We start from the raw sequence: 56,800 nt of genomic DNA, 5'->3' as shown, positions 1-56,800 counted from the left end.
TAATCGACGTGGCCGATCCATCGGGCAGGCGAACCGAGGCTACGACGCCGTTCTTCAGGTCCCCGTTCACCGGGGTTGCGGACAGAACCGGTACGATCAGGAAAGCCTCGTGCTCGTGTTCGCCTTCGTCCCCCAGCAGAAACAAGGTGGTGACGATGGCGATCATGACAACACCACCCGCCAGACCCAGCCCCCATGTCCTGAGAAAGGCGTAGATCGTTACGGCGCGGTGCGGGCCGAAAATCGCAGAAAGAATGCTCAGCATGACAAGTCCGTCAAAAAAGCCCCAGCCGTTCCGACCGGGGCTGATTGTCTGTTACAGACGAGGATCATCCTCGTCTTCATCATCCGCCCCGCCTTTGGGCAGGTTGAAGAAACTGTCGGCGTCGATGATAGGCTCGTCGTCTTTGTCATCCGACCGATCATCGGACAGCGAGAAGGTTTCCAGACCTTCGATCGCGGTCGGGATTTTCGGCGCAGCGTCCATTTCCAGCGACTGCTCGGTCGAAACCAGCTTGCGACGCTCGTCATCGCTCATCACGCCGCCTTCGGCCGCTTTCTTGGCAGCTGCCTTCTGCACGATCGCATCCAGTTCGGACTGTTTGCACAGGCCCAACGCAACCGGGTCGATCGGCTGCATGTTCGAGATGTTCCAGTGGGTGCGCTCGCGGATCGACTGGATGGTCGGCTTGGTGGTGCCAACCAGCTTGGCGATCTGGCCGTCGCTGAGTTCGGGGTGGAACTTGACCAGCCACAGGATCGAGTTCGGACGGTCCTGACGCTTGGACAGCGGGGTATAACGCGGGCCACGGCGCTTTTCTTCGCCGGATGCCGCCGGGTTGAACTTGAGCTTCAGCTTGTGCAGGTGGTTGTTCTGCGCGGCGTCGATCTCATCCTGGGTCAGCTGGTTGTTTGCGATTGGGTCAAAGCCCTTTACGCCTGCGGCCACATCGCCATCGGCGATACCCTGCACTTCCAGTTCGTGCATTCCTACGAAATCCGCGATCTGCTTGAAGCTGATCGTGGTGTTGTCCACCAGCCATACGGCGGTTGCCTTGGCCATAAGCGGTTTTGCCATCAGCCCGTCTCCTATACATACATCTTTCCCGTCGCCGGAATTCGGCGGCCCCTTGGTCTTGGGGCAGGTTTCCGTTGTCGGGGAACTTGGCCCGTATATAGTCGCCACGCAGCAAGAAGGGAAGAGGCGAATGCGCTGGGTCGTATTGTGGGTCTTCAGCGCGATGACAGCGCTGGCCGAAGGTGAAAAAGCAGGTGAGTTCGAATATTACGTCCTGTCGCTTAGCTGGTCGCCCAATTGGTGCGCCCGTGAAGGGGACGCGCGCGGGTCAGACCAATGTGACGACCGGCACGACCACGGATGGATCCTGCACGGGCTCTGGCCGCAATTTCATCAGGGCTGGCCATCCTTCTGCCGCTCGCCCGAGGCGCCGCCAACACGCCGCATGACGCGGGAAATGGAAGATATTCAGGGTAGTGCGGGCCTTGCATGGCATCAGTGGAAGAAACACGGCACCTGTTCGGGGCTATCTGCGCCCGACTATTTCGCCCTGTCCCGGCGTGCCTATGATGCTGTCGAACGCCCGCAGGTCTTCCGCAAACTGGACGCATCCGTCAAACTGCCGGCTTCGGTGGTCGAGGATGCGTTTTTGAAAGCCAATCCAGAGCTGGAGCGCGATATGATCACGGTCACCTGCAAACAGGGCTATATCGAAGAGGTCCGCCTATGCCTGTCGCGCGACCTTGATCCGGTGCCATGCGGCCGCGATGTGATCCGCGACTGCACTGCCAAGGACGCGCTGTTCGATCCGATTCGTTAAAGCTTTTTGTTCTGGCAGTCCCGCGCATAGTCCAGCGCCTTGGCGGTGCCTTTCAGATCAATCGCCATCACCACCTCGCCTGCGGGATTGTAAACCGTCATCGTCTTGTTCTGGGCAATCGCGGTGACGAAATTCCGGTCGGTAAAAAACACCGTCGCACCGGGCACTTTGCGTTCATTGAACCCGATAGCGGTTGCGTCAAAGCTCTTGCCGTCCAGTTCGAACCGGATGGGATAGCTTTTCCCCTGTTCAATATTGCCCCAGGCCTTGTTGTAAACGGCAAAATACCCGCGATTGTCCAACGCGTCATAGCCCAGCCGCACGACCGAGAGGTCCTGATAGACCGTCTGGATCAGGCACCCGTTCCCAAGCGCGGGGTCCATCATAATGTTCCAGCCTTCGACGAAGCCCTTGTCGACCAGTTCCTGCGACAGGGCAGCGGTTGCGGTGAAGGCGGCGAAGGTAAAGGCGAGAAGGCGGGTCAAGTTAAGCACTCCCAACTAAAAAATGTGGTTGGCTGTATCTAACTGTAACTCGGTTTCAGGCAAACAGTATTCTCTGAAACCTAGTCCAGATGCTTCAGCAGTCTCAAAGTACGACAGTTTTGCGCGGCAACTATGCTACAGTGATTGCGTTCAAGAATGTGAGAAACGCTATGACTGCCAACAAAGCGCAGGCGGATTACTGGAGTTCAGCTCCGGGACTTCAGTGGATCAGGTTCGAAGAAGAACTGGACGCTGTTTTTGAAGCGGTGGACCAAGAACTCATCCGGCGAGCGGGTGATATCCATGATGCGGATGTACTTGATGTTGGTTGCGGAACCGGCGCCACGAGCCGTGCTTTTGCGAAAAAGCTGACCCCAAATGGAACACTGACGGCGCTGGATATTTCCAAACCGCTCTTGGAGCACGCTCAAAAGAAAGCTGGAAAACTTACTGTAAAATCAAAGTATTTTTTGATGGACGCGCAACAAGGTGCGATCCCAAGCGCGCCATTTGATCTTGTGATTTCGCGCTTTGGCGTCATGTTCTTTTCCGATCCGAACGCTGCGTTTGCCAATATACGAAAGCACATGCGGGCGCGGGGGCGTTTGATTGTAGCGGCTTGGGCTCCAATGGCAATAAACCCTTGGTTCGATGCTCCGTGCAAAGCGGCAGTTTCACGTTTGGGTCCACCTGATCCTGCTGATCCCAACGCACCGGGACCGCTGGGTTTTCAGGATATCGATTACGTTGTCGATGTGTTGAAAAAAGCAGGATTCAGAAATGTGACAGGAGAAGTTTCGGCGATCACACTAAAACATCAAGGACCGCTCAAAAAAGTTGCTGACTTGGCTTCCAACATAGGACCAGCAGCGCGAATTCTAAAAAAGTATTGTGGAACGGATGCGGATGTCGCGGCAATACAAGAAGCCGTTATGGAAAAATTCAGGGTATTCGAGAAGCCGGAGGGCGTGGGTATTCCCGCAAAGTTAAACTTTTTTGAAGCAGTTAACCCTGGATAAGCTTACAAAAGACAGCCAGGAGACAGACACGTACATTTGGTGTAACACCCCACGTCAGTCTACAATTCCTTACGCGCCCTGAGCGCCGCCGTGATCGTCCCGTCATCCAGATAATCCAACTCTCCGCCGATGGGCACGCCTTGCGCCAGTGAGGTCAGGCGCACCTGGCCTTCCAGCTGATCCGCGATGTAATGGGCGGTGGTCTGGCCGTCGACGGTGGCGTTCAGGGCAAGGATCACTTCGGTGATCCCTTCGGCCAGGACCCGATCCCTGAGGCGGGGAATGCGCAGCTCGTCCGGGCCGACCCCGTCCAGTGCAGACAGCGTGCCACCCAGCACGTGATAGCGGCCCTTGAAGACCCCTGACCGCTCCATCGCCCAGAGGTCGGCGACGTCTTCGACCACGCAGAGTTCGCCGGTCGCTCGGGCCTCGCTATTGCATATGTCACAGATATCCGTGGTGCCCACATTGCCGCAATTCAGGCATTCGCGGGCGGTGACGGCCACTTGCTGCATGGCGTCTGACAGGGGCGTCAGCAGCAGAGCGCGTTTGCGGATCAGGTGCAGCACCGCGCGGCGGGCCGAGCGCGGGCCCAGCCCCGGCAGTTTGGCCATCAGATCGATCAGATTGTCGATTTCGCTGTTCGTTCCCATGGCCTGTCCTGCTTTGCACCGGAGGAAGCCTCCGGCGGGAGTATTTGGGAAAAGATGAAGCTCAGAACGGTAGCTTGATGTCTTTGGGCAGGCCCATGCTTTCGGTCAGCTTGCCCATCTCTTCCTGTGAACGTTCGGCAGCTTTGGCCTGAGCGTCTTTGATGGCGGCCAGGATCAGGTCTTCGACCACTTCCTTGTCGTCGCCGTTGAAGATGGACGGGTCGATGTCCAGCCCCTTGAGTTCACCCTTGGCTGTGGCCGTTGCCTTGACCAGCCCTGCACCGGATTCGCCGACAACCATCATGTTGTTCAGCTCTTCCTGCATTTCGGTCATCTTGGTTTGCAGGTCTTGTGCGGATTTCATCATCTTTGCCATGTCGCCCAGTCCGCCAAGCCCGCCGAGTCCTTTCAGCATCAGTCGTCTCCTGTGTTTCTGTTTGGTTCTAAATACGGACCGCAGGCAGGCGGCACAAGAGGTCTCCCGCCTGTCCAGATCAGAGCGTCGCCGGCCGATCATTTATGCGCCCGCATTCCCTCCCTCAGTTTCATCGTGAAAGGGGGTGAGTATGCCGGTTTCCTGAAACTTGGACCCACGGGCCTGGGGCTAATCCTCTTCGAAGGGGTCCCATTCATCTTCGACTTCGGGAAGGGCCTCGGTCTCAACCTTGGCGGCACGCTGTTCAGGTGTTTCGATCCGAATGATCTTTGCCTTGGGGAATTGCGTCAGCACGGCCTGAACCAGCGGGTGCTCTTCGGCCTCGGCTTTCAGGGCTATTTCGGCCCGGTCCCGCACTTCCGCGATGGTCGCCGCATCCCCGTCCGAGACAATGGAGACGGCCCACCGATTGCCAGTCCAGCGTTGCAGGGCAGAGCCCAATCGCGACGCCAGATCCGACGGTGCCTGAGGCGTCGGGGTGAATTCGATCCGGCCGGGCTGGTACGACACAAGGCGCATGCCGCTTTCCACCTCGACAAGCAGTTTCACATCGCGGTTTGTGCGGATCAGTTCCACCACATGTCCGAAGGTTGGATAGCGGGCCAGGGCCGTCTGGGCATCCTGCGCCAGCGCGGCAACCGGTGCGCCACCCGCGCCGCGCGGGGGCGATGCATAGGCAGGCGGCGGGGTCGCGTTGGATTGCGTTGCCACCGGGGCCTGCCGGGACATTGACATGCCCCCGCCCGGCCCGCCGGGTGGCGAAGGTGGGGCGTCTTGCAGCCGTTTGATCAGTTCTTCGGGGCTGGGCAAATCGGCGACATGTGTCAGTCGGATAACAGCCATTTCGGCGGCCATCATCGCGTTGGGCGCCGCAGAGACTTCCTCCAGCGCCTTCAGCAGCATCTGCCACATCCGGGTCAGAACCCGCATCGGCAAAGCCTCGGCCATGTGCTGGCCCCGTGTGCGTTCGTCGGGGGAAACCGTCGGGTCTTCGGCCGCGTCGGGTGTGATCTTTACGACGGACACCCAATGCGTGATTTCGGCCAGATCGCGCAGCACAGCCAGAGGGTCTGCGCCTTCCGCATATTGCCCGCTCAGTTCAGTAAGCGCTCCTGCCGCGTCACCGCGCAGGATCATGTCCATCAGGTCCAGAACACGACCTCGATCCGCTAGACCCAGCATCGCACGGACCTGATCTGCCGTCGTCTCACCGGCCCCGTGCGAGATTGCCTGATCGAGCAATGAGGTCGCGTCGCGGGCCGACCCTTCTGCAGCGCGGGTGATCAGCGCCAGTGCGTCGTCGGCAATCTGCGCGCCCTCGGCCCCGGCGATCTTGCGCAGCAGACCGATCATGTCTTCGGGCTCAATCCGGCGCAGGTCAAAGCGTTGACACCGCGACAGAACCGTGACTGGCACTTTGCGAATCTCGGTGGTCGCGAAGATGAACTTCACATGTGCGGGCGGTTCCTCGAGCGTCTTGAGCAGCGCGTTGAATGCGCTGGTCGAGAGCATGTGAACCTCGTCGATGATGTAGATCTTGTAGCGCGCGCTGGCTGCGCGATAGCGGACACTGTCGATGATCTCGCGGATATCGTTGACGCCGGTACGGCTGGCGGCATCCATTTCCATCACATCGACATGGCGGCCTTCCATGATCGCGATGCAATGCTCGCACTGACCGCAAGGCTCTGTTGTCGGCCCTCCGGTTCCATCCGGTCCGATACAGTTCATGCCCTTGGCGATGATCCGTGCCGTGGTGGTTTTACCCGTTCCGCGAATGCCGGTCATGACAAAGGCCTGCGCAATCCGGTCGGCTTCAAAAGCGTTTTTCAGGGTGCGCACCATGGCATCCTGACCCACCAGGTCGGCAAAGGTTTCCGGGCGGTATTTGCGGGCGAGAACCTGATAGGCGGGGCTGGGCGTGTCTGTCATGTCTACTCGCTCGGATTCGGTGCTTCGGCACAGCGTAGTGGCGGCGGCAGTCCGCGTCCACTGTGGGGCGTGATGATTTTTTGTTTCAGAAACGGGCTGGTTTCCAACTAAACTGGTCCAGCGGATTTAATGGCTCATTTCTTAAAGAGTACCTTGGGGGAGGACGCACTTCATGTCGCAGCTGGTCATTTTTGCTCTGCAGGTCGGAGGCGGAACGCTTGCCCTTACTTCAATGCCAGGGCGTGGCGGGGATTACGCCACCGATCTGGATACGATTGCGGCGTGGAAACCGGGCCTTGTGATTTCAATGACGACGGATGTCGAAATGCTTCAGGATGGCGCGCAGCACTTTGGCAGTGACATCCAAAGCCGGGCCAGCCGGTGGGTTCACCTGCCGATCGAAGATTTTGGAGCGCCAACGCAAGCGGTTCGGAAGGCCTGGCCAGAGGTCAGCGCCACCGCCCGACACGCACTGTCGGGCGGTGGCCGGGTCCTTGTACACTGCCGTGGGGGGTGCGGCAGGTCCGGGATGATTATTCTGCGACTGATGGTTGAATGCGGTGAACGCGCCAGCGACGCACTGGACCGCTTGCGGGCCGTGCGCCCCTGCGCTGTCGAAACCGATGCGCAGCTGGCCTGGGCGTCCCGGATCACCCCGGCACAGGTGGAAGTGGGATCAAGCTGAAAGCTGCTGTGGCGCGTAGCCGGTTTTTTGGGGGCGGATCGTTGAAACCTCGATCATGGCGCAAGGCAGGTTCGCGATGGTGCCCGAGGGCAGCGTGCTGAATGTAGGTCCAAAGATCAAATCAGCATAGGCATCCAGATCCCGAGTTGCCGTGTCAGGGTGTGTTCCACAGAAAATGCGAACGCTGTCGGATCGCGCTCTGATCGTTGCCATGCACCCTTCTGCGCAATGTGACAGCGCGCTGCTGCCTTCAAATTCGAAATCCTCGCTGGTGACCGAAACCGCCTGCGCCATGGCTTCCGAAATCGAGCGGGCCAGTCGCGCCAAAGCCGGGCAGGTTTTCCCTGTCCGCTGGCACACCGTTGCGCTGTATTCGTGTGATTTTGTCTTCCAGATCATCCTGCGCCCTCCGCGCGTGGTGGGCTGGAATATTGGGGCAGGTGGGACAGCATTTCGCCGTCAGGACCTGCCCGGACACCCCGCCCGAGTTTCGGTTTCAGTTCCGATGGCAGGTCTCCTGACTTGCGGGTCATTGCTCTGCCGACCTTCCCAGCCCATAGGCCAGTGGTATTTCGGCATTGCTTACCGCTTACAGTTGCGGGGGCAGTCGCGGACTTGGTTGATGTCTGTGTGACCAGACAAACCGCACCGTGTTCCCTTTTCATCCCGACCTCTTGTAGGGGCCGGAAACCATCACACAACCGCTAGCGTCTGATCGCGTTCCGAGTCAAGCCGATCTTTAGGCCGGACGTTTGGTCATGCTGGATGCGGATTATGTTCCGGCCTAGTGTCGTCGGCATTGAAGGCAGGCAAACCGATTGTTTCAGTGAAAGCCGGGATCATGTTGGATACGGAACAGACGGTGTTGATCGAAGATTTCAGCTTTCCGTCAGGGTCCGTGACCTTGTCGGCGCGGTTGTACCGGCCTGTGGGTGAGCCGGAAACCGTTGTTGTGCTGAACAGTGCTACAGGTGTGCCGCGTGACTATTATCGCCATTTTGCGCGATGGCTGGCTACCAAGCGGGGGATGGCTTGCCTGACCTATGACTATCGGGACTACGGGCTTTCGTTGGTCGGCCGCCTGAAAGACGCGCGTGCTACAATGGCGGATTGGGCATTGATCGATATGCCGGCGGCACGGGCCGAGATGCGCAGGCGGTTTCCAAAGGCGCAGCACTGGACCATCGGCCATTCGGTCGGTGCGATGCTGGGGCCGGTGCAGCCGGATATCAACCAGATTGACCGTATGATCTGTGTGTGTTCGGGGCTGGTGACTTTGAAAGATCACCCATGGCCCTATCGGGGGCTGGCGGGGCTGTTCTGGTATGGCCATGCACCGCTGATGGTGCGGGCGCTTGGCTATCTGCCTGGCAAAGCAATCGGGTTTGGCTCGGACCTGCCCGCCTCGGTCTACTGGCAATGGCGCAAATGGTGCACAGCTCCTCTTAGCTACGTTCCCGAGATCGGGCAGAATTTGCCTGATGCGCATTGGGGCAGTTCTGGAACAGCTGTGGATCTGTTCACGTTCGAAGACGACCAGATGGTTCCGCCCGAGGCGGTTTGGCGCCTTGCCGATCTGTATGGCCCCGGGGCCAGACGCCACCTTCTGAAGCCTGCCGAATTTGGGCTGCCGGAGATTGGTCACATAGGCGCATTTGCCCGGCGCAATGCAGCGGTCTGGCCGCGCCTGATCGCCTGATCAGACGCGACGCAGGTTTTCCATAACACCTTGCAGCTATGGCCGTTTGCGAAGCTTCTTGTCCTGCATGACACCGCGGACCATCTTGCCGAACGCCTTGTCCCGCGCCCGCGATTGCGCAACGGTTTCCGAGTTTCGCTGATCTTCGCGCCGCAGCTTGCGCCAACGGTCCAGCCGCGCCGGATCAAGAACGCCCTTGCCTATTGCGTTCTGCACGGCACAGCCGGGCTCGGTCTCGTGCTGACAATCCGAAAAGCGGCAGCTTTGGCCAAGCTCTGTGATGTCCGAGAACACGTTGTCGATTCCGTCCTGAGCGTCCAACAAACGCAATGCGCGCATTCCCGGCGTGTCGATCAGCCAGCCACCGTTACCCATCCGGTGCAACGCGCGCACCGTTGTCGTGTGCCTGCCCCGTGCGTCGTCTTCGCGAATTCCAGACGTGGCGAGGTTTTGATCCGTCATGGCGTTGCTGAGCGTCGTTTTACCCACGCCCGACGACCCGACCAGCGCGCCGGTCTGGCCTTTGGGGCACCATGCCAGAACCTTTTCGATATCTGCCGGGTCTAGCGCATTGATCGCCAGTACCGACAAAAAAGGGTCCAGAGATTGCACTTGTCCCGAGAAACTGCCGGGGTCATCCGACTGGTCAACTTTCGTCAGGACAACGACCGGATAACATCCGGCCTGATGTGCCAGCGCCAGATAACGTTCCAGCCGGGGCAGGTTGAAATCGGCGTTGCACGAGCTGACGATGAACAACACATCGACATTGGCTGCTATCAGTTGTGTTGCGGCACCTGTACCGGCAGCCCTGCGTTGCAGCAGGCTGCGCCGGTCCAGAATGTGACGCACGCGGTTTTCGGCGTCGGCAAGGACCCAATCCCCAACGGCATATGAACCGGTCGGATTATCCGGTGTCAGCAAAGGGATATCACCATCCGGGCTCAGCCCGATCAGACGGTCCCGATGTACCGATGCGATACGAAAGGGCGTGTCAGAAGGAAAAACCGCATGCTGCGCGGCAAAGTAAGAGGACCATCCCAGGTCCGAAAGCGTATAAGACATTTATCTGCCTGTTTTCAGAAACAGCAATGCCAACGGATGGCAAGCGCGCATCCGCAGGTCGTGTGTTCAGGCAGTCCGGTGATTCCGGTAAATCAGAACCAGTCTGCCCGAAGGGTTTTCACTACAATCATAAAGCCCTCCTGTGGCTGTGGTTCACGAAGTGAGAGGTTGGACATCGACCCAAGCGGGGCTCGTTGTGGCTGCTTCCTTCCGGACCTGACCAGGTTGGCGAGGCGCTCGCCCGCGCCAACCTCTCGAGTCCGGATATAGGGAAGGCATCGGGAAAAGACAACCCGTCAGAGCGTCAGGCGAATGCGTTCAAATCCCCTGCCATCCGAGCCCAGCAGCACGGGATCGAACCTGCGTAACTCATCCAGATATTTCAGGGCGCCCGGACCTGTTCGAAGAATTGTCGCCACGCCCCGCTGCGGCATCAGCGAGAACGGGTAGGGCTGCTTGGCGATCGGATCGGGCGGAAGGTGCTGTGACAGGTAATCCCGCACAAGGTCCTTGATGCTCAACGGTGGCAGGCTGATCAGCTCTGTCGTTGTCGCATGCGGAAAATGCCCGCCTCCGCTGGCGCGGTAATTGTTCAGCGCCATAACGAATATCTGCTCCGGTCGAACGGGATGGCCTGCATATGTCAGATCACTGATCCGCCTGTGGTCTGGATGGATCATTTTCCCCTGCGCATCGTATCGCGGCGGCTGTGTGGGGTCGATCTGATAAGACAGTCCAAACACGATGTCGAAATTGTACCCGGCCCGTTCAGGGTTGATCAGTTCGGGTTCGGAACCAGACTTTAACTGGTTGAATACGCTGGCTGACATCTCCAACCAGTCCAGCAGATGCGCACCGCTGATCCGGATTGCACGCAGCTCGTTTGGAAACACGTGCAGGTCCGCGACATGGCGTAGACATAGCTCTCCGGCGGGTACCTCGGTGTAATGGCGCGGGCCTGAGCGCCCGCCGGATTTGGCAGGCGAAACAACCGACAAAACCGGCAGATCCGCCAGGTTGGTTCCCTGCAAAAGCGGGCGCAGTGCGGCGGCTTGCGCTGCAGCTACAAGGGTCAGCCCGCGATCCGGCGCACAGCAACTGAAATAGCTGTGCAATGTATCCGGGATATGTGCCACTGGTGCCGCAACGGATTGACGGGTCATACGATGCGCCACCTCACACAGGACCGCAATTTCACTGTCATCCCCGACGGCTGTGCCGTTGCTGATAACCGGACGCAGTTCGACGCGGCTATCCCGGATTTGCACTTTGCCGTCCGGCCCGGCGGTCACGGCCAAATCGATAACCCCCAGGTAAGAGCCCGCTGATCCCGGCATGACAACGGGCGTCCCATGTACCAGCCCCGTCAGGTGATCGACCATCGGGGTATTGGCGTGACCCTCTCCTGGAAGTGTCAGGTGAGTGTGCCCGGCCACAATGGCATCGATGCCTTTGATCGCGGCTAAGGGTAGCACGGCGTTTTCCATCCCCGCCACCGGTCCGCTGCCCCCAAGGCCGGAATGAGCAAGCGCCACGATGATATCACACCCCTCGTCGCGCAATGTCTGCGTCAGGGACTTTGCCGCAAGCAGGATATCTTCGACGACGATATCGTCATCCAGATTATGTGCCTCCCAACAGGCCGTTTGCGGCGGAAGAACCGAGAAGATGCCGATGCGAACAGGAATGTCTTTACCGTTCAAAGACACAGTGCGGTTCAGAACGATATGCCGCTGCCAGGGCTGAGGTCCGCGCGTGCGATACAGGTTGCTGCAAATAACCGGGCAGGGGGCTTGCGTCAGGATGTTGTCCAATGTCGCCAGCCCGAACCCGAAATCATGGTTGCCCAGCCCGATCGCGTCATAATCCAGGGCTTCGAACGCCGTCATCATCGGATGGGCAGTGCCACTTTTTGCTGCCCAATCGCCCATTGGGGTTCCCTGCAACGAATCCCCGTTGTCAAACATCAGCACCAGCGCGTCCTTGGCCTCTTGCCGGGCTGCGCGGATCAGGCTGGCGGTGCGTGTCAATCCAATCGTCTGGTCTGGCGTGTCAGTGTAATAGTCAAAACCGGTCAGGTTCATATGCAGGTCGGTTGTGGCCAGAATGCGAATTTTCCCACTGTCACCAATGGGCTGTACCTGCGTCGAGGAGGGGATCTTCACTTTGAGTATTCTGCTATTGAATGTGTGTATTGATTAAATCCATCAAAATTCACTCTAGATGATTTTTCCGAGGCCACCATGCGGCTTTTCAGCGGCAGGGTGGTGGATTTTCTATCCCTGAATAGCCATTGCAACACAGGTCGAGACGTGGCAGCCCTGTGCGCAAGACCAAAAGGAAATCCAATGAAAAACGCAGAGCAGGTAACCTTCGGGGGTTCGGGCCTTGATCGGGCGGCGCAGTATCGCGGAGATGCGGACAAGCTGGCCAAGGCGATGCACAACCCGGCCGCCCGCTGTGTCTTGCTGTGGCGTGGAAAACTGCTGGTACAGGGTGAGGGGCTGGACCAGCTTGCCATGATCCCGATGACGCATCCGCTGATCAGCAGTGGTCCCGGTGGCGTCATTGAATCCCCGGTGTTTTTGGGTCTGAGCGCTGACAGCGCCCCCGTGTTTGCCGTTGATATTTCCGCATGGGCAGCCGAGGGGCTGGATCTGACCAGTCTGGGCGCCTTCGTGGACAAGTCCGAACAACAACACCCGGATTTACCGCAAGGCCACGTGTTTGCCGAACTGCGCCGGATCATGACACGGCTGTCGGCACGCGACGCGGAACTGGCGGCAACGTCAAAGGCAATAATCGGCTGGCATGAAACACATCGCTATTGCGCCCGATGCGGTGCCGCCAGCGAGGTGTCGCAGGGGGGATGGCAGCGCAGCTGCCCGTCCTGTGGCGGGCAGCACTTTCCACGCACCGATCCGGTTGTGATCATGTTGATCACGCATGGTGACAGCGTGCTGATGGGCCGGTCTCCTGGCTGGCCTGACGGGATGTTCTCCTTGCTGGCGGGATTTGTTGAGCCCGGCGAAACGCTTGAGGCAGCAGTGCGCCGCGAAGTGATGGAAGAGGCGGGCGTGCCGGTGGGTGCGGTTTCGTACCTGTCCAGTCAGCCCTGGCCGTTTCCGGCCTCATTGATGTTTGGGTGTGCAGGTGAGGCACTGTCGCGCGACATCGTGATCGACCCGGTCGAAATAGAAGAGGCGATGTGGGTCAGCAAATCCGAAATGATGCAGGCCTTTGCAGGCGATCATCCTAGGTTATTGCCAGCGCGCAAGGGGGCTATAGCTCATTTTCTTCTACAGAACTGGCTTGCAGATACTCTGGACTGAGGAAACATTGGCTCAGCAATTACGACAGCAAAGGTCATTATGCAGTTTTCAGCGCGCGAAGATATCGAGGCCCCCATCCAATCGGTATTCGACATGGTGTCGGATTTCGAACGGTTCGAGCGTATGGCAATGCGCCGCGGCATCGATGTGCGCCGTTTGGGCGGTGGCGCAGCGGTGACTGCCGGAACCGAGTGGAATACGGAGTTCAAACTGCGCGGAAAGCCGCGTCAGATGTCAGTGGTTATGACTGATTTCGACAGGCCTTCGCAAATGCGATTTGACGCTGCCAGCAAGGGCATTACCGGGTTCACGACCGTGGATTTTCTGGCCCTGTCCCCGCGCCGGACACGCCTGAGCATCGAGATGTCCCTGGCCGCCAAGTCCCTGCCGGCACGGTTGCTGTTGCAATCCATGAAGCTGGGACAGTCGAGGTTTCGCAAACAGTTCCAGGTGCGTCTCAGCGAATTCGCACGCGAGTTGGAGCAGAGGCACCTGCATGGCGGCTGAGACACAAGATCGCACTGCAGGTGTGAAGGGATCGGACCACCTGAGTTTCAAACCCGCATCCGAAAGCGATGCCGAAGGGGTCGCTGGCGTTCTTCACGATCTGGTCTTGGCTGGCAAGCGGCGCAAAGCCCACGATTTCGATTTTGCCCTAAGGCACTATATTCGCCACCCGGATCAATTACGATGTACAATCGCCACGGACCCGAAAGGTCACGTGCTCGGGTTCCAATCCCTGAAATATGCGGTCGAAAACAACCCCTACGGCGTGTCAGTGGGGTGGGGCGTGATTGGAACCCATATCCGACCATCAGCCGCCCGGCTCGGGATCGGGCGCGCACTTTTCGCGCACACTCTGGACGCGGCCCTAGCGCAGGGTCTCCCTGCTATCGATGCAACAATTGGCGCAGGCAATACTGAAGGTCTGGCCTATTACGAAGCCATGGGTTTCCGGACGTACCGCACACAAGATGGGTCTGTGTCAAAGGTCTACCGGATTAACCGCTAGAGAGCGACGATTCCAGGCGCAGCGGCGCGAAGAGTGAACAGGCCACCGGCATTGCCAAACAGCTTCGAAAAAACGGGCAACAACGAAACAAGCCCAAAGGAATGCCATGGCGAACCGTGATTATCCGCGCGGATGTGCTGCCGGATAGACGCCCAGAACCTCGACATTGGTCGTGAAATGCTCAAGCTCGTCCATGGCCAGCTGCACGTTGCGGTCTTCGGGATGCCCGACAATATCCGCGTAAAACTGCGTCGCGGTAAAGGAGCCGTCGACCATATAGCTTTCCAGCTTGGTCATGTTGATCCCATTGGTGGCAAACCCGCCCATCGCTTTGTAAAGCGCGGCGGGGATGTTGCGGACCTGAAACACAAAGCTGGTGATCATCCCATGATCGCCCCGGCGGGACAAATCCGTTTCGCGCGACATGACAAGAAAGCGGGTCGTGTTGTCGTCATTATCCTCGATATGGCGGGCCAGAACGTTCAGGTTATAGATCTCAGCGGCCAGCTCGCTGGCCAGCGCGGCTGAATGCGGATTGCCTTCCTCAGCCACTTCGCGGGCGGCGCGGGCGTTATCGGGGCTGACGCGGCCGCGAATGCCGTGTTCCTTCAGAAAGCCCGCGCATTGCGGCAGCAGTACCAGATGCGAATGCGCCTCGGTGATGTCTTCCAGTTTTGCACCCGGCACGGCAAGAAGGTTGATATGAACCCGGACAAAGGCCTCATCGATGATATGCAGCCCGCTGTGGGGTAACAGCCGGTGAATATCGGCCACCCGTCCATAGGTCGTGTTCTCGACCGGAAGCATTGCCAGATCCGCAGCACCCGAGCGGACCGATTCGATCACATCCTCGAAAGTGCGGCAGGGCAGGGCTTCCATATCGGGCCGAGCGTTGCGGCAGGCCTCGTGACTGTAGGCGCCAGGTTCCCCCTGAAAGGCAATGCGATTGGTCATTTGGTCGATTCCATGCAACAAGTTCGCGATTTGGTCGTTTCGTCGCGGTGTCTATACCTTGCCTCTCGCAAGGGGAAGCCTTAGACAGCTGCCCAGACAGCTGAAATGGACTCGCGATCAATGTTCGACACGATGACAGTAACCAAGGCCGCCGCAGGCCTGTTCGGCACATTCCTGGTGCTGCTTCTGGCCAAGTGGGGGGCAGATGTCCTCTATTCTTCCGGTGGCCATGGCTCGGCTGAGGCCGCCTACATTATCGAAACCGAAAGCTCGGGCGAAAGCGCCGACGGTGAAGAAGTGGTCTTTGAAGACCTGCTGGCCGCCGCAGACATCGAGAGCGGCGCAAAAGTGTTCCGCAAATGCACCGCGTGCCACAAGCTGGAAGACGGCGCAAACGGCACCGGCCCCTACCTGTACGGTGTGGTTAATCGCCCGGTCGCCTCGGCCAACGGTTTCACCGGGTACTCGGCCGGTATGCAGGCGCATGGCGGCAACTGGACACCCGAAGCGCTGGATGCCTTCCTGACCAAGCCCGGCAATTATATCTCGGGCACATCGATGAGCTTTGCCGGCCTGAAAAAGCCGCAGGATCGCGCCGACGTGATTGCCTATCTGCAGACAATCGGCAACTGATTGCCTGAGCGATCAGAACCATTCAAAGCCGCTGCCGCAACGCAGCGGCTTTTTTGTCTGAAGAAACCTTCACAAAGTGCTCACGCATTCTAAACTTGTATCTGCACGTGCTGGCACTTTAGCTAGCGGTTACGACATTGACGGTGACAATGACCGAGAGGATGAGCCACATGAAATCCCTGATGCCTGCTGCACGTGATCTCGAGGTAAGGCCATGGGTTGGCATATTGGGGCTCTGTGCCGCGCTGATTGCTCCGCATACAGCCCAGGCGCTGGATGAGGGTGTCACCCGCAGCCACGGGTATTCGTATTTCGGAAATCTGGATTACCCGGCGGACTATGCGCATCTGAATTATGTGAATCCCGACGCCCCCAAAGGCGGCGAGCTTTCGCTGGCAGCTTCGGGAACGTTCGATTCCCTCAACCCCTATTCGCGAAAGGGGCGTGCCGGTGCGCTGACCACATTGCAATATGACCGTCTGTTTGAAAGTGCCGAAGACAGTGTCGGGCAGTATTACGGCGTAGTTGCGGAAAGTCTGGAATATGACGAAGGGCGCAATTACGTCATTTTCCATTTGCGCCCCGAAGCAACTTTTTGGGATGGCACGCCTGTCACGGCGGAAGATGTTGTCTACAGCCACCGTTTGTTCATCGAACAGGGCCTGCCATCTTACGCGCAGGCCGTTGGCCGTATGGTGACAGGAGCCGAGGCGTTGGATGACCATACCGTAAAATTTACATTCAATCCCGAAGTCACTCGCCGCAGCCTGATCGAAACCGTCGGCTCAACTCCTGTTTTCTCAAAAGCATGGTTCGAGGCAGATGAGACACGGCGCCTGGATGAACCACGGCTGGAAGTGGCGGTGGGCTCTGGCCCCTACAAGCTCGACAGCTACGACATCAATCGCCGCATCGTTTACAAACGCCGGGACGATTATTGGGGCAAGGACCTGCCTTTCAATGTCGGACGCAACAACTTCGATACAATTCGGGTCGAGTATTTCGCCGATCAGACGGCAGCGTTCGAAGGTTTCAAGGCGGGTGAATATACATTTCGGATTGAAAGTGATCCCAAGCTTTGGGCGACCGGGTATGATTTCCCGAAGCTGGATGAAGGCACCGTTATTCGGGATGAGATCGCAGATGGCAGCCCGCCGACACCTTCGGGCTTTGTCTTCAACCTTGGAAAACCGCAATTCGCCGACAAGAATGTCCGCAAGGGCCTGGCCTTGGCCTTCAATTTCGAATGGACGAACGAGTCATTGTTGTTCGGCCTGAACACGCCGCGGAATTCTTTCACGCAAGGAACCCCGATCGAGGCGCAAGGCCTGCCCGAAGGGGCTGAGCTGGCGTTCCTGCAGGCGTTGGGCGACGTCGTTCCCGAAGATGTCCTGACGGAACCCGCTGTAGTGGCGCACGAATCAAACCCTGCACGCCTGAATGACCGACAAAACCTGCGCAAAGCTGCCAGGTTATTGGACGAGGCAGGCTGGACCGTCGGCGAAGGCAATATCCGCCGCAATACCGAAGGGCAGACTTTGAAGGTGAATATTCCATATCCTTCAAACCTGCCGACCTCGACCGCAACGATGATCGAAACCTATGTCCAAAACCTGCAATCCATCGGGGTGGATGCCTCGACCGAGAAAGTTGACCCGGCGCAATACACGTTGCGCAGCCGCGAGCGGGATTATGACATGGTCTATTCCACGCGCTACGGGTCGTTTTTGTCTACCGGGGGCGGTCTGAGCCAGATGTACGGATCGGAAGAAGCGGCTTTTAGCCTGTTCAATCCGGCAGGTCTGGCCAGCCCCTTGGTCGACGCGATCATCGAGGCGTCCTTTGAAACTGACAATCAGGCCGATCAGGACACGGCGTTAATGGCTTTGGATCGCGCCTTGCGGTACGAGTTTTTCGTAATCCCCGTGGGGTACATCGCAGAATACTGGACAGCATATTACGATATGTACGAATACCCGGAAAACCTGCCGCCCTATTCGCTGGGTTATCTGGATTTGTGGTGGATCAATCCGGAAAAACAGGCTGCGTTGAAAGCGAAAGGCGCGCTGCGATAACATGGGCGCCTATATACTAAGACGCTTATTGCTGATCATTCCGACCCTTCTGGGTATCATGATCGTCAACTTCACGCTGGTCCAGTTCGTACCTGGCGGGCCGGTCGAACAGATCATCGCGCAAATCGAGGGTCAGGGTGACGTGTTCGCCGGGTTCGCCGGTGGGGGCGATGCCGGAGCGGGTTCCGAACCGGCGGGCGGTGTCTTCGACGACAAATATGTCGGCGCACGCGGCCTTCCGCCCGAGTTTATTGCCGAACTTGAAAAAGAATTCGGCTTCGACAAGCCCCCGCTTGAACGGTTCGTGATCATGATGGGCAACTATCTGACGTTTGATTTCGGCGAGAGTTATTTCCGCTCGATCAGTGTGATCGACCTGGTGCTGGAAAAGATGCCGGTCTCGATCTCGCTGGGGCTGTGGTCGACCCTGATTGCCTATCTGGTCTCGATCCCGCTGGGTATTCGAAAGGCGGTCAAGGATGGATCGCAATTCGATACCTGGACAAGCGGGGCGATTATTGTGGCCTATGCCATTCCGGGCTTTCTGTTTGCGATCCTGCTGCTGGTGCTTTTTGCTGGCGGGTCATACTGGCAAATCTTCCCGCTGCGCGGCCTGACGTCGGACAATTGGGATAGCCTGAGTTTCTTTGGCAAGATGACGGATTATTTCTGGCACATAGCACTGCCGACGATTGCGCTGACAATCTCGGCCTTTGCGACACTGACCCTGCTGACCAAGAACTCGTTTCTGGATGAGATCAAGAAACAATATGTCATGACCGCCCGTGCCAAAGGGCTGAGCGAGCGCAAGGTTCTCTATGGTCATGTCTTCCGCAACGCGATGCTGATCGTGATTGCAGGGTTCCCGGCCGTGTTCATCGGGGTGTTTTTTGGCGGGTCGATCATCATCGAGACGATCTTCTCGCTGGATGGTCTGGGCCGATTGGGGTTCGAGGCCGCCGTGGCCCGCGATTACCCGGTGATCTTCGGCACGCTGTTCATCTTCGGTCTGATGGGGCTGGTCGTTGGCATCATCAGCGACCTGATGTATGTGCTGGTCGACCCGCGCATCGATTTCGAAAAGCGGGAGGGGTAAATGGCTTTGTCCCCGCTAAACCAGCGCCGCTGGAGCAACTTCCGCCGCAACAGACGGGCCTTCTGGTCGCTGATCATCTTCGCGGTATTGTTCGGCCTGTCGTTGTTTGCCGAGTTCATCGCCAACGACAAACCCATCCTTGTAAAGTATCGGGGAGAGTACTTTACGCCGGTTTTCAACTTCTATGCCGAAACCGAATTTGGCGGTGATTTCCAGACCGAAGCGATCTATCGCGACCCCGAGGTTCAGTGCCTGATCGACAGCGGTGGATTGGAAGACTGTTTCGATGATCCCGAAGGCATCATCGAACAGATCGACGCCGGTACATTCCAGGCCGAGGGTTTTGAACGCGGCTGGTCGCTCTGGCCGTTGATCCCTTATTCCTTCAATACCTCGGTGGACCGGCCCGGCGCGGCGCCCCTGCCGCCCAACGGCCAGAACCTGCTGGGTACCGATGATACCAAGCGCGATGTGCTGGCCCGCGTGATTTACGGCTTTCGCCTTTCGATCCTGTTCACGCTGCTTGTGACGGGCGCGGCAAGCCTTATCGGGATTTTCGCGGGCGCCATCCAAGGGTTCTTTGGTGGGTGGCTGGACCTGATCTTTCAGCGGATCATCGAGATCTGGTCCGCAACCCCGTCGCTTTATGTCATCATCATCATGTTTGCGGTGCTGGGGCGAAGTTTCTGGTTGCTGGTCGCGCTGATGATCCTGTTCAGCTGGACCGGGCTGGTTGGCGTGGTGCGCGCCGAGTTCCTGCGGGCGCGGAACCTTGAATATGTGCGCGCCGCGCGGGCGCTGGGCGTGGGCAACATGACGATCATGTTCCGCCATATGCTGCCCAATGCGATGGTGGCCACGCTGACCTTCATGCCGTTCATCGTCACCGGAACCATCGGCGGGCTGGCTTCGCTGGATTATCTGGGCTTTGGCCTGCCATCCTCGGCCCCCTCGCTGGGAGAGCTGACCTTGCAGGCCAAACAGAACCTGCAGGCCCCATGGCTGGCCTTCACCGCCTTCTTCACCTTTGCCATCATGCTGTCGCTGCTGGTCTTCATCTTTGAAGGCGTGCGGGATGCGTTCGATCCCAGAAAGACCTTCTCATGAGCTTGCTGGATGTGAAAAACCTCAAGGTCTCGTTCCGTCAGGATGGGCAGGTCAACGCGGCCGTCAAAGGCGTGTCCTTCACTGTGGACCGCGGGGAAACCGTCGCGCTGGTGGGCGAATCCGGATCGGGCAAATCGGTCACCGCGCTCAGCACCGTATCTTTGCTTGGCGACAGCGCGTTGGTCGAAGGCTCGGTCACCTATGATGGGCAAGAGATGATTGGCGCCTCGGAACAGCATCTGATGGATGTGCGGGGCAATGACATCAGCTTTATCTTTCAGGAGCCGATGACCTCGCTGAACCCGTTGCACACGATCCAGAAACAGATGGCTGAATCGCTGGCCCTGCATCAGGGTGTAGCGGGCGATGTGGCGCGGGACAGGATTGTCGAATTGCTGACCAAGGTCGGTATCCGCGACCCTCAAGACCGGCTGGACAGCTATCCGCATCAGTTGTCGGGCGGTCAGCGGCAGCGGGTGATGATCGCCATGGCCCTTGCCAACAAGCCGGACATCCTGATCGCGGATGAGCCGACAACGGCACTGGATGTGACCATTCAGGCGCAGATCCTCGAACTGCTGGCTGAATTGCAGAAATCGGAAAACATGGGGATGCTGTTTATCACCCATGATCTGGGCATCGTGCGCCGCATTGCTGACCGGGTCTGTGTGATGAAAGACGGCGAGATTGTCGAAACCGGCGTGACGACCGAGATTTTCGAAAACCCGCAGCACCCCTATACCCGCAAACTTCTGGCGGCAGAACCGTCGGGTCAGCCTGAACCCGTTGCCACGGATGCGGAAGAGGTCGCACGCACCGACCACCTCAAGGTCTGGTTCCCGATCCAGCGCGGGTTTCTGAAGCGTACGGTTGGATATGTGAAAGCGGTGAACGACGCGACCCTCAGTGTGCGCGCGGGTGAGACGTTGGGGATTGTTGGTGAAAGCGGGTCGGGCAAGACCACACTGGCACTGGCCATGATGCGGCTGATCGCGTCCGAGGGTGGCATCACCTTTCGCGATCAGGACGTGCGCAAATGGTCCACGCGGGAACTGCGGCGGTTGCGCAAGGACATGCAGATTGTGTTTCAGGACCCGTTTGGCAGCCTCAGCCCACGAATGACCTGCCAGCAGATCATTGCAGAAGGTCTGGCCATTCACAACGTCGACCCGGACCGCGCACCGCGTGAACTTGTGGCCGAGGTGATGACCGAAGTGGGGCTTGATCCGGCGACGATGGATCGATACCCGCACGAGTTTTCCGGCGGTCAGCGTCAGCGCATCGCCATTGCCCGCGCGATGGTTCTGCGGCCCAAACTGCTGGTTCTGGACGAGCCGACCAGCGCGCTGGATATGACCGTTCAGGTTCAGATCGTCGATCTGCTGCGCAATCTGCAACAGAAATACGGGCTGGCCTATCTGTTCATCAGCCATGACCTGAAAGTGGTCCGTGCCATGTCGCACAACGTGATCGTCATGCGAAACGGCGATGTGGTCGAAATGGGCGCGGCAGAGGATTTGTTCGAAAACGCCCAGACCGACTATACCCGCGAATTGATCGCAGCGGCGGGCTGAGAACAGCCCGCCCGGTGTCGCGAGTCAGGCGCTGGCTTTTTCTCGCGCCGATGACTGGGGCACAGGCCCGCGCAGTTCTTCATAGTGATCAAAGCTCAGCTTGACCCACCCAGTTCCACGTGTGGCACTGGCAAGGGTGCGGTGCAGCTCGTCCTCGGCAACGGCGGGCAACTGGGCGTTGAATATCTCCCAGCCCGTTGCATTCGGGTTGCCCTCAAATCCCAGAACCTGCCCCTGAAGGGTGCTGATCGTTGGTACGAGATCGCCCACAAAGGCCGAGGGTAAGTGTATCTCGGCGCTCAGGATCGGTTGCAGGACCACAGGTTTGGCTTGCGGCAATGCCTCGCGCACGGCGTTCTTGCCTGCGGTCCGGAAGGCATAATCCGAACTGTCCACATTGTGGTGTTTGCCATCGCTCAGGGTCACTTTGACATCAACTACGGGAAAGCCTTCGGGGCCTTGTTCCAATGCGTCCTTGGCTCCGTGTTCCACAGACGGGATGTAGTTCTTGGGAACGGCGCCGCCCTTGACCACCTCATCGAACTGGAACCCCGATCCGCGCGGCAATGGCGCGACCGATATTACCACATCCGCGAATTGCCCCGCGCCGCCGGATTGCTTGCGATGGCGATGGCGATGCTCAACCGTTGCGCGGATGGTTTCGCGATAGGCGGTTTCCACCTGTTCCGCCTCGATCTCGATCCCGAAATCCTCTGCCAGCTTGGCGGTCACGCGGCGCATATGTTGCGGACCTTGCGAGCCCAGAATCGAATGGCCGCTCATCTCATCCTGTTGCAGATGCAGGCCCGGATCGATTTCGGCCAGACGGCTCAGGGCGTTTGACAGGCGCACATCGTCCCGCTCATGCGCGGGCGAGACGACTTGACGATGCGCAACCGGATGAGAAGACGCCCATTCCGGCAACTCTGTCGCGGAGGAACTGTCATAAATGTATCCGGGGTTGAGGTGATCGGATTTGACCGCCAGTCCGATCTGCCCGGCCTCCAGCGCGGCGATCTGGGTCTTGGCGTCCAGTGTTGTCAGGTTGCCGACCGTTTCACCGCCCAACGCCTCATGGGCTTTTACCCCGTCCCCAAGGCCGCGCAGAACGATGATCTTTCCGATATGCTTTTTGACATCCGCAAAGCCCGCGATGGCACGGGCGTTTTCGGCGGCCTCGTCTCGTCCGGCGGCGATATCAAACTCGGGGGCCTCATGACGCAGCGCTTTCATCAGGCGCGTCAGCCCGTTGCCGTGGCTTGCGGCGCCCAGACAGGCTGGGATCAACTGATGATTCTGCAAAACCTGCGCGGCCAGCTCATAAACCTCATCGCTTGGGGGCTGTTTGTCTTCAATCAACTGTTCCAGCAGGTGGTCATCGAAATCGGAAAGTGTCTCAAGCAACTCGGTCCGGGCTTCCTGCTCGCGATCCTCGACAGATTTGGGCAGCTCTATCAGGGCCGACGGCTGGCCCTCCTGATATTTCCACGCCCGTTCCGAGATCAGATCGACCGCGCCGATGATCGTGTCCCCCTCACGGATCGGAACCTGACGCAGGGCGATGTGGTGCGTGCAGTAGGTTTGCAGCGCCGCGATGATGTCGCGGATGCGGCCATTGGGGTTGTCCATGCGGTTGATGAAAAGAAAACAGGGAATGCCTGCCTCTTCCACCAGCCGAAGATACGGCGCACACAGCACGGCGGCATTTGGATCGGGCGGTACCACGATAACGGCAGCATCCGAGATCGCCATGGCTGGGCCGACATACGCGAGGGAATCGCCACCCCCATCCACGTCGATCGCGCACCAGGGCTCGTCCAGGTAAGAAAAACCGTGCAAGTGCACGGTTCCGGAAACATCGAATGTGGTCGGGCGCCCGTCGAGGCGGCTGATGGCCTCGACCAGGGTAGATTTGCCCGACTGGCTGGGCCCGAGGACGGTGAATACGCGCATGAGTGTTGTCCCTCTTTCAGGTTGCAGAATGGCTGCACGAAAAGGGCCGTCCGACGCAGTCGCGTCAGCTAGGACTGTCTGTAATTTGCCCGCCTCAGGCCGCAGGGCGAAACATCACCCCACAGCTTGAGTGTGGAAAAAACCGCAGGCGTGCGTCAAGCCCCCGATGTGTTTTGTACTCAACGGGCTGAATGTTGCCCGAAAAAAAGGTCAGATCGCCGAGCTGTGCCCGGCTTTGCTGAGGTCGTATGCGTCGAAGCTGCGGGCAACCATCCGGGTCAGCGCCCTCGCCTCGGGGGGGATGAACAGCCCTTCCTCGCTGATTTGCAGCAGCCCGTCGAATGAGGCGTTGGCGGCACGATACATCTCATTCAGCGCTGCGGCCGAGATATCGTGATCGCGCAGGATTTCAGCCGAATCGATCCGGAAATCGCACATCAGCGCTTCGATCAGACGGGCGCGCAGAATATCCTGACCTTTGAACAGGTGCCCGCGGGATGTCGAAAACTGCCCGTTGCGGATGGCTTTTGTATGGGCGGATGTGGCCGGGGCGTTCTGCGCATAGCCTTGTGGAAAGCGCGAGATCGAGCTGGCCCCGACACCGATCAACACATCGGCCTGATCGTCGGTATAACCCTGGAAGTTCCGCTTCAGACGACCCGTGCGCAGGGCCTGGGTCAGCCCGTCATCCTGCGTGGCAAAATGGTCGATGCCAATCTCGGCGTAGTTGTCCCACAGGAACAGGCGGCGGGCGGTGTCGAACAGTTCCAGCCGTTGTTCGGGCGTTGGCAGTGCGTCCGACGGGATCAGCTGCTGCCGTTTGGCCATCCACGGCACATGGGCGTACCCATAAAGCGCCACGCGGTCCGGGCTGAGCGACAGAAGCTTCTGCACGCTTTCCGTCATCCGGGCCTTCGTCTGGTGTGGCAGCCCGTAAAGGATATCCGCGTTCAGGCTGGCAATGCCACGTGCGCGGATCATGTCGATCGCGTCGCGCGTGGTATCGTAGCTTTGAATGCGGCCAATGGTTTTCTGGATTTCATCGTCGAAATCCTGCACTCCAATCGAGGCGCGGTTCATGCCTGCCTCTGCCAGCGCATCCAGACGCGCCTCGTCAATCTCGTTCGGATCGATTTCAACCGAAAATTCGGCATCCGGCCCCATGGGGACGATCCCCAGAATGTGCTGTGCCAGATCGCGCATCAGCTGGGCGTTCAGCAACGTTGGCGTACCGCCGCCCCAGTGCAGGCGCGACAGCACCACGCCCGCGGGCAGGCGCGCCGCCAGCAGGTCCAGCTCGGCTTTCAGAACATCCACATATGCAATCACCGGATTGTCGGTTTGTGTGCCTTGCGTCCTGCAGGCGCAGAACCAGCACAGCCTGCGGCAGAACGGGACGTGGATATAAAGGGATATGGCGCTGCCGGGCTCGATTCCCGAAATCCAGTCGCCAAACATGTCCGCCCCCACGTCATTGTTGAAATGGGGCGCTGTGGGATAGCTTGTGTAACGCGGTACTTTCGCGTCAAAAAGTCCAAGCTTTGCCAATTGTGGTTTCACTATCATGACGATACCCTTAGGGGGCAGGCGACTTAGGTGCTTTGACGGAGATCAAGTGGAAACGCAGATGACAATAAAAGCACAGTTCGATCATTCAAATTGCGCAGACTGCCCGATACGACATCGCGCGGTCTGCGCCCGCTGTGACGCTGACGAGCTGGAAGCGCTTGATGCCATTAAGTATTACCGCAGTTTCGAAGCGGGTCAGACCATCATCTGGTCGGGCGACCAGATGAATTTTGTCGGTTCAGTCGTCGCGGGAATCGCGTCGCTGACACAAACGATGGAAGACGGGCGCACCCAGATGGTTGGTCTTCTCTTGCCCAGCGATTTCGTCGGTCGCCCGGGGCGCGACATTGCGCCTTACGATGTGCAGGCGACAACGGATGTCGTGATGTGCTGTTTCCGCAAGAAACCATTTGAAGAGCTGATGAACGAAACGCCACACATCGCGCATCGCCTGCTACAGATGACGTTGGACGAGCTTGATGCTGCCCGTGAATGGATGCTGGTTCTGGGTCGCAAGACAGCGCGCGAAAAAATCGCCAGCCTGATATCGATCATTGCCCGCCGGGATGCGTCCATTGGTCAAAAGGGCCTGTCGGGACCGATCGTGTTCGATCTGCCCCTGACCCGAGAGGCCATGGCGGATTATCTGGGACTTACGCTTGAGACGGTCAGCCGCCAGATCTCAGCTCTGAAAAAGGACGGTTTGATCTTGCTGGAAGGCAAACGTCACGTGACCATCCCCGATCTTGGCCGGCTCATGGAAGAAGCAGGCGACGATTCCGATGGCGGGTTTCTGGTCTGACCGGTCTTTCGCTCGGCAGAACTCGCTTACCGCGACCATCCGGTCGGTTCACGAACTAACATAGGAGTGTGGCATGGGGTTCAGCAGTCTGTTGGCAATGCTGTTCATTGGCGCAATCGCCGGATGGCTGTCGGGAAAGATCATGGAGGGCCGTGGGTTCGGCCTGATCGGCAACATTATCGTCGGCATCGTCGGTGCGTTCCTATCGGGCATGATCTTTCCGGCGCTAGGATTTTCTGTTGGCGGGGGCCTGTTGTCGTCGATCCTTTTCGCAACAATTGGGGCCGTGATCCTGTTGTTCCTGATCGGCCTCATTCGTCGGGGGTGAAAAAAGCCGCCTGTCGAGGCGGCTTTTTGCTTGTTTAGGTCAGTGCGCCAGGAACACCGGAACCGAGGATTGTTCCAGCATGTTCCGGGTCGCCCCGCCCAGAATGGCTTCGCGAAAGCGGGAGTGGCCATAAGCGCCCATCACAATCATGTCCGATTCGGTATCCGTCGCGTGGCGATTAAGGATATCCGAGACGCGGGTCATGGTCTTGCTGAGCACATCGATCTCGCATTTGACACCATGACGGGCCAGCATCTGGGACAGCATCCCACCCGGGTCCGACCGGTCTGGCCCATGCTGTGGTGGGTCAATAACCACAATACGGACGATCTCGGCCCGTTTGAGGAAGGGCAGGGCCCGCCGGATGGCGCACATGGCCTCGACGCTTTCGTTCCAGGCGATCATGATGTTGCCCGGCGCTTTCAACGGCGCGCCGCTGTCGGGAACCACAAGAACAGGGCAATGTCCTTCGAACATGGCCGCTTCGATAATGGGCTCGGCCTCGGCCCCCCGACCTTCACCATACGGATGTGGCAGGATCACAAGGTCGGAAAACCGGGCCCGGTGCGCGACGTGGCGCCCGATATCGGCAATTTGTGCAACGCCGTGTTCGGCGGACCAACGCACGCCGGATTTGCCGAGATAGTCATTGGCAAAGGCCAGCAAATCCTGTGCCTCGGCATTGGCCCGGTTCAGCGTTTCCTGAACGATCAAAGCATTGGCACCCGCATAATAGTAACCTGTCTGACTGCGATCGACGCCCAGACACAGGACTTCGGCATGGGCATCCTGAGCCTCGGCCAGGGCCACAATCTGCGCCAAAGCAGCCTGTGCAGTCTGCGTTTCGGTCATGACTGTGAGAAGAGATTTGTACGCCATTTTGACCTCATGGTTCGGGCAATTGGTCTCATGTGACCTGTTAGCCCTTTTCTATTACCATGCGTGTCATAGAAAACGCTGGACTGTCTTGATACAGATCAAAGCAATGAAGGTGGCCGTGCTTCAGAACGGCAGCCAGTCAAATGGGTTTCGCGCGTCATAAGAATCAAAAGCGCGCGGGGCATGGCAAAGGGACGCAATATGTCGAATTACATCAAGCTGATCGTGCTTGGTCTGATCGCGCTGTTTGCAGCGATCGGAACCAATTATGCACGCGATTTGGCGTATCAGGTACATGCGCTGCTGGTGATGCTCATCGCCGGTGGCCTGTTCATCTGGACGCTTCGAAACACAGACGAGCCAGATATTCAGATCGACCGCTCGGGCGAATACATGGATGGCGTGATCCGCTATGGCGTGATCGCAACTGCCTTTTGGGGCGTGATCGGGTTCCTCGCCGGGACGTTTATCGCGTTTCAGCTGGCGTTTCCGGTACTGAACTTCGAATGGGCGCAGGGTTATCTGAATTTTGGTCGTCTGCGTCCGTTGCACACTTCGGCGGTCATTTTTGCATTTGGCGGTAACGCATTGATCGCAACCTCGTTCTATGTGGTTCAGCGTACCAGCGCAGCGCGGCTTTGGGGCGGCAACCTCGCGTGGTTCGTGTTCTGGGGCTACCAGCTGTTCATCGTTCTGGCCGCAACCGGCTATGTGCTGGGCGGAACGCAGTCCAAGGAATATGCCGAACCTGAATGGTATGTCGATCTGTGGCTGACCATTGTTTGGGTCGCCTATCTGGCGGTCTACCTGGGTACGATCATCAAGCGGAAAGAACCCCACATCTATGTGGCCAACTGGTTCTACCTGGCCTTTATCGTCACCGTTGCCATGCTGCATCTGGTCAACAACATGACCATCCCGGTCAGCATCTGGGGTTCGAAATCGGTCATCGTCTGGTCAGGCGTGCAGGATGCTATGATCCAGTGGTGGTATGGCCACAACGCTGTGGGCTTCTTCCTGACCGCGGGTTTCCTTGGCATGATGTACTATTTCATCCCGAAACAGGCCGAGCGTCCGGTGTTTTCGTACAAGCTGTCGATCATCCACTTCTGGGCGCTGATCTTCCTGTATATCTGGGCCGGCCCACACCATCTGCACTATACTGCGCTGCCTGACTGGGCGTCGACGCTGGGCATGGTGTTCTCGGTGATCCTGTGGATGCCGTCGTGGGGTGGTATGATCAACGGTCTGATGACCCTGTCGGGTGCCTGGGACAAGCTGCGCACCGATCCAATCATCCGCATGATGGTCATCTCGGTCGGCTTCTACGGCATGTCCACCTTTGAAGGTCCGATGATGTCGATCCGTGCTGTGAACAGCCTCAGCCACTACACCGACTGGACCATTGGTCACGTGCATTCGGGCGCGCTGGGCTGGAACGGCATGATCACCTTTGGCGCGCTGTACTTCCTGGTGCCCGTGCTTTGGAAGCGCGAGCGTCTGTACTCGCTGCAGATGGTCAGCTGGCACTTCTGGCTCGCCACGATCGGCATCGTGCTTTACGCCGCGTCGATGTGGGTCACCGGTATCATGGAAGGCCTGATGTGGCGTGAAGTGGATGCAAACGGCTTCCTGGTGAACTCGTTCGCTGACACCGTGGCCGCCAAGTTCCCGATGTATGTGGTACGTGCTCTGGGTGGCGTTCTGTTCGTCGCTGGCGCCGTGATCATGTGCTACAACCTGTGGATGACTGTGCGGAAAGCGCCGGCCAAAGAGGCCAGCCTGACCGTCGCGGTCCCTGCTGAATAGAGGGAGGGCCGGAGCAATGGCAATTCTCGACAAACATAAGATCCTCGAGACCAACGCGACCCTCCTGCTGATCTTCAGCTTTCTGGTCGTGACCATCGGTGGCCTGGTGCAGATCACCCCGCTGTTCTATCTTGAGAACACCATCGAGAAGGTGGAGGGCATGCGCCCTTACACCCCTCTCGAAATGGCAGGGCGTGAGATTTACATCCGCGAAGGCTGCTATGTCTGCCACAGCCAGATGATCCGCCCGATGCGGGACGAGGTCGAACGTTATGGCCACTACTCGCTGGCGGCTGAATCGATGTATGACCACCCGTTCCAGTGGGGATCAAAGCGTACCGGACCTGATCTGGCGCGTGTCGGTGGCCGCTATTCGGATCAGTGGCAGATGGACCACCTGCGCGACCCTCAGTCTGTGGTGCCTGAATCGGTGATGCCCAAATACGGCTTCCTCGAACATCGCAAGATCGACGGCAAGTATATCGGTGACATCATGGCGACCAATGCGGTTGTCGGCACCCCTTATACCGACGAGATGCTGGAAAACGCGGTTGCCGATTTCAGCGCGCAGGCCGACCCGGACAGTGACTACGACGGTCTGCTGGAGCGGTACGGTGACAAGGTCAACGTACGCAACTTCGATGGTCAGCCTGAACTGACCGAAGCCGACGCGCTGATCGCCTATCTGCAAATGCTGGGTACGCTGGTCGATTTCTCGACCTTTACCCCGGATGCAAGCCGTTAACAGGAGGGTGGGATGGAAGAATACACACTTCTTCGACAGTTCGCGGATAGCTGGATGCTGCTTGTGTTGTTTGCCTTCTTCGTTGGCATCGTGATCTGGGTTTTCCGCCCCGGTGCCAGCAAGGAATACAAGGACACCGCCAACATTCCCTTCCGGCATCAAGACAAACCCGCCACACCCAAGGAGGCGCGGCAATGAGCAAGACACCTGATAAACAGCCGGGCGATCCAAATACAACCGGGCACAGCTGGGACGGGATTGAGGAATTCGACAATCCCATGCCGCGCTGGTGGCTATGGACCTTCTACGCCACCATCTTCTGGGGCGTGATCTATACGATCATGTTTCCGGCCTGGCCCTTGGTCCACGGCGCGACAGCCGGTGTGCTGGGATGGTCAACCCGAGAAAACGTTCAGCAGGACATGGTTGCCTTCGAAGAGGCAAACGCGCCCTGGAACGCCAAGCTGGTGGAAACTTCGCTGGAAGACATCGCCAAGGATGCAGAGCTGCAGCAATATGCCGTGAACTCGGGAGGTGCGGTGTTCCGGACCTGGTGCGCACAATGCCATGGTTCGGGTGCGCAGGGTGCGCCGGGTTTCCCGAACCTGTTGGATGATGCCTGGCTGTGGGGCGGAACGCTGGACGATATCGTTTACACCGTCAGCTACGGTATCCGGAACGAAGAAAGCGCCGATGCGCGCTATTCCGAGATGCCGGCATTTGGCGAAATCCTCGAACATGAGGAAATCACGCAGGTGGTCCAGTACGTCATGTCGCTGAGCAATGCCCAGACCGACGATGCGGCAGCGCAGGCAGGTAAAGTTGTCTTCGAAGACAACTGTGCGGCCTGCCACGGCGAGGATGGCACAGGCGATATCTTCCAGGGTGCGCCGAACCTGACTGACGCGATCTGGCTTTACGGTGGCAGTGAAGAAATGCTGACGGAAACCGTAACTTACAGCCGCTTTGGTGTCATGCCGAACTGGGATACCCGCCTGACCGAGGCGCAGATTCGCGCCGTATCTGCCTATGTCCACCAGTTGGGCGGCGGTCAGTAAGATCTAAAGAACACCTTCGGGCGGTTCGCCGCCCGAAGGCTGGGGCACCGGCTGTTCCATCTGTTCGCGCGTTTCCTGAACAGCCGGTGCTTTTTTCCCACAATAAGGCCACTTAAACCTGTGGTCCAGATTCAGGTTTACTGTTACCTGCGTCAAAAGTTGTTCGGATCCACCTCGCGCGGGTTTTTAATCCACCAATGACCTTCCGGCAGCCAACGGCGTTTGTGGCGACCCGGTTTTGGCACATCGCGAATATGCGGCGCATTGATCCGGGTTGCGGTCATGAAAGATCTGGCAAAAACGGTCAGCATGGTTGGTCTCCTCTGCACGGGTATCTCTGCAATAAAGATTGACCTTTGAGGTGCTGAATGCGACTCAAATACCATTCCGTGGTGTAAGTCAGGATTACATATGAACTGGTTGTCGCTTCCCCCGTTGGCCGCGCTGAGGGCGTTTGCGGCATTTGCTGATAAACGCAACGTCGTCGAAGCTGGTGCTGCGCTAAACGTAAGCCATGCGGCAATTAGCCAGCAATTGCGCGTACTTGAGAAACATCTGGGTGCTGCCTTGCTGGATCGAACCGGCAAAGCCATGACCCTGACCGCCGATGGCGAACACCTGGCCCGAGCCCTGCAACTGGGGTTTGGCGCGATCGAGGCGGCAGTGGGGGATTTGGCGCGGTCTGGTCAGGATCGCCCGGTCCACGTGTCGCTGACATCTTCTTTTGCAGCCTCATGGCTGATGCCGCGCCTACCGGCCTTTCGCGAAACCCACCCCGAGGTGAACCTGATCCTTGATCCCACTGCGGAAATTGTCGAACTGCGACCGGGTGGGATCGATATTGCCATTCGGTACGGCCCCGGCGGTTGGACCGGTGTGCAATCGGAAATGCTGTTGCAGTCGCCCGTGGTCATCGTCGCCGCCCCGAAACTGCTGGGGGAAAAGACATCATGGACTCCGACCGAGCTGGCCCAGCTGCCCTGGCTTGAGGAAATCGGCACCACCGAGGCGACGACCTGGCTGGCCGAACATGGTGCCGGTCCTGAACGCGGTGCAGGCCGGACCGAGCTGCCGGGAAACCTGGTACTGGACGGTCTGCGGGCCGGGCAGGGGGTCACTGTCACGGTGCGACATTTCGTCGAGCCTGACATCAAGGCCGGTCGTATTGTCGAGCTTTATGCAGAGCCGGATACGCGCGGATACCATATTGTGACGCCAAATTCAGCACTTAGACCAGCTGTCAGAACTTTTGTGACGTGGTTGAGGCGTCAGGCACGGGAAATGTGATAAAAGGTGTCTGTACGATGCGCGTTTTGACCCATGTCAAAGTTGCTATGCACGTGATCTGGAAGAACACACACTCAGAAGAGCCAGTACCGGAGCCAGCCTGTGAGCGATTCCAACCCCACCCCCAGCCTATACGCCGCACGAGAACCGATCTTTCCAAGGCGCGTTTCTGGGCCATTTCGGAACCTGAAATGGATCATCCTTATCGTGACACTGGGCATTTACTATGTAACGCCCTGGATCAGATGGGATCGCGGCCCCAGCTTGCCGGATCAGGCCGTCCTGCTGGATTTGGCAAACCGGCGCTTCTATTTCTTCTGGATCGAAATCTGGCCGCACGAATTCTATTTCGTGGCGGGCCTGCTGATCATGGCGGGGCTGGGTCTGTTTCTATTCACATCTGCGCTGGGGCGGGTCTGGTGCGGGTATGCCTGCCCGCAAACGGTCTGGACTGACCTTTTCATTCTGGTCGAGCGCTGGATCGAAGGCGACAGAAACGCCCGATTGCGCCTGCATCGTCAGGAAAAGCTGGATTTCCGCAAGGCTCGGCTCCGGTTGACGAAATGGATGACCTGGTTCCTGATCGGCCTGGCCACCGGCGGTGCCTGGGTGTTTTATTTTGCGGATGCGCCGACGTTGCTCCGCGATCTTGTGACGGGCAACGCGCATCCCGTCGCTTACACGACGATGCTGGTTCTGACTGGCACGACCTTCTTTTTCGGCGGGTTCGCCCGCGAACAGATTTGTATCTACGCGTGTCCTTGGCCGCGCATTCAGGCCGCGATGATGGATGAAGACACGCTGGTCGTGGGATACCGCGAATGGCGTGGTGAGCCGCGCGGCAAAGGCAAGCGAACAGCTGATTCCGAGTTGGGGGATTGCATCGACTGCATGGCCTGCGTGAATGTCTGCCCTGTCGGAATCGATATCCGCGATGGTCAGCAGCTTGAATGTATCACCTGTGCCCTGTGTATCGACGCGTGTGACGACATGATGGCCAAGATCGGCAAACCGCGCGGGCTGATCGATTATATGGCGCTCAGCGACGAGCCGCGCGAACGCTCGGGACAACCGCCCAAGAATGTCTGGAAACACATCTTCCGGCCCCGTACGATCCTGTACACCTCGTTGTGGTCACTGGTGGGGGTTGCGCTGCTGTTCGCCCTGTTCATTCGCTCTGACATCGATCTGACCGTAGCACCCGTGCGCAACCCGACCTTTGTCACCCTGTCGGATGGCACCATTCGAAACACCTATGACGTCAGGCTGCGCAACAAGCACGGTGAGGACCGCCTGTTCAAATTGTCTCTGGCGGGCGATCCGTCGATGCGATTGGAAATTGAGGGAACCAAGATAGATACTGTGAATGTCACGGCGGATACGGCACAATTGACCCGTGTATATATCGTGGCATCCCGTGACAGCGGTCCGGCGGCAGCAGAAGCGACGCCAGTGCGGATCTGGGTCGAAGACCTCAGCAGCGGCGAACGTGCTTACAAAGACACCACGTTCAACGGACGGGGGAACTGATCATGGCCGAACGTAAATTCACCGGAAAGCACGCTTTGGCGGTGTTTGTCGGTGCCTTTGGCGTGATCATCGCGGTGAACCTCGTGCTGGCTTATAATGCGGTGAAGACGTTTCCGGGGCTGGAGGTCAAGAATTCCTACGTTGCCAGCCAGGAGTTCAACGATCGCCTGAAAGAGCAGCAGGCATTGGGCTGGACGGTTCGGGCAGAAACCAAAGGTGGCCTTCTGATCCTGCATATTACGGACGCGACCGGCGCGCCGGTTCAGGTCAGCGAATTGCAGGCGGTGGTTGGCCGCGCAACCCATGTGCGGGACGATTTCGCACCGGATTTCACCTTTGACGGCGCGGCCTATGCCACTCCGGCCATGCTGGGCAAGGGCAACTGGAATATCCGGCTGGTCGCGCGTGACGGCAATGGTGCCGAGTTTTCGCAGCGCGTTCCGCTGTATGTGAAAGGGTAACCGATGACGGCGCAGCTTTCATCCGGTACGGCGGCCTGCCCGGGGTGTCTGGCAGCACCAGCAGAACCCGCGCGCCCGATTCCGGAAGATGTGCAGATTGCCTTGTCCTTGCCGGGCATCCACTGCTCGGCCTGTATCACGACGGTCGAACGTGAACTGAACGCCCATCCCGGTGTCGAAGACGCGCGGGTCAACCTGACTCTGAAACGGGCGATGATCAAAGCCGCGCCGGAAACCCGAGCGGCCGATCTGATCCCGGTGCTTGAACGGGCAGGTTTCGAAGCGCACGAGCTTGACACCGGCGCTTTGTCGGCAACACAGGCGGACAAGGCGGGACGTGACCTGCTGATGCGACTGGCCGTCGCCGGGTTTGCTTCCATGAACGTGATGCTGTTGTCGGTGTCGGTCTGGTCCGGCGCAACAGACGCGACGCGCGACATGTTCCACTGGATTTCCGCTGCAATCGCGCTGCCCGCCATTGCCTTTTCGGCGCAACCGTTCTTTGCCAACGCTTGGAGCGCCCTGCGGGTGCGGCGGCTGAACATGGATGTGCCGATCACGCTGGCGATCCTGCTGGCGCTGGTCACATCCTTGTGGGAGACCGCACTGAGCGGAGAGCATGCCTATTTCGATGCCGCGCTGACCCTGACATTCTTCCTGCTGGCGGGCCGATATCTGGACTACCGCACCCGCGCCGCAGCCCGATCCGCGGCAGAAGAGCTTACCGCTCTGGAAGTGCCGCGCGCCATCCGCATCGTGGACGGGCTAGAGGCCGAAGTTGCGGTGGCCGATCTGAAGGTTGGTGATCTGATCCTTGTGCGCCCCGGTGGCCGAATGCCGGTGGACGGTCAGATTGTGTCTGGCCAATCCGAACTGGACCGTTCGCTGTTGACGGGGGAAACCCTGCCGGTGTTTGCCGAAGCCGGCCAGCTGGTCAGCGCGGGCGAGGTCAACCTGACAGGTCCACTAACCCTGCGCGCCACAGCAGTGGGTCAGGATACGTCGCTGCACCGGATGGCGGATCTGGTGGCCATCGCTGAATCGGGGCGGTCCCGCTATACCTCGCTGGCCGACAAGGCCGCCAAGCTTTATGCGCCCGGTGTCCACATCCTTTCGGCGCTCAGCTTTGTGGGGTGGTACATCTATTCGGGCGATTTGCGCACCGCTCTGAACATCGCCGCGGCGGTTCTGATCATCACCTGTCCCTGCGCCTTGGGTCTGGCTGTTCCGGCAGTGACCACCGCTGCCTCGGGCCGATTGTTCCGCAAGGGTATGCTGATCAAGCACGCAACCGCGCTCGAACGGTTGTCCGAGACCGACACCGTGGTGTTCGACAAGACGGGCACGCTGACCTCGGGTGCGCCGGAACTGGTCAATCTTGGCGATCACGCCCGCGCGCAGGTCGAGGTTGCGCTGGCCCTGACCGAGGCCTCTGCGCATCCCTTGTCCGTGTCATTGGCCAAAGCCGCGCGACAGGCCGGGATCAAGCCTGCAAATGTTCGGGACATAACCGAAGTGCCGGGATACGGCACCCAAGGGGAATACCGCGGTCAACGCGTTCGTTTGGGCCGGGCCGCATGGCTCGGCGCACAGCAGGGCGCGGAAACGTCTGCCTGGCTTGCAATTGGCGACGATGCGCCCTTGGCGTTCCGCTTCTCGGACGCGTTGCGCCCAGGCGCGGCCGAGGCGGTGGAAGCGTTGCGGGCGTCAGGCAAGCATGTGCTATTGATCTCGGGGGATTCGAAGGGCGCCGTGCAATCTTTGGCCGAGAAGCTGGGAATAACGGATTGGGTCGCCGAGGCTTTGCCGCAGGACAAGGCACAGCGCATTCAGGACCTCAGGGATCAGGGCCGCAAAGTTCTGATGGTGGGGGACGGCCTGAACGACACGGCTGCATTGGCGGCGGCACATGTGTCGATCTCTCCGGCCTCGGCGTTGGATGCGGCGCGGGTTGCCTCGGACATCGTTCTTCTGGGCAATGACCTTCTGCCCATTGCGGATGCCTGCGATACGGCCATCAAGGCCACCCGTCGCATCCGCGAGAACTTCCAGATCGCAACCGTTTACAACGTGATTGCCGTTCCGCTGGCCGTGATCGGACTGGCAACACCGCTGATCGCGGCCTTGGCGATGTCGACCTCGTCAATTACCGTATCGCTGAACGCATTGCGGCTGAGGTAACCCTGATGGAAGTGCTTGCCTATCTGATCCCGATATCCCTGTTTCTGGGGGGCGTTGGTCTGGTCGCCTTTATCTATACCGTTCGTTCCAATCAGTACGAAGACCCCGATGGCGACGCGCGCCGCATCCTGAGTGACGAGTGGGACGACAAACCCAAACCCTGACCAATCGCCCGATATGCGCAGAGTTCATCCAAGCGCCCTTGAAATTGCCGCAATGCCCGGCTATGTCCGGCCCATCCGCAAGCAGAGAGAACACGCCAAATGGCCACCACCAACCCGATCCAGTTCATTCAGCAAGTCCGTGCCGAAGTTTCCAAGGTCGTCTGGCCGACCCGGCGCGAAGTGCTGTTGACCACGGTCATGGTCTTCATCATGGCGGCGCTGACAGCTGTGTTTTTTGCTTTGGTCGATCTGGGTATCCGGGGCGGCCTTCAGCTGGTTCTGGGCGCTTTCGGCTAAGCCGGTTCAGGCGGGGGCAAATACGACTGCCCCTTGCACCTCGCGCGATGTCAGAGTAGGTGACGCATATTCGGAATGGGCGTGTGGCGATTCGGGTCACGCGCCGCTTTTTATTCCGGATGACGTGACAGGATTTAAATGACGGGTGTGTCCGCAAGATTTGATGCCCCGAAGACAAACAAGGACGACAGGTTCATGGCGAAACGGTGGTACTCGGTCAGCGTTCTTTCGAATTTCGAAAAGAAGATCGCAGAGCAGATCCGCACGTCGGTGGCTGAACAGGGCCTTGAGAACGATATCGACGAAGTTCTGGTGCCCACCGAAGAGGTGATCGAAGTGCGCCGGGGCAAGAAGGTCACCACCGAACGCCGCTTTATGCCGGGTTACGTGCTGGTGCATATGGAAATGTCGGATCAGGGCTATCATCTGATCAACTCGATCAACCGCGTCACCGGTTTTCTGGGTCCGCAGGGTCGCCCGATGCCGATGCGCGACGCCGAGGTGAACCAGATCCTCAACCGCGTTCAGGAAGGCGAAGAAGCGCCCAAGCTGATGATCACCTTCGAGATCGGCGAAAAGGTCAAGGTCAACGACGGCCCGTTCGAGGATTTCGACGGCATGGTCGAAGGCGTGGACGACGAAGCGCAAAAGCTGAAGGTTTCGGTGTCGATTTTTGGCCGCGAAACCCCGGTCGAGCTGGACTTCACGCAGGTCACCAAGCAAAGCTAAGCGTTCTGCCAGAGAAATTCGAAACGCCGCGATGTCAAAGCATCGCGGCGTTTTCAGTTTCAGCCCTACACGGGCCGATACAGTTTTCAAATGGGCTTACTGCGACTGAACCATGGCTGCGCGCAAAAGCTGCGGGCGGTCGGTCTGGGATGGCAGGAAAACCGCCTGCGACCCGGAATCCAGCGCCGAAAGGCTTGCATCATACCACTGCATCGCAAGGTCGCGGCGCGCCTGGACACCAAAGCCTTCGCGCAGGTGGTGACCGACCAGTTCTCCGTATGCGGGTTCACCCATGGCAACCAGCATCAGCGCGGAGCCAACCGCGGTATCCATGTTGTCCTGACGATATCCCATCGCAAGGCAGACCTTGCTGGTCGCGGCAAGATCAGCAGGGCTTAGACCCGAATCCAAGGCAAGCTTGCGCACCTGGGTTTCAGCCTCTGATTTCGAGTTGATAGACAGCGCGTCAACTTGCGGTGCCAGCATGTCGCCATAGGCGGCGCACTGGGCTGCGACCTGATCGGGTGTAAGGCCCTGGATGTCCTGCATCAGTTCTTCACCCTGTGCCATCGCATAGCTGCGGGCAAGGCAGAATTGCTCGCTGAGCGCAAAGTCAGGATCGGACATGTTCGACAGGGTCGTATAGCCGCCATTGGTCGACGTTTGCAGCATGACCCCGCTGCACCGATTGGCTAACGATGGGCCTCCGGTACCGCCGGAAAACAGGCTCGGCAGGCTGGCTGTCGTAGCTTCAGCGGCGCTTGTTGCGGGTTCGGCCTGTTGAGGCGTGATAACCGGGATGGCCGGGGCCTGGGTCTGAGGCGCCGCCGCCAAGGCAGAGCCGGTTTGCACCTGTTGCCGATAGGCCATCAAAAGCGGTTGACCCGAAAGCTGGGTTGCCGCCTGCCCACCGCTTGTCGCCCAGTAATAGGCCTGCATCAGAAAGTCATACTGATAGGGCTGGAAATCATAGCCATTCACAGGATAGCCCATAGACACCTGATAGCGTTCGATCGCCGACCGGGTCCCATGCCCGACCTGCCCATCGACACGCCCGGCATTATAGCCGAAATAGTTGAGCGCGGTCTGTGTCTGCGCCCCTTGCGAGGTGGACGGAATGCCCGACCGGTAGGTCTGGCTTGAAGACCGGGACTTTTTCTTTTGCTGGTCCTTGCCGATCGCGTATCCGACGACCCCGCCAACGACAGCACCGCCGATGAAGTCGCCCGCATCGGCCCTTGCGGTCTGGGGAACGGACGCCGCAAAAGACAGTGCGGCGACAAGCATAGTTAATAAACGAATAATCATGACGAACCTCCGAACAAATTTGTTTTCCCCGATTATAGCACAGCCGCAGCATGGCGCGGTTACTTATGCGGCGCAAGGAACGAAGCCACAGCAGTCTGTCGGTCGGGCGCCGGGTTCGCTCCGGTTTTTTCAAGCAAAATAAACCCTTAATATAGCGCGAAACCTCGTTTTACAGGCCGCCTGGGATTTCCTGAGTTTGACCGGAATGACCAGCAATTTCCCGCCATGGCGCGTCGACGCCGGTGTTTATCGATTTGAAACTCGATTCGGTGATCCCGAATTGAATGGCGGGCCACTTGCCAACCCCCATGATCCCCTGTAAACGCCGCCCCATCGTCTTCGGGCGAGATTCTCTCGTGGGAGGTTACCGGGATCGCGATCCCGGGCCGGACCACGCAACATAATCTGGGTGAGACGCGTTTCACCTTAGTTGAAAGGAAAACCAAATGGCCAAGAAGCTTGCTGGTACAATGAAACTGCAGGTTCCTGCAGGTCAGGCGAACCCGTCGCCGCCGGTTGGTCCGGCGCTGGGTCAGCGCGGCATCAACATCATGGAATTCTGCAAGGCGTTCAACGCCAAGACCGCAGATATGGAGCCCGGCGCGCCGTGCCCGACCGTGATCACCTACTATCAGGACAAGTCCTTCACCATGGACATCAAGACGCCGCCGGCGTCTTACTACCTGAAAAAAGCAGCTGGTCTGAAGCCGGTTGGCAAGCGGAACCGCCCTCGTGGAGCGGAAAATCCCGGTCGTGAAACGATCGCAACCGTGACCTCGAAGCAGGTTCGTGAAATCGCCGAAGCCAAAATGAAAGATCTGAACGCCAACGACATCGAAGGCGCAATGCAGATCATCCTGGGCTCGGCCCGCTCCATGGGCATCGAGGTGAAGTAAGATGGCAAAACTCGGTAAACGTACCCGCGCTGCGCGCGAAGCCGTCGCTGGCAAGGAAAACCTGTCGGTGGACGAAGCTGTTGCTCTGGTCAAAGCCAATGCAACTTCGAAATTCGACGAGACCATCGAAATCGCGATGAACCTGGGCGTTGACACCCGTCACGCAGACCAGATGGTGCGCGGCGTTGTCGGCCTGCCGAACGGCACAGGCAAAGACATGCGCGTTGCTGTGTTCGCACGTGGCGCGAAGGCTGACGAAGCGAAAGAAGCAGGCGCGGATATCGTTGGCGCAGAAGACCTGATGGAAACCATTCAGGGCGGCACCATCGAATTCGATCGTTGCATTGCAACCCCGGACATGATGCCGATCGTCGGTCGTTTGGGTAAGGTTCTGGGCCCCCGTAACCTGATGCCGAACCCCAAGGTTGGCACCGTGACCATGGATGTGAAAGCAGCCGTGGAAGCAGCCAAAGGCGGTGAAGTTCAGTTCAAGGCGGAAAAAGGCGGCGTTGTGCACGCAGGCGTTGGCAAAGCATCGTTCGATGACGCCAAGCTGGCCGAAAACATTCGCGCCTTCGTCTCGGCTGTTGCCCGGGCCAAGCCGTCGGGCGCCAAAGGCACCTACATGAAGAAAATCGCGCTGAGCTCGACCATGGGCCCCGGCGTGACCGTTGATGTGGCAGAAGCTTCGGGCGAATAAGCCTGATCTACGCTAAAGCAATGTTGCGGGCGGTCCAATCGGACCGCCCGTTTTCGATTAGCTGAACGGCAACGCGGTGTGGCTGGCAGTTTCGCCGGTCAGGGTAAAGAAACTCCGGTCTTCAATGGGCGTCCATTTTCCTGTGCCCTTGTCCAGAGGTTCGGATGCAATGACCTTGCCGCCGTGGTCCAGCCCTTCCCCGAAATACAGGGACGGGCTGCGCTGGTCGCTGGAATATCGGAACGCATACAGGCTCTGTCCATCCGAAAAGGCGACGGCCATGCGATCCGGTTGCGTCCGATGACTGTCAAGCGCATCGATCTGACGCAGAGTTGCGACAACAGCGTCCTGCGGCGCATCATCCAGCCCGTTGGCCAGCAGCAGCAGAAACAGAAGCTCTGAATCCGTCGACCCGCGCCGCGCCGCATAAAGCTCGTCCGGCAGTGAGGATTCTAGCCGTCTGCGCAAACGCCCGAACTCTCCGATCTGACCATTGTGCATGAAGGACCATTTGCCAAATGTAAAAGGGTGGCAGTTTGCGCGCGACACTTCGCCGAATGTCGACGCGCGGACATGGGCCAGAAACAGCGAGGATTTTATCATCCTGCAAAGGTCGACCAGGTTACCATCCGACCACGCGGGCAGGACATCCCTGTACAGGCCGGGACGATCCTGATCCGCGTACCAGGCCATACCGAAGCCATCGCCATTGACGGCAAGCTTTGCCTCGGCCGCATGCTGGCTTTGCTCCAGCAATGAATGCTGGGGCCGGATGACGATGTTTTCAAGCGGAATACTTGGTCCGCAATAGGCGGCAATTCTACACATTTTTTCTGCTTCGTCTTGTTTCTGAGAAAAATTGTCGGGTTATAGTCTTGAAGTTGGAACAATGTCACGAACTATTTTGCGCTCAACCCTGTAATTCGACCTAATCAATTGCTCGTCAGCGCAATGGATCTTGTTGTTTTGGTCATCCCTTGTTTCGTTTGATTTATCACAATTTACCTCTTGGAAACCCCGGCCATCTGTCCTAAGTAGACCTGCGGAATAAAGCGTGCGATTCGTCGTGCGCTTTATTTTGTTTCGTCCAAGACGGTGGGTGGTGCCATATGGCCCCTTAATTCCCTGCCTGAGACGGGTAAGACCAAAGAATTCTGAGGGTCCCACCCTCGGGCGAATTTTGGCCAATCCCGTAACAACGGACCTGAACGCCGGGGCGCAAGCCGCGGCAAATATGAGCCGGGGTGAGATCTCACCCCTAACTTGGAGAGAACTGTGGATAGAGCCCAGAAAGAGAAAGTGGTCGAGGAACTCGGCCAAATCTTCGAAAGCTCTGGCGTCGTAGTGGTTGCTCACTACGCCGGTCTGACAGTTGCCGAGATGCAGGACCTTCGCGCACGTGCCCGTGACGCGGGTGGCTCCGTGCGTGTTGCCAAGAACAGGCTCGCCAAAATCGCCCTCGAGGGTAAGCCGTGTGCAAGCATGGCCGACCTGCTGACAGGGATGACCGTTCTGACCTATTCCGAGGACCCCGTGGCAGCAGCCAAGGTGGCCGAGGACTTCGCCAAGGATAACAAGAAATTTGAAATCCTCGGCGGTGCTATGGGCGAGAACGCTCTGGACCGCAAAGGCGTTGAAGCCGTTTCGAAAATGCCGTCTCGCGAGGAGCTTATTGCTTCGATCGTGGGCTGCATTGGCGCACCTGCTTCGAACATCGCCGGCGCGATTGGCGCACCTGCAAGCAATATCGCAAGCATCCTTTCCACCATCGAAGAGAAGGCGGAAGCTGCGTAAGCGGTTGGCACTGAATGATCTGCGTAGGGTACCTACCCTGACGTTGGAACACACATTGTAAACGGAAAGAGCTGATAAAATGGCTGATCTGAAAGCACTCGCAGAAAGCATCGTGGGTCTGACCCTGCTGGAAGCACAAGAACTGAAAACCATCCTCAAAGACGAATACGGCATCGAGCCCGCAGCTGGCGGCGCCGTAATGGTCGCAGCAGCTGGTGGCGACGCCGGTGGCGCAGCTGAGGAAGAAAAAACCGAATTCGACGTCGTTCTGAAGAACGCCGGCGCTTCGAAAATCAACGTGATCAAAGAAGTTCGCGGCATCACCGGTCTGGGCCTGAAAGAAGCCAAGGAACTGGTCGAAGCTGGCGGCAAGATCAAAGAAGGCGTGTCGAAAGACGAAGCCGAAGACGTCAAAGCCAAGCTGGAAGCAGCTGGCGCCGAAGTCGAGCTGGCCTAAGCCTGGTCTCAGGCGCATCGCTGATGCGCCGAAAATTTTGGCTGGATCCGGAGAAATCCGGGTCCAGCCGAACCTGTCTTAGAAAGGGCCTCACAGAATGGGGCGTTTTCTAAGACACGGTTTTCGGATCGGGAGGCCGCCTTCGGGACGGTGGCCACGAATTGATCCGGACGTGTTGTCTCGATTGTGCAAGATGCCGGGGCCCGACGGTGTCTTTGCCCGCTGAGAACATCGAAAGGTGACATCTGACATGGCTCAAACGTTCCTTGGCCAGAAACGTCTTCGTAAATATTACGGCAAAATCCGCGAAGTGCTGGAGATGCCGAACCTCATTGAGGTACAGAAATCTTCTTATGATCTTTTCCTGCGCTCCGGCGATGCAGAACAGCCCACAGACGGCGAAGGCATCAAAGGCGTGTTCCAGTCGGTTTTCCCGATCAAGGATTTCAACGAAACCTCCGTTCTGGAGTTTGTGAAATACGATCTGGAAAAACCCAAATACGACGTCGAAGAGTGCATGCAGCGCGACATGACCTACAGCGCACCGCTGAAGGTTACCCTGCGCCTGATCGTGTTCGATGTCGATGAGGACACCGGCGCGAAATCGGTAAAAGACATCAAGGAACAGGATGTCTTCATGGGCGATATACCCCTGATGACCCCGAACGGCACCTTTGTCGTCAACGGCACCGAGCGTGTGATCGTCTCCCAGATGCACCGTTCGCCCGGCGTGTTCTTTGATCACGACAAGGGTAAAACCCATTCCTCGGGCAAGCTGCTGTTTGCCTGCCGCATCATCCCGTATCGCGGCAGCTGGCTGGACTTCGAGTTCGACGCCAAGGATATCGTGTTCGCCCGTATCGACCGCCGCCGCAAACTGCCTGTGACAACCCTGCTTTATGCGCTGGGTATGGATCAGGAAGCGATCATGGACGCGTATTACAACACCGTTTCCTACAAGCTGGAAAAGAAGAAGGGCTGGGTCACGCCGTTCTTCCCCGAGCGTGTTCGCGGCACCCGCCCGACCTATGACCTGATCGACGCGAAATCAGGTGAGGTGATTGCCGAGGCAGGCAAGAAAGTCACCCCGCGCGCGGTCAAAAAGCTGATCGATGAGGGCACCGTCACCGAACTGCTGGTTCCGTTCGATCACATCGTTGGCAAGTTTGTCGCCAAGGACATCATCAACGAAGAAAACGGCGCGATCTATGTCGAAGCCGGTGACGAACTGACGCTGGAATATGACAAGGATGGCGACCTGATCGGCGGTACCGCGAAGGAACTGATCGACGCGGGCATCACCGATATCCCGGTTCTCGACATCGACAACGTCAATGTTGGTCCCTACATGCGCAACACCATGGCCGCAGATAAGAATATGGGCCGTGAAACCGCGCTCATGGATATCTACCGCGTCATGCGTCCGGGTGAGCCGCCCACCGTCGAAGCGGCGTCGGCCCTGTTCGACACCCTGTTCTTCGACAGCGAGCGGTATGACCTGTCCGCTGTTGGCCGCGTGAAGATGAACATGCGCCTGGCACTGGACGCACCGGATACCCTGCGCACCCTGCGCCGCGAAGACATCGTGGCCTGCGTCAAGGCTCTGGTCGAGCTGCGCGATGGCAAGGGCGACGTGGACGATATCGACCACCTCGGCAATCGTCGTGTGCGTTCGGTCGGCGAACTGATGGAAAACCAGTACCGCGTCGGTCTGCTGCGCATGGAGCGCGCGATCAAAGAGCGTATGTCGTCGGTCGAGATCGACACCGTCATGCCGCAGGACCTGATCAACGCGAAACCGGCTGCTGCTGCTGTGCGCGAATTCTTCGGCTCGTCGCAGCTGTCGCAGTTCATGGACCAGACCAACCCGCTGTCGGAAGTCACCCATAAACGCCGTCTCTCGGCGCTTGGCCCCGGTGGTCTGACGCGTGAACGTGCGGGCTTTGAGGTACGCGACGTGCACCCGACCCACTATGGCCGGATGTGCCCGATTGAAACGCCGGAAGGTCCGAACATCGGTCTGATCAACTCGCTGGCCACCTTTGCCCGCGTGAACAAGTATGGCTTCATCGAAACACCTTACCGCGTTGTCAAGAACGCCGAGGTGACTGATGAGGTTCACTACATGTCCGCGACCGAGGAAATGCGTCATACCGTGGCGCAGGCGAACGCGACGCTGGACAAGAACGGCAAGTTCATCAATGATCTGGTTTCGACCCGTCAGGCAGGCGACTACACCCTTGCCCCGCGCGAGAATGTGGACCTGATCGACGTGTCGCCGAAGCAGCTGGTCTCGGTTGCTGCATCGCTGATCCCGTTCCTTGAAAATGACGACGCAAACCGCGCTCTGATGGGCTCGAACATGCAACGTCAGGCGGTTCCGCTGCTGCGGGCCGAGGCACCGCTGGTCGGTACCGGGATCGAGGAAAAGGTTGCGATCGACTCGGGTGCTGCGATTCAGGCGAAACGCGCCGGAATCATCGACCAGGTCGATGCCCAGCGTATCGTTATCCGCGCCACCGAGGATCTGGAACTGGGCGACGCTGGCGTTGACATCTATCGTCTGCGCAAATTCCAGCGTTCGAACCAGAACACCTGCATCAACCAGCGTCCGCTGATAAAGGTGGGTGACACCGTCCAGAAGGGCGAGGTCATTGCCGACGGTCCGTCGACCGATATGGGTGAACTGGCCCTTGGCAAGAACGTGGTCGTCGCGTTCATGCCGTGGAACGGCTACAACTACGAAGACTCGATCCTGATCTCAGAACGTATCGCGCGTGATGACGTCTTTACCTCGGTCCATATCGAGGAATTCGAAGTCGCCGCCCGTGACACCAAGCTGGGCCCGGAAGAGATCACCCGCGACATTCCGAACGTCGGTGAAGAAGCGCTGCGCAACCTCGACGAGGCGGGCATCGTTTACATCGGTGCGGATGTCGAGCCGGGCGATATTCTGGTCGGCAAGATCACTCCGAAGGGCGAAAGCCCGATGACCCCGGAAGAAAAGCTGCTGCGCGCCATCTTTGGCGAAAAAGCATCTGACGTGCGCGACACCTCGCTGCGCGTGAAGCCGGGCGATTACGGTACGGTCGTCGAGGTGCGCGTCTTCAACCGTCACGGCGTCGAGAAAGACGAGCGTGCGCTGCAGATCGAGCGTGAGGAAGTCGAACGTCTGGCCCGTGACCGGGACGACGAGCTGGCGATCCTTGACCGCAACATCTATGCGCGTCTGCAAGGTCTGATCCTGGGTAAAACTGCGGTCAAAGGCCCGAAAGGTGTCAAGGCAGGGTCGGTGATCACCGAGGAGCTGCTGGACACCCTGACCCGTGGTCAATGGTGGCAGCTGGCTCTGGAAGACGAGCAGGACGCACAGATCGTCGAGGCCCTGAACGAGCAGTACGAAGTGCAAAAGCGCGCTCTGGACGCCCGTTTCGAGGATAAGGTCGAGAAGGTCCGCCGTGGCGACGACCTGCCGCCGGGTGTGATGAAGATGGTCAAAGTCTTCATTGCCGTAAAGCGCAAGTTGCAGCCGGGCGACAAGATGGCCGGTCGTCACGGGAACAAAGGTGTGATCTCCAAGGTTGTTCCGATGGAAGACATGCCGTTCCTGGCCGATGGTACGCCGGTCGACTTCTGTCTGAACCCGCTGGGTGTGCCTTCGCGTATGAACGTGGGTCAGATCCTTGAAACCCACATGGGTTGGGCCGCGCGCGGTCTGGGTCTGAACATCGATGAGGCTCTGGGTGAGTACCGCCGGTCCGGCGACCTGACCCCGGTGCGCGAGGCGATGAAGCTGGCCTATGGCGAAGATGTCTACGAAGAAGGCATCACCGGCATGGACGAGGAGACGCTGGTCGAAGCAGCGGGCAACGTGACCCGCGGTGTTCCGATCGCAACCCCCGTCTTTGACGGTGCCAAAGAGGCTGACGTCAACGACGCGCTGGTGCGTGCCGGTTTCTCACAGAGCGGTCAGTCGATCCTGTTCGACGGTCGTACGGGTGAGCAATTTGCGCGTCCGGTCACCGTGGGCATCAAGTACCTGCTCAAACTGCACCACCTTGTGGACGACAAGATCCACGCGCGTTCGACCGGGCCCTATAGCCTGGTGACCCAGCAGCCGCTGGGTGGTAAGGCGCAGTTCGGTGGCCAGCGCTTTGGTGAGATGGAAGTCTGGGCTCTGGAAGCTTACGGCGCCGCCTACACCCTGCAAGAGATGCTGACGGTGAAATCGGATGACGTCGCCGGCCGGACCAAGGTCTATGAGTCGATCGTCAAGGGCGAGGATAACTTTGAAGCGGGCGTACCGGAATCGTTCAACGTTCTGGTGAAAGAAGTCCGCGGCCTCGGCCTGAATATGGAACTCCTGGATGCGGAGGTTGAGGAGTAAGGGCCTCGGCCCTTCCTTCCGTCCCCCCTTCCGCAAAATTTGAGGTATCAAAATGAACCAGGAAATCACCAACAACCCGTTCAACCCGCTGACGCCCCCGAAGGTCTTCGACGAGATCAAGGTCTCGCTGGCGTCGCCCGAACGGATCCTGTCTTGGTCCTATGGTGAGATCAAGAAACCCGAAACCATCAACTACCGGACGTTCAAGCCTGAACGTGACGGTCTGTTCTGTGCGCGCATCTTTGGCCCGATCAAAGATTACGAATGTCTGTGCGGCAAATATAAGCGGATGAAGTATCGCGGCGTTGTCTGCGAAAAATGCGGCGTGGAAGTCACCCTGCAAAAAGTCCGCCGCGAGCGTATGGGCCACATCGAACTGGCCGCGCCCGTTGCACACATCTGGTTCCTGAAATCGCTGCCGTCCCGCATCGGTCTGATGCTGGACATGACGCTGCGCGATCTGGAACGCGTTCTGTACTTTGAAAACTACGTCGTTATCGAGCCCGGTCTGACCGACCTGACCTACGGCCAGATGCTGACCGAAGAAGAGTACATGGATGCGCAGGATGCCTTTGGCATGGACGCGTTCACCGCCAATATCGGTGCCGAAGCCATCCGTGAGATGCTGGCCCAGATCGATCTGGAAGCCGAAGCCGAGCAGCTGCGCGCTGATCTGGCCGAAGCCACAGGCGAGTTGAAGCCCAAGAAGATCATCAAGCGTCTGAAGGTTGTTGAATCCTTCCTCGAGTCGGGCAACCGGCCTGAATGGATGGTGATGACCGTGATCCCGGTCATTCCGCCGGAACTGCGTCCGCTGGTTCCGCTGGATGGTGGCCGTTTCGCGACGTCGGATCTGAACGATCTCTATCGCCGCGTGATCAACCGGAACAACCGTCTGAAGCGTCTGATCGAATTGCGCGCGCCTGACATCATCGTCCGCAACGAAAAGCGGATGTTGCAGGAATCCGTGGATGCTCTGTTTGACAACGGCCGTCGTGGCCGGGTGATCACCGGCGCCAACAAGCGTCCGCTGAAATCGCTGTCGGACATGCTGAAAGGCAAGCAGGGCCGCTTCCGTCAGAACCTTCTGGGGAAACGCGTCGACTTCTCGGGCCGTTCGGTCATCGTGACCGGTCCGGAGCTTAAGCTGCACCAGTGTGGTCTGCCCAAGAAGATGGCGCTGGAGCTGTTCAAGCCGTTCATCTACTCGCGCCTTGAAGCCAAAGGTCTGTCTTCGACCGTGAAACAGGCGAAGAAACTGGTCGAGAAAGAGCGTCCCGAAGTTTGGGATATCCTCGACGAGGTGATCCGTGAACACCCTGTCATGCTGAACCGTGCGCCGACGCTGCACCGTCTTGGCATTCAGGCGTTCGAACCGGTCCTGATCGAAGGCAAAGCGATCCAGCTGCACCCGCTGGTCTGTTCGGCCTTCAACGCCGACTTCGACGGCGACCAGATGGCCGTTCACGTCCCGCTGAGCCTTGAGGCACAGCTGGAAGCCCGCGTTCTGATGATGTCGACGAACAACGTTCTGTCGCCTGCAAACGGCGCGCCGATTATCGTTCCGTCGCAGGACATGATCCTGGGCCTGTACTATGTGTCGCTGGAACGTGCCGGCATGCCGGGCGAAGGCAAGGTCTTTGGTTCGATCGACGAAGTTCAGCACGCGCTGGACGCGGGTGAGGTGCATCTGCACACCAAAATCACCGCGCGGATCACGCAGATCGACGAAGAAGGCAACGAAGTTCAGAAGCGCTATGAAACCACTCCGGGCCGTCTGCGTCTGGGGGCCCTGCTGCCGATGAACAACAAGGCGCCGTTCGATCTGGTCAACCGCCTGCTGCGGAAGAAAGAAGTGCAGCAGGTGATCGACACCGTCTACCGCTACTGCGGTCAGAAAGAGTCGGTTATCTTCTGTGACCAGATCATGTCGATGGGCTTCAAAGAAGCGTTCAGGGCGGGCATCTCGTTCGGCAAGGACGACATGGTCATTCCTGATGACAAGTGGGGCATCGTTGATGACACCCGCGATCAGGTGAAAGATTTCGAACAGCAGTACATGGACGGCCTGATCACTCAGGGCGAAAAGTACAACAAGGTTGTCGATGCCTGGTCGAAGTGTAACGACCGCGTGACCGAGGCGATGATGAGCACCATCTCGAACGTCGCCAAGGCCGAAGACGGGTCGGACATGGAGCCGAACTCGGTTTACATGATGGCTCACTCCGGTGCGCGGGGCTCGGTCACTCAGATGAAACAGCTGGGCGGTATGCGGGGCCTGATGGCCAAGCCGAACGGTGACATCATCGAGACGCCGATCATCTCGAACTTCAAGGAAGGTCTGACCGTTCTTGAATACTTCAACTCGACCCACGGTGCCCGTAAAGGTCTGTCGGATACCGCTCTGAAAACCGCGAACTCGGGTTACCTGACCCGTCGTCTGGTGGACGTGGCACAGGACTGCATCGTTCGCGAGATCGACTGCGGCACTGAACGCGCGATCACGGCCGAAGCTGCGGTCAACGACGGTGAAGTTGTCGCCTCTCTGGCCGAGCGTATTCTGGGCCGCGTGGCTGCCGATGACATCCTGCGTCCGGGCACGGAAGAGGTGCTCGTGGCCGCGGGTCAGCTGATCGACGAACGGATGGCGGACATCATCGATGAGGCTGGCGTTCAGTCGACCCGTATCCGCTCGCCTCTGACCTGCGAGTCCGAGGAAGGCGTCTGTGCCACCTGTTACGGTCGTGACCTTGCTCGCGGTACCATGGTGAACACGGGTGAGGCTGTCGGCATCATCGCCGCCCAGTCCATCGGTGAACCCGGTACACAGCTGACGATGCGGACCTTCCACATCGGCGGTGTTGCGCAAGGTGGTCAGCAGTCGTTCCAGGAAGCAAGCCAAGCCGGCAACGTATCCTTCGAGAACCCGCAGATCCTGGTGAATGCCGCAGGCGAAAGTCTCGTCATGGGCCGGAACATGAAGCTGGTGATCAAGGACGATCACGGCGAAGAGCGTGCCAACCACAAGCTGGGCTACGGCTCCAAGCTGTTCGTCAAGGAAGGCGCGAAAGTGTCCCGTGGCGACAAGCTGTTCGAATGGGATCCCTACACCCTGCCGATCATCGCCGAGAAAGCCGGTGCCACCAAATACGTCGACCTGGTTTCGGGCCTTGCCGTCCGTGACGAGACCGACGAAGCAACAGGCATGACCCAGAAGATCGTGATTGACTGGCGCGCGGCCCCCCGTGGCAGCGACCTGAAGCCCGAGATCATTCTGGTCGGTGACGATGGCGAACCGGTCCGCAACGATGCGGGCAACCCGGTTCACTATCCGATGTCGGTGGATGCGATCCTGTCGGTCGAAGATGGCCAGAAGATCGAAGCCGGTGACGTTGTTGCGCGTATTCCGCGTGAAGGTGCCAAGACCAAGGACATCACCGGTGGTCTGCCGCGTGTGGCCGAACTGTTCGAAGCCCGCCGTCCGAAAGATCACGCGATCATCGCAGAAGCCGATGGTTACGTGCGCTTTGGCCGCGACTACAAGAACAAGCGCCGCATCACCATCGAACCGGCTGACGAGTCACTGGAGCCCATCGAGTACATGGTACCCAAGGGCAAGCACATCCCTGTTGTCGAAGGCGACTTCGTACAGAAGGGCGACTACATCATGGACGGTAACCCGGCTCCGCATGACATCCTGTCCATCATGGGTGTCGAAGCGCTGGCGAACTACATGATCGACGAAGTGCAGGATGTGTATCGTCTGCAAGGCGTGAAGATCAACGACAAGCACATCGAAGTCATCGTGCGCCAGATGCTGCAGAAGTGGGAGATCCTGGATTCAGGCGACACCACCCTGCTGAAAGGCGAACATGTCGACAAGCAGGAGTTCGACGCAGCCAACGAAAAGACCATCGCTCGCGGTGGTCGTCCGGCACAGGGCGAGCCGATCCTTCTGGGGATCACCAAGGCCTCGCTGCAAACGCGTTCGTTCATCTCGGCCGCGTCGTTCCAGGAAACCACCCGCGTACTGACCGAAGCGTCCGTGCAGGGCAAAAAGGACAAGCTGGTTGGTTTGAAAGAAAACGTCATCGTTGGTCGCCTGATCCCCGCCGGTACCGGTGGGGCAACTCAGGCCGTCCGCCACATCGCGCAGTCGCGCGACAATGTGGTGATCGAAGCCCGCCGGGAAGAGGCCGAAGCGGCCGCTGCCCTGGCTGCGCCGATCATGGATGATGATCTGGTCGGGGATGAGCTGGATGTTCTGGTGGAAATACCCGAAAGCCGCGAGTAATCGCCCGATTGACAAGTTAAGGAAGGCCCCGCGATTTCGCGGGGCCTTTTGTTTTTGCAGGGTTGAAACGCGCGCCACACTTAGGGCAGTTCCAGACCACTGGCATATCGCGCTTGCTGTATGAGACCTGCAATAACAGCAGGGTTTTTCTGATTTAGCCTAAACTGTGCTACCATCCGCCTTGAATTCACACAGGTGACGGGGGTGGATGATGAGAGCTGTCACAAAGCTGTCGCGCGTATTTTCGGTTTTCGGTCTGGGCCTGATGGCCGCCTGCACGGATTATGCCTATGTGGGGATGCCGCCGGGCCAGCCATCGCGTGAGATCGTGATCCCGAACGGCACGACGCGCCTGATCCCGATATCCGGCTCGATCGTCGGGCTGGCTTATGATGAGCCGAGAAGGCGGATCTTTCTGCGCAATCTTCCCGGTACCCAGCTACAGGAGCTTGACCGAAATGGCCGTGTCCTGCGTACCTTTGCGGCACAGCGGGTTCCGGCCGGATGCGGTGGCATCACACCTGACGAGTTCCCCATAAAGGAATGCGGGCTGGCCATTCGGGGCAGCGACGGCCATCTGTTCCTCGACCATCCGAACGGGGTGATGATCGCGGAACTGACCCGCGACGGCCAATTCGTGCGCAACATAACCCTCAGCCAGCCACAGGGGCCGATTGGCGGGCTGGCCTTTGATGAAACGACCGGCACGCTTTATGTACTGTTCATCCGCAATCGCCTGATCGCCGAGGTGGATTTGAACGGCACGGTTCTAAGGACGATCCGCGCGACCAATCCATCGGTCGGCGCAGCGGTGCAGATCGAACGCTTTGGCCTTGGCATCAACTCCAAACGCCGCGAGCTTTATGTCGCCCTTCAGAACGGCAACCAGCTTGGCGTTCTGGACATGTCCGGTGGGTTGATTGCAACGCACACGCTCAGCGCCGGGTTGGCTGTGGAAGGTATCGGAGGCGGTCGGGTCTCCGGTCTTTGATACGGGCACAGCGGGCGGTTTCGACACGCTCCGCACGCGTCAGAGCGCAATTCTTGCGCTGATCTGATTTGATGCGTTGACAGGCGGCTGTCCGATTGGGCCAATGGCCCGATCACTCTGCGCAGGGCCATATCTGACATGAACCCAAACACCAAAGGTGCCTTGCTGATGATGGGCAGCATGGCGGCCTTCACCCTGAACGACACTTTGGTCAAGGTCGCGCTTCGGGAACTGCCTTTGTTCCAACTGGTGGCCATGCGGGGCGTACTGGCCGTTTTCCTTGTCTACGGTCTTGCCCGCTATCTGGGGGCGCTGCACCTCAATTTCTCAAACCACGACCGGTGGCTGGTTGCGCTGCGCAGCCTGACCGAACTGTCGGCCACCTTCTTTTTCCTGACAGCGCTCAAGAACATGCCGCTTGCCAATGTGACGGCCATTCTGCAGGCGCTGCCCCTGACCGTGACGCTGGGCGCGGCGCTGGTCTTTTCCGAACAGGTCGGCTGGCGGCGCATATTGGCGATTGCCATTGGTTTTGGCGGCATGGTTCTGATCGTCAGACCCGGTCCTGACGGCTTCAGCCTGTATTCCATCTACGCGCTGATCGCAGTGGCTTCGATCACGGTTCGCGATCTGGTGACGCGACGCATGTCGCCCCAAGTTCCGTCAATGGTGGTGACACTGGCGACGTCTCTTTCCATCACGGTGGCCGCCGCGATTGCTTCGGTGTTCGAAGGATGGGTTCCGGTTTCCGGCGCTGCGGGTTCTTTGGTTGCAGCGGCGGCCGTGTTCGTCCTGATGGGCTATCTGTTCAGCGTCATGGTCATGCGTCAGGGCGATGTCGGGTTCATCGCGCCGTTTCGCTATTCCAGCCTGATCTGGGCCCTGGGGTTGGGCTGGGCCGTATTCGATGAATGGCCCGACGGCCTGACCATGCTGGGTGCGACACTGATCGTGGCCGCCGGACTGTTTACGCTGTTCCGGGAACGCGCGCGTCGGGAAGCGGCGTGAACCTGCGTGACAAAGCTCTGAACACTGGTTATCCGAAGGCGAAACCCGGCCTCCGGTTGCGGGTTCAGCTCAACATTGGCGCTTCTGGTGCAGGACGGTTTATGAACCCGGTTGAGCCTGCGCACCCATATCGGCACGGCCCGGATCAGCCAATTGCCGGGCAACCGGTATCGTGCTGTTGACACTCGGGCCGACTCCCCCTATTACGCGCGTCATCTCGGTGCCGGGGGCCGCCCCATAGCCGATTCCAGTAATGAGCTGGTCAAGGCCCGGACAATTTTGCAGTTCGCGCCCTCTGAGAAACAACCGCGACGTTCACCTCGGAATGGGAACGCTCGTGGGTTTTGCGCTTGTGGACGCATCAGCGCAGCGAAGTTAGCCGCACGCCAGTTGCGTGCATGTCATGTGTGTTGCAAACGGGGAAGAAACCGGAATGCCAACTATTCAACAGCTGATCCGCAAACCGCGGCAGCCCAAAGTAAAACGCTCGAAGTCCATGCACCTGGAGCAGTGCCCGCAGAAACGCGGCGTCTGCACACGTGTTTACACCACCACACCGAAGAAACCGAACTCGGCTATGCGTAAGGTTGCCAAAGTGCGCCTGACCAACGGGTTCGAGGTCATCTCGTACATCCCCGGTGAAAGCCACAACCTTCAGGAACACTCGGTTGTTCTGATCCGTGGCGGCCGTGTGAAAGACCTTCCCGGTGTGCGTTACCACATCCTGCGCGGTGTTCTGGATACTCAGGGCGTCAAAGACCGTAAGCAACGCCGTTCGAAATACGGCGCGAAGCGTCCCAAGTAAGAAGGAGAGGCTGATATGTCACGTCGTCACGCCGCCGAAAAACGCGAAGTCCTGCCTGACGCCAAGTTTGGCGATAAGGTTCTGACCAAATTCATGAACAACCTGATGATCGACGGCAAGAAGTCGGTCGCCGAGCGCATCGTCTACAACGCCTTTGACCGCGTCGAAAGCAAGATCAAGCGCGCGCCCGTCGAAGTGTTCCACGAAGCACTCGACAACATCAAACCGTCGGTCGAGGTTCGCTCGCGCCGGGTTGGTGGTGCAACCTATCAGGTTCCGGTCGAAGTCCGCCCCGAGCGCCGCGAAGCACTGGCCATCCGCTGGCTGATCACCGCTGCGCGCGGCCGCAATGAAAACACCATGGAAGAACGCCTCGCCGGTGAGCTGCTGGACGCTGTACAGTCCCGCGGTACCGCCGTGAAGAAGCGCGAAGACACCCACAAGATGGCCGAGGCGAACAAAGCCTTCAGCCATTACCGTTGGTAATCCCAGAGGCTTATCCAAATGGCACGCGAATATCCGCTCGAACTATACCGTAACTTCGGTATCATGGCGCACATCGACGCAGGTAAGACCACCTGCTCGGAGCGTATCCTGTATTACACTGGTAAATCCCACAACATCGGTGAGGTGCACGATGGTGCAGCCACCATGGACTGGATGGAGCAGGAGCAGGAACGCGGCATCACCATCACTTCGGCTGCAACTACCACCTTCTGGGAACGCACCGAAGACGGTCAGAATGCTGACACGCCTAAGCACCGCCTGAACATCATCGACACCCCCGGCCACGTTGACTTCACCATCGAAGTTGAACGCTCGCTGGCGGTTCTCGACGGTGCCGTCTGCGTTCTGGACGCAAACGCCGGTGTTGAACCCCAGACCGAAACCGTGTGGCGTCAGGCTGACCGCTACAAGGTTCCGCGTATGGTTTTCGTCAACAAGATGGACAAGATCGGCGCAGACTTCTTCAACTGCGTTCGCATGATCGAAGACCGCACCGGCGCACGTGCTGTTCCGGTTGGTATTCCGATCGGTGCCGAAACCGAGCTGGAAGGCCTGGTTGACCTCGTCACCATGGAAGAGTGGCTGTGGCAGGGCGAAGACCTTGGTGCAAGCTGGGTCAAAGCTCCGATCCGTGACAGCCTGAAAGACATGGCTGACGAATGGCGCGGCAAGATGATCGAAGCGGCCGTCGAAGAAGACGACGACGCGATGATGGCCTATCTGGAAGGCGAAGAGCCCGACGTTCCGACCCTGCGCAAACTGCTGCGCAAAGGTACGCTGGCGCTGCATTTCGTTCCGGTTCTGGGTGGCTCGGCGTTCAAGAACAAAGGCGTTCAGCCGCTGCTCAACGCTGTGATCGACTACCTGCCCAGCCCGCTGGACGTTGTTGATTACATGGGCTTCAAACCCGGCGACGAGGAAGAAGTTCGTAACATCGCACGTCGTGCCGATGACGACATGGCCTTCTCGGGTCTGGCGTTCAAAATCATGAACGACCCCTTCGTCGGTTCGCTGACCTTCACCCGCGTTTATTCGGGCACCATGCAGAAGGGCGACTCGATCCTGAACTCGACCAAAGGCAAGAAAGAGCGCATCGGTCGTATGATGATGATGCACTCCAACAACCGGGAAGAGATCGAAGAAGCGTTTGCAGGCGACATCATCGCGCTGGCGGGTCTGAAAGACACCACCACCGGTGACACCCTCTGCGATCCGAAGGATCCGGTGGTTCTGGAAACCATGACCTTCCCCGATCCGGTGATCGAGATCGCGGTCGAGCCCAAAACCAAGGGCGACCAGGAAAAGATGTCTCAGGGTCTGGCCCGTCTGGCCGCCGAAGACCCGTCCTTCCGCGTGGAAACCGACCTGGAATCGGGTCAGACCATCATGAAGGGCATGGGCGAACTTCACCTGGACATCCTGGTGGACCGTCTCAAGCGCGAGTTCAAGGTCGAAGCCAACATCGGTGCGCCTCAGGTGGCTTATCGTGAAACCATCTCGATGCCGGTCGAACACACCTATACCCACAAGAAACAGTCGGGTGGTTCGGGTCAGTTCGCTGAAGTCAAGCTGGAGATCCAGCCCACCGAGGCAGGCGAAGGTTACTCGTTCGAAAGCCGCATCGTTGGTGGTGCCGTTCCGAAGGAATACATCCCCGGTGTTGAAAAAGGCATCAACTCGGTCATGGACAGCGGCCCTCTGGCTGGCTTCCCGGTGATCGACTTCAAGGTTGCCCTGCTGGACGGTAAGTTCCACGACGTCGACTCGAGCGTTCTGGCATTCGAAATCGCGGCCCGTATGTGTATGCGTGAAGGCATGCGCAAAGCTGGCGCGAAGCTGCTGGAACCGATCATGAAGGTCGAAGTGATCACCCCGGAAGAATACACCGGCGGTATCATCGGTGACCTGACTTCGCGTCGGGGCCAGGTGTCGGGTCAGGAATCCCGCGGCAACGCAATCGCGATCGACGCGTTTGTTCCGCTGGCGAACATGTTCGGCTACATCAACACCCTGCGTTCGATGTCGTCGGGCCGTGCCCAGTTCACCATGCAGTTCGACCACTACGATCCGGTTCCGCAGAACATCTCGGACGAGATCCAGGCGAAATACGCATAAGCGACGATTTGAGGGAGCGCCGTTCCGGGGCTCCCTTCATTACAGAAAAAGGAGGCCATCATGGCAAAGGAAAAGTTTGAGCGTACAAAACCGCACGTCAACATCGGCACGATTGGGCATGTTGACCATGGTAAGACGACGCTGACCGCAG

53 protein-coding genes, 1 other RNA gene and 1 riboswitch (1 of these 55 cut by a window edge) are annotated in these 56,800 nt (G+C 58.7%); of the genes, 37 read left to right on the top strand and 17 right to left on the bottom strand.

What is annotated here, in order from left to right:
* Together ACR0AM_RS18885 and ACR0AM_RS18880 are read right to left on the bottom strand one after the other, a co-directional pair.
* Positions 1-265, bottom strand: the 5' portion of a protein-coding gene (locus ACR0AM_RS18885) for a hypothetical protein (RefSeq protein WP_267363610.1). It extends 125 nt beyond the left edge of the window; the window shows 265 of its 390 coding nt (coding positions 1-265); its start codon is at positions 263-265; its stop codon lies off the left edge, out of view.
* Between the two features lie 51 nt (positions 266-316).
* On the bottom strand, positions 317-1,078 hold the full coding sequence (locus tag ACR0AM_RS18880) for a DUF1013 domain-containing protein (protein WP_480474102.1): 762 nt from the start codon (positions 1,076-1,078) through the stop codon (positions 317-319).
* Between the two features lie 130 nt (positions 1,079-1,208).
* On the opposite strand from ACR0AM_RS18880, the gene ACR0AM_RS18875 reads away from it, so the two are divergent.
* Positions 1,209-1,838, top strand: a complete 630-nt coding sequence (locus ACR0AM_RS18875) for a ribonuclease T2 family protein (protein WP_480623705.1) — start codon at positions 1,209-1,211, stop codon at positions 1,836-1,838.
* Here ACR0AM_RS18875 and ACR0AM_RS18870 read toward each other — a convergent pair.
* On the bottom strand, positions 1,835-2,332 hold the full coding sequence (locus tag ACR0AM_RS18870; RefSeq protein ID WP_480607119.1) for a hypothetical protein: 498 nt from the start codon (positions 2,330-2,332) through the stop codon (positions 1,835-1,837). The genes ACR0AM_RS18875 and ACR0AM_RS18870 overlap by 4 nt on opposite strands.
* A 161-nt stretch (positions 2,333-2,493) precedes the next feature.
* Between ACR0AM_RS18870 and ACR0AM_RS18865 the strand changes: the two genes are divergently transcribed.
* A complete protein-coding gene (locus ACR0AM_RS18865; protein WP_480623704.1) occupies positions 2,494-3,342 on the top strand; it encodes a class I SAM-dependent methyltransferase in 849 nt (282 codons plus the stop codon).
* Between the two features lie 59 nt (positions 3,343-3,401).
* Here ACR0AM_RS18865 and recR read toward each other — a convergent pair whose 3' ends face one another.
* From recR to ACR0AM_RS18850, 3 genes are all read right to left on the bottom strand, one after another.
* A complete protein-coding gene (gene recR, locus ACR0AM_RS18860) occupies positions 3,402-3,995 on the bottom strand; it encodes a recombination mediator RecR (RefSeq protein WP_480588744.1) in 594 nt (197 codons plus the stop codon).
* Positions 3,996-4,056: 61 nt separating this feature from the next.
* Positions 4,057-4,410: a YbaB/EbfC family nucleoid-associated protein gene (locus ACR0AM_RS18855; RefSeq protein WP_209507712.1), complete on the bottom strand. Its 354-nt coding sequence runs from the start codon at positions 4,408-4,410 to the stop codon at positions 4,057-4,059.
* A 189-nt stretch (positions 4,411-4,599) separates the two neighbouring features.
* On the bottom strand, positions 4,600-6,363 hold the full coding sequence (locus tag ACR0AM_RS18850) for a DNA polymerase III subunit gamma/tau (protein WP_480623703.1): 1,764 nt from the start codon (positions 6,361-6,363) through the stop codon (positions 4,600-4,602).
* 172 nt (positions 6,364-6,535) lie between these two features.
* Between ACR0AM_RS18850 and ACR0AM_RS18845 the strand changes: the two genes are divergently transcribed.
* Positions 6,536-7,048, top strand: coding sequence for a protein-tyrosine phosphatase family protein (locus tag ACR0AM_RS18845; RefSeq protein WP_480623702.1), 513 nt, complete (start codon positions 6,536-6,538; stop codon positions 7,046-7,048).
* Here the strand turns inward: ACR0AM_RS18845 and ACR0AM_RS18840 are convergent.
* Complete coding sequence (locus tag ACR0AM_RS18840) at positions 7,040-7,447, bottom strand: hypothetical protein (protein WP_480623701.1); 408 nt, start codon at positions 7,445-7,447, stop codon at positions 7,040-7,042. The two genes, ACR0AM_RS18845 and ACR0AM_RS18840, sit on opposite strands and share 9 nt — an antisense overlap.
* A 91-nt stretch (positions 7,448-7,538) precedes the next feature.
* A riboswitch (cobalamin riboswitch) is annotated at positions 7,539-7,757 on the bottom strand.
* A gap of 132 nt (positions 7,758-7,889) precedes the next feature.
* On the opposite strand from ACR0AM_RS18840, the gene ACR0AM_RS18835 reads away from it, so the two are divergent.
* A complete protein-coding gene (locus tag ACR0AM_RS18835) occupies positions 7,890-8,747 on the top strand; it encodes an alpha/beta hydrolase family protein (protein WP_480520946.1) in 858 nt (285 codons plus the stop codon).
* A gap of 36 nt (positions 8,748-8,783) precedes the next feature.
* Here the strand turns inward: ACR0AM_RS18835 and rsgA are convergent, their stop codons facing one another.
* The 3 genes from rsgA to ACR0AM_RS18820 all read right to left on the bottom strand — a co-directional run bounded on the left by rsgA (position 8,784) and on the right by ACR0AM_RS18820 (position 11,977).
* Positions 8,784-9,812 (bottom strand): ribosome small subunit-dependent GTPase A, encoded by a 1,029-nt coding sequence (gene rsgA, locus ACR0AM_RS18830; protein WP_480623700.1) that lies wholly within the window; start codon positions 9,810-9,812, stop codon positions 8,784-8,786.
* A 158-nt stretch (positions 9,813-9,970) separates the two neighbouring features.
* An RNA gene (gene ffs / locus ACR0AM_RS18825) (signal recognition particle sRNA small type) lies at positions 9,971-10,069 on the bottom strand.
* Positions 10,070-10,108: 39 nt separating this feature from the next.
* Positions 10,109-11,977: a bifunctional 2',3'-cyclic-nucleotide 2'-phosphodiesterase/3'-nucleotidase gene (locus ACR0AM_RS18820; RefSeq protein WP_480623699.1), complete on the bottom strand. Its 1,869-nt coding sequence runs from the start codon at positions 11,975-11,977 to the stop codon at positions 10,109-10,111.
* Positions 11,978-12,160: 183 nt separating this feature from the next.
* Here ACR0AM_RS18820 and nudC point away from each other — a divergent pair, with 183 nt between their 5' ends.
* From nudC to ACR0AM_RS18805, 3 genes are read left to right on the top strand one after another with little or no spacing between them, the layout of a single operon-like run.
* Positions 12,161-13,144 (top strand): NAD(+) diphosphatase, encoded by a 984-nt coding sequence (gene nudC, locus ACR0AM_RS18815; RefSeq protein ID WP_480623698.1) that lies wholly within the window; start codon positions 12,161-12,163, stop codon positions 13,142-13,144.
* A 39-nt stretch (positions 13,145-13,183) separates the two neighbouring features.
* Positions 13,184-13,651, top strand: coding sequence for an SRPBCC family protein (locus ACR0AM_RS18810; protein ID WP_480474091.1), 468 nt, complete (start codon positions 13,184-13,186; stop codon positions 13,649-13,651).
* The gene (locus ACR0AM_RS18805) at positions 13,641-14,156 is read left to right on the top strand and encodes an N-acetyltransferase family protein (RefSeq protein WP_480623697.1); all 516 of its coding nucleotides are present in this window, start codon (positions 13,641-13,643) and stop codon (positions 14,154-14,156) included. Before ACR0AM_RS18810 ends, ACR0AM_RS18805 begins: the two co-directional genes overlap by 11 nt.
* Positions 14,157-14,276: 120 nt before the next feature.
* Here the strand turns inward: ACR0AM_RS18805 and ACR0AM_RS18800 are convergent, their stop codons facing one another.
* A complete protein-coding gene (locus ACR0AM_RS18800) occupies positions 14,277-15,110 on the bottom strand; it encodes a prephenate dehydratase (protein ID WP_480495966.1) in 834 nt (277 codons plus the stop codon).
* A gap of 120 nt (positions 15,111-15,230) precedes the next feature.
* Here ACR0AM_RS18800 and ACR0AM_RS18795 point away from each other — a divergent pair, with 120 nt between their 5' ends.
* From ACR0AM_RS18795 to ACR0AM_RS18775, 5 genes are all read left to right on the top strand, one after another.
* Positions 15,231-15,743 (top strand): c-type cytochrome, encoded by a 513-nt coding sequence (locus ACR0AM_RS18795; RefSeq protein WP_480623709.1) that lies wholly within the window; start codon positions 15,231-15,233, stop codon positions 15,741-15,743.
* 170 nt (positions 15,744-15,913) lie between these two features.
* Positions 15,914-17,818 carry an extracellular solute-binding protein gene (locus tag ACR0AM_RS18790; protein ID WP_480495964.1) on the top strand — a complete coding sequence of 635 codons (1,905 nt, stop codon included), beginning with the start codon at positions 15,914-15,916 and terminating at the stop codon, positions 17,816-17,818.
* A 1-nt stretch (position 17,819) separates the two neighbouring features.
* Positions 17,820-18,914, top strand: a complete 1,095-nt coding sequence (locus ACR0AM_RS18785) for a microcin C ABC transporter permease YejB (protein ID WP_480508568.1) — start codon at positions 17,820-17,822, stop codon at positions 18,912-18,914.
* On the top strand, positions 18,915-20,021 hold the full coding sequence (locus tag ACR0AM_RS18780; RefSeq protein ID WP_267363535.1) for an ABC transporter permease: 1,107 nt from the start codon (positions 18,915-18,917) through the stop codon (positions 20,019-20,021).
* A complete protein-coding gene (locus tag ACR0AM_RS18775; RefSeq protein ID WP_480623696.1) occupies positions 20,018-21,595 on the top strand; it encodes an ABC transporter ATP-binding protein in 1,578 nt (525 codons plus the stop codon). Before ACR0AM_RS18780 ends, ACR0AM_RS18775 begins: the two co-directional genes overlap by 4 nt.
* A gap of 24 nt (positions 21,596-21,619) precedes the next feature.
* Here ACR0AM_RS18775 and ACR0AM_RS18770 read toward each other — a convergent pair whose 3' ends face one another.
* Both ACR0AM_RS18770 and hemN read right to left on the bottom strand, forming a co-directional pair.
* On the bottom strand, positions 21,620-23,548 hold the full coding sequence (locus ACR0AM_RS18770; RefSeq protein ID WP_480474084.1) for an elongation factor G: 1,929 nt from the start codon (positions 23,546-23,548) through the stop codon (positions 21,620-21,622).
* Positions 23,549-23,758: 210 nt separating this feature from the next.
* Positions 23,759-25,114, bottom strand: a complete 1,356-nt coding sequence (gene hemN, locus ACR0AM_RS18765; RefSeq protein ID WP_480623695.1) for an oxygen-independent coproporphyrinogen III oxidase — start codon at positions 25,112-25,114, stop codon at positions 23,759-23,761.
* Positions 25,115-25,175: 61 nt separating this feature from the next.
* Here hemN and fnrL point away from each other — a divergent pair, with 61 nt between their 5' ends.
* Positions 25,176-25,919, top strand: coding sequence for a transcriptional regulator FnrL (gene fnrL / locus ACR0AM_RS18760; RefSeq protein WP_480474082.1), 744 nt, complete (start codon positions 25,176-25,178; stop codon positions 25,917-25,919).
* 73 nt (positions 25,920-25,992) lie between these two features.
* Positions 25,993-26,247, top strand: coding sequence for a GlsB/YeaQ/YmgE family stress response membrane protein (locus tag ACR0AM_RS18755; protein ID WP_209507747.1), 255 nt, complete (start codon positions 25,993-25,995; stop codon positions 26,245-26,247).
* 39 nt (positions 26,248-26,286) lie between these two features.
* Here the strand turns inward: ACR0AM_RS18755 and ACR0AM_RS18750 are convergent, their stop codons facing one another.
* On the bottom strand, positions 26,287-27,126 hold the full coding sequence (locus ACR0AM_RS18750) for a universal stress protein (protein WP_480495960.1): 840 nt from the start codon (positions 27,124-27,126) through the stop codon (positions 26,287-26,289).
* Positions 27,127-27,327: 201 nt separating this feature from the next.
* Between ACR0AM_RS18750 and ccoN the strand changes: the two genes are divergently transcribed.
* The 4 genes from ccoN to ccoP are packed head-to-tail and all read left to right on the top strand — an operon-like array spanning position 27,328 to position 30,738.
* Positions 27,328-28,935 carry a cytochrome-c oxidase, cbb3-type subunit I gene (gene ccoN, locus ACR0AM_RS18745; RefSeq protein WP_480623694.1) on the top strand — a complete coding sequence of 536 codons (1,608 nt, stop codon included), beginning with the start codon at positions 27,328-27,330 and terminating at the stop codon, positions 28,933-28,935.
* Positions 28,936-28,951: 16 nt separating this feature from the next.
* Entirely contained in the window at positions 28,952-29,680 is a 729-nt protein-coding gene (ccoO, locus tag ACR0AM_RS18740; RefSeq protein ID WP_480474079.1) for a cytochrome-c oxidase, cbb3-type subunit II, read from the top strand.
* 12 nt (positions 29,681-29,692) lie between these two features.
* A complete protein-coding gene (locus ACR0AM_RS18735; protein ID WP_209507756.1) occupies positions 29,693-29,878 on the top strand; it encodes a cbb3-type cytochrome c oxidase subunit 3 in 186 nt (61 codons plus the stop codon).
* Positions 29,875-30,738 (top strand): cytochrome-c oxidase, cbb3-type subunit III, encoded by an 864-nt coding sequence (gene ccoP, locus ACR0AM_RS18730; protein WP_480474078.1) that lies wholly within the window; start codon positions 29,875-29,877, stop codon positions 30,736-30,738. Before ACR0AM_RS18735 ends, ccoP begins: the two co-directional genes overlap by 4 nt.
* Positions 30,739-30,890: 152 nt before the next feature.
* On the opposite strand, the gene ACR0AM_RS18725 is transcribed toward ccoP, so the two are convergent.
* The gene (locus tag ACR0AM_RS18725; protein WP_480474077.1) at positions 30,891-31,049 is read right to left on the bottom strand and encodes a hypothetical protein; all 159 of its coding nucleotides are present in this window, start codon (positions 31,047-31,049) and stop codon (positions 30,891-30,893) included.
* 100 nt (positions 31,050-31,149) lie between these two features.
* On the opposite strand from ACR0AM_RS18725, the gene ACR0AM_RS18720 reads away from it, so the two are divergent.
* From ACR0AM_RS18720 to nusG, 7 genes are all read left to right on the top strand, one after another.
* Positions 31,150-32,025, top strand: coding sequence for a LysR family transcriptional regulator (locus tag ACR0AM_RS18720; RefSeq protein ID WP_480623693.1), 876 nt, complete (start codon positions 31,150-31,152; stop codon positions 32,023-32,025).
* Between the two features lie 102 nt (positions 32,026-32,127).
* Entirely contained in the window at positions 32,128-33,555 is a 1,428-nt protein-coding gene (gene ccoG, locus ACR0AM_RS18715) for a cytochrome c oxidase accessory protein CcoG (protein ID WP_480520918.1), read from the top strand.
* 2 nt (positions 33,556-33,557) lie between these two features.
* On the top strand, positions 33,558-34,016 hold the full coding sequence (locus ACR0AM_RS18710; RefSeq protein WP_480495953.1) for a FixH family protein: 459 nt from the start codon (positions 33,558-33,560) through the stop codon (positions 34,014-34,016).
* Positions 34,017-34,019: 3 nt separating this feature from the next.
* Positions 34,020-36,197, top strand: coding sequence for a heavy metal translocating P-type ATPase (locus ACR0AM_RS18705; RefSeq protein ID WP_480623692.1), 2,178 nt, complete (start codon positions 34,020-34,022; stop codon positions 36,195-36,197).
* 5 nt (positions 36,198-36,202) lie between these two features.
* Positions 36,203-36,361 carry a cbb3-type cytochrome oxidase assembly protein CcoS gene (ccoS, locus tag ACR0AM_RS18700; protein ID WP_209507770.1) on the top strand — a complete coding sequence of 53 codons (159 nt, stop codon included), beginning with the start codon at positions 36,203-36,205 and terminating at the stop codon, positions 36,359-36,361.
* 99 nt (positions 36,362-36,460) lie between these two features.
* Positions 36,461-36,658 (top strand): preprotein translocase subunit SecE, encoded by a 198-nt coding sequence (gene secE, locus ACR0AM_RS18695; RefSeq protein WP_480474071.1) that lies wholly within the window; start codon positions 36,461-36,463, stop codon positions 36,656-36,658.
* A 195-nt stretch (positions 36,659-36,853) separates the two neighbouring features.
* Positions 36,854-37,387 carry a transcription termination/antitermination protein NusG gene (nusG, locus tag ACR0AM_RS18690; RefSeq protein ID WP_209507773.1) on the top strand — a complete coding sequence of 178 codons (534 nt, stop codon included), beginning with the start codon at positions 36,854-36,856 and terminating at the stop codon, positions 37,385-37,387.
* A 96-nt stretch (positions 37,388-37,483) separates the two neighbouring features.
* Here the strand turns inward: nusG and ACR0AM_RS18685 are convergent, their stop codons facing one another.
* Positions 37,484-38,695 (bottom strand): peptidoglycan-binding domain-containing protein, encoded by a 1,212-nt coding sequence (locus ACR0AM_RS18685; RefSeq protein WP_480474070.1) that lies wholly within the window; start codon positions 38,693-38,695, stop codon positions 37,484-37,486.
* A 446-nt stretch (positions 38,696-39,141) separates the two neighbouring features.
* On the opposite strand from ACR0AM_RS18685, the gene rplK reads away from it, so the two are divergent.
* Positions 39,142-39,591, top strand: coding sequence for a 50S ribosomal protein L11 (gene rplK / locus ACR0AM_RS18680; RefSeq protein WP_480474069.1), 450 nt, complete (start codon positions 39,142-39,144; stop codon positions 39,589-39,591).
* A 1-nt stretch (position 39,592) separates the two neighbouring features.
* Complete coding sequence (gene rplA / locus ACR0AM_RS18675; RefSeq protein ID WP_480474068.1) at positions 39,593-40,291, top strand: 50S ribosomal protein L1; 699 nt, start codon at positions 39,593-39,595, stop codon at positions 40,289-40,291.
* A gap of 57 nt (positions 40,292-40,348) precedes the next feature.
* On the opposite strand, the gene ACR0AM_RS18670 is transcribed toward rplA, so the two are convergent.
* Entirely contained in the window at positions 40,349-41,119 is a 771-nt protein-coding gene (locus tag ACR0AM_RS18670) for a class II glutamine amidotransferase (protein ID WP_480520914.1), read from the bottom strand.
* 447 nt (positions 41,120-41,566) lie between these two features.
* Between ACR0AM_RS18670 and rplJ the strand changes: the two genes are divergently transcribed.
* The 10 genes from rplJ to ACR0AM_RS18620 all read left to right on the top strand — a co-directional run.
* The gene (gene rplJ, locus ACR0AM_RS18665) at positions 41,567-42,085 is read left to right on the top strand and encodes a 50S ribosomal protein L10 (protein ID WP_209507785.1); all 519 of its coding nucleotides are present in this window, start codon (positions 41,567-41,569) and stop codon (positions 42,083-42,085) included.
* 79 nt (positions 42,086-42,164) lie between these two features.
* On the top strand, positions 42,165-42,542 hold the full coding sequence (gene rplL, locus ACR0AM_RS18660) for a 50S ribosomal protein L7/L12 (RefSeq protein ID WP_209507787.1): 378 nt from the start codon (positions 42,165-42,167) through the stop codon (positions 42,540-42,542).
* Positions 42,543-42,792: 250 nt separating this feature from the next.
* Positions 42,793-46,929 carry a DNA-directed RNA polymerase subunit beta gene (rpoB, locus tag ACR0AM_RS18655; RefSeq protein ID WP_480623691.1) on the top strand — a complete coding sequence of 1,379 codons (4,137 nt, stop codon included), beginning with the start codon at positions 42,793-42,795 and terminating at the stop codon, positions 46,927-46,929.
* 52 nt (positions 46,930-46,981) lie between these two features.
* Positions 46,982-51,223, top strand: a complete 4,242-nt coding sequence (rpoC, locus tag ACR0AM_RS18650; RefSeq protein ID WP_480623690.1) for a DNA-directed RNA polymerase subunit beta' — start codon at positions 46,982-46,984, stop codon at positions 51,221-51,223.
* Between the two features lie 211 nt (positions 51,224-51,434).
* Positions 51,435-52,214: a hypothetical protein gene (locus ACR0AM_RS18645; RefSeq protein WP_480623689.1), complete on the top strand. Its 780-nt coding sequence runs from the start codon at positions 51,435-51,437 to the stop codon at positions 52,212-52,214.
* Between the two features lie 138 nt (positions 52,215-52,352).
* Positions 52,353-53,222, top strand: coding sequence for a DMT family transporter (locus tag ACR0AM_RS18640; protein WP_480520910.1), 870 nt, complete (start codon positions 52,353-52,355; stop codon positions 53,220-53,222).
* Between the two features lie 433 nt (positions 53,223-53,655).
* Positions 53,656-54,027 (top strand): 30S ribosomal protein S12, encoded by a 372-nt coding sequence (gene rpsL, locus ACR0AM_RS18635; protein WP_005621086.1) that lies wholly within the window; start codon positions 53,656-53,658, stop codon positions 54,025-54,027.
* A 15-nt stretch (positions 54,028-54,042) separates the two neighbouring features.
* Positions 54,043-54,513 (top strand): 30S ribosomal protein S7, encoded by a 471-nt coding sequence (gene rpsG, locus ACR0AM_RS18630; RefSeq protein WP_093964348.1) that lies wholly within the window; start codon positions 54,043-54,045, stop codon positions 54,511-54,513.
* Between the two features lie 18 nt (positions 54,514-54,531).
* Positions 54,532-56,649 carry an elongation factor G gene (fusA, locus tag ACR0AM_RS18625; RefSeq protein WP_480474062.1) on the top strand — a complete coding sequence of 706 codons (2,118 nt, stop codon included), beginning with the start codon at positions 54,532-54,534 and terminating at the stop codon, positions 56,647-56,649.
* Between the two features lie 60 nt (positions 56,650-56,709).
* Positions 56,710-56,800, top strand: a 91-nt coding sequence (locus ACR0AM_RS18620; protein WP_215675807.1) for a GTP-binding protein, incomplete at its 3' end; no start/stop codon positions are given.

The sequence above is a fragment of the Ruegeria sp. AD9 genome, from assembly GCF_056542305.1.
This window is presented reverse-complemented; position numbering and strand designations above follow the sequence as displayed.

Coding starts and splice junctions, on each gene's coding strand:
- ACR0AM_RS18645 (WP_480623689.1), top strand. CDS start 51,435: ATGAGAGCTGTCACAAAGCTGTCGCGCGTATTTTCGGTTTTCGGTCTG.
- ACR0AM_RS18840 (WP_480623701.1), bottom strand. CDS start 7,447: ATGATCTGGAAGACAAAATCACACGAATACAGCGCAACGGTGTGCCAG.
- ACR0AM_RS18685 (WP_480474070.1), bottom strand. CDS start 38,695: ATGATTATTCGTTTATTAACTATGCTTGTCGCCGCACTGTCTTTTGCG.
- ACR0AM_RS18775 (WP_480623696.1), top strand. CDS start 20,018: ATGAGCTTGCTGGATGTGAAAAACCTCAAGGTCTCGTTCCGTCAGGAT.
- ACR0AM_RS18750 (WP_480495960.1), bottom strand. CDS start 27,126: ATGGCGTACAAATCTCTTCTCACAGTCATGACCGAAACGCAGACTGCA.
- rpoB (WP_480623691.1), top strand. CDS start 42,793: ATGGCTCAAACGTTCCTTGGCCAGAAACGTCTTCGTAAATATTACGGC.
- rpsG (WP_093964348.1), top strand. CDS start 54,043: ATGTCACGTCGTCACGCCGCCGAAAAACGCGAAGTCCTGCCTGACGCC.
- ACR0AM_RS18670 (WP_480520914.1), bottom strand. CDS start 41,119: ATGTGTAGAATTGCCGCCTATTGCGGACCAAGTATTCCGCTTGAAAAC.
- ACR0AM_RS18640 (WP_480520910.1), top strand. CDS start 52,353: ATGAACCCAAACACCAAAGGTGCCTTGCTGATGATGGGCAGCATGGCG.
- ACR0AM_RS18865 (WP_480623704.1), top strand. CDS start 2,494: ATGACTGCCAACAAAGCGCAGGCGGATTACTGGAGTTCAGCTCCGGGA.
- nudC (WP_480623698.1), top strand. CDS start 12,161: ATGAAAAACGCAGAGCAGGTAACCTTCGGGGGTTCGGGCCTTGATCGG.
- ACR0AM_RS18790 (WP_480495964.1), top strand. CDS start 15,914: ATGAAATCCCTGATGCCTGCTGCACGTGATCTCGAGGTAAGGCCATGG.
- ACR0AM_RS18725 (WP_480474077.1), bottom strand. CDS start 31,049: ATGCTGACCGTTTTTGCCAGATCTTTCATGACCGCAACCCGGATCAAT.
- rplA (WP_480474068.1), top strand. CDS start 39,593: ATGGCAAAACTCGGTAAACGTACCCGCGCTGCGCGCGAAGCCGTCGCT.
- ACR0AM_RS18800 (WP_480495966.1), bottom strand. CDS start 15,110: ATGACCAATCGCATTGCCTTTCAGGGGGAACCTGGCGCCTACAGTCAC.
- ACR0AM_RS18845 (WP_480623702.1), top strand. CDS start 6,536: ATGTCGCAGCTGGTCATTTTTGCTCTGCAGGTCGGAGGCGGAACGCTT.
- ccoN (WP_480623694.1), top strand. CDS start 27,328: ATGTCGAATTACATCAAGCTGATCGTGCTTGGTCTGATCGCGCTGTTT.
- ccoP (WP_480474078.1), top strand. CDS start 29,875: ATGAGCAAGACACCTGATAAACAGCCGGGCGATCCAAATACAACCGGG.
- rpoC (WP_480623690.1), top strand. CDS start 46,982: ATGAACCAGGAAATCACCAACAACCCGTTCAACCCGCTGACGCCCCCG.
- ACR0AM_RS18770 (WP_480474084.1), bottom strand. CDS start 23,548: ATGCGCGTATTCACCGTCCTCGGGCCCAGCCAGTCGGGCAAATCTACC.
- ACR0AM_RS18875 (WP_480623705.1), top strand. CDS start 1,209: ATGCGCTGGGTCGTATTGTGGGTCTTCAGCGCGATGACAGCGCTGGCC.
- ACR0AM_RS18855 (WP_209507712.1), bottom strand. CDS start 4,410: ATGCTGAAAGGACTCGGCGGGCTTGGCGGACTGGGCGACATGGCAAAG.
- nusG (WP_209507773.1), top strand. CDS start 36,854: ATGGCGAAACGGTGGTACTCGGTCAGCGTTCTTTCGAATTTCGAAAAG.
- ACR0AM_RS18780 (WP_267363535.1), top strand. CDS start 18,915: ATGGCTTTGTCCCCGCTAAACCAGCGCCGCTGGAGCAACTTCCGCCGC.
- secE (WP_480474071.1), top strand. CDS start 36,461: ATGGCCACCACCAACCCGATCCAGTTCATTCAGCAAGTCCGTGCCGAA.
- ACR0AM_RS18785 (WP_480508568.1), top strand. CDS start 17,820: ATGGGCGCCTATATACTAAGACGCTTATTGCTGATCATTCCGACCCTT.
- ccoS (WP_209507770.1), top strand. CDS start 36,203: ATGGAAGTGCTTGCCTATCTGATCCCGATATCCCTGTTTCTGGGGGGC.
- ACR0AM_RS18755 (WP_209507747.1), top strand. CDS start 25,993: ATGGGGTTCAGCAGTCTGTTGGCAATGCTGTTCATTGGCGCAATCGCC.
- ACR0AM_RS18720 (WP_480623693.1), top strand. CDS start 31,150: ATGAACTGGTTGTCGCTTCCCCCGTTGGCCGCGCTGAGGGCGTTTGCG.
- rplK (WP_480474069.1), top strand. CDS start 39,142: ATGGCCAAGAAGCTTGCTGGTACAATGAAACTGCAGGTTCCTGCAGGT.
- fnrL (WP_480474082.1), top strand. CDS start 25,176: ATGACAATAAAAGCACAGTTCGATCATTCAAATTGCGCAGACTGCCCG.
- rpsL (WP_005621086.1), top strand. CDS start 53,656: ATGCCAACTATTCAACAGCTGATCCGCAAACCGCGGCAGCCCAAAGTA.
- ACR0AM_RS18795 (WP_480623709.1), top strand. CDS start 15,231: ATGTTCGACACGATGACAGTAACCAAGGCCGCCGCAGGCCTGTTCGGC.
- ACR0AM_RS18835 (WP_480520946.1), top strand. CDS start 7,890: ATGTTGGATACGGAACAGACGGTGTTGATCGAAGATTTCAGCTTTCCG.
- ACR0AM_RS18710 (WP_480495953.1), top strand. CDS start 33,558: ATGGCCGAACGTAAATTCACCGGAAAGCACGCTTTGGCGGTGTTTGTC.
- rsgA (WP_480623700.1), bottom strand. CDS start 9,812: ATGTCTTATACGCTTTCGGACCTGGGATGGTCCTCTTACTTTGCCGCG.
- recR (WP_480588744.1), bottom strand. CDS start 3,995: ATGGGAACGAACAGCGAAATCGACAATCTGATCGATCTGATGGCCAAA.
- ACR0AM_RS18705 (WP_480623692.1), top strand. CDS start 34,020: ATGACGGCGCAGCTTTCATCCGGTACGGCGGCCTGCCCGGGGTGTCTG.
- hemN (WP_480623695.1), bottom strand. CDS start 25,114: ATGATAGTGAAACCACAATTGGCAAAGCTTGGACTTTTTGACGCGAAA.
- ACR0AM_RS18880 (WP_480474102.1), bottom strand. CDS start 1,078: ATGGCAAAACCGCTTATGGCCAAGGCAACCGCCGTATGGCTGGTGGAC.
- ACR0AM_RS18850 (WP_480623703.1), bottom strand. CDS start 6,363: ATGACAGACACGCCCAGCCCCGCCTATCAGGTTCTCGCCCGCAAATAC.
- ACR0AM_RS18805 (WP_480623697.1), top strand. CDS start 13,641: ATGGCGGCTGAGACACAAGATCGCACTGCAGGTGTGAAGGGATCGGAC.
- fusA (WP_480474062.1), top strand. CDS start 54,532: ATGGCACGCGAATATCCGCTCGAACTATACCGTAACTTCGGTATCATG.
- rplL (WP_209507787.1), top strand. CDS start 42,165: ATGGCTGATCTGAAAGCACTCGCAGAAAGCATCGTGGGTCTGACCCTG.
- ACR0AM_RS18735 (WP_209507756.1), top strand. CDS start 29,693: ATGGAAGAATACACACTTCTTCGACAGTTCGCGGATAGCTGGATGCTG.
- ACR0AM_RS18810 (WP_480474091.1), top strand. CDS start 13,184: ATGCAGTTTTCAGCGCGCGAAGATATCGAGGCCCCCATCCAATCGGTA.
- ccoO (WP_480474079.1), top strand. CDS start 28,952: ATGGCAATTCTCGACAAACATAAGATCCTCGAGACCAACGCGACCCTC.